The following is a 53,638-nucleotide window of genomic DNA, read 5'->3' as shown; positions in this document are numbered from 1 at the left end:
TGGAGATCGACTTCAGACGGTCGTAGAAGTCGAAGACCACCTCGTTGAGCGGCAAATCGTAGATCAGCATGGCGCGCTTGCCGACATAGGACAGGTCGGCCTGGATGCCACGCCGGTCCTGGCAGAGTTTCAGGATGCCGCCGAGATAGTCGTCGGGGGTGAGGATGGTGGCGCGGATCCACGGCTCCTCGATGGCCGATATCTTGACCACCTCGGGCATGTCGGCCGGATTGTGCAGTTCCTTGACCGTGCCGTCGTTCAACAGCAGGCGGTAGACGACCGAGGGTGCGGTGGCGATGAGGTCGAGGTTGAACTCGCGCTCCAGCCGCTCCTGGATGATTTCAAGATGCAAAAGGCCGAGGAAGCCGCAGCGATAGCCGAAGCCGAGCGCGGCGCTGGTTTCCATTTCAAAGGAGAAGGACGCGTCGTTGAGGCGCAGTTTGCCGACCGCGGCGCGCAGGTCTTCGAAATCGGCGGCGTCGACCGGGAACAGGCCGCAGAACACCACCGGCTGCGCCGGCTTGAAGCCGGGCAGGGCTTGTGCCGTCGGGCGCTTGTCCTCGGTGATGGTGTCGCCGACGCGGGTATCGGCAACCTCCTTGATCGAGCCGGTGAAGAAACCGAACTCGCCGGGGCCGAGCTCGTCGACATTGATGCGGGCGGGCGTGAAGACGCCGGTGCGCTCGACCAGGTATCTGGCGCCGGTGCCCATCATGCGGATGGTCTGGCCCTTCTTCAGCACGCCGTCGATGATGCGCACCAGCACGATGACGCCGAGATAGGCGTCGTACCAGCTATCGACCAGCATCGCCTTCAATGGAGCCGTGATGTCGCCCTCGCGCGGCGGCGGCAGATCGTTGACGATCGCCTCCAGCACGTCCGGAATGCCCAGCCCGGTCTTGGCCGAGATCAGCACGGCGTTGGAAGCGTCGATGCCGATCACCTCCTCGACCTGCTCGCGGATGCGCTCGGGCTCGGCGGCGGGCAGGTCGACCTTGTTCAGCACCACGACGATCTCGTGGTTGTTGTCGATGGCCTGGTAGACATTGGCCAGCGTCTGCGCCTCGACGCCTTGCGAGGCATCGACGACCAGCAGCGAGCCCTCGCAGGCGGCAAGCGAGCGCGACACTTCATAAGCGAAGTCGACATGGCCGGGCGTGTCGATCAGGTTGAGGATATAATCCTCGCCATTGTTGGCGCGGTATTTCAGCCGCACCGTCTGCGCCTTGATGGTGATGCCGCGCTCGCGCTCGATGTCCATCGAGTCCAGCACCTGCTCCTTCATGTCGCGCAGCTCCAGCCCGCCGGTCGACTGGATCAGCCGGTCGGCAAGCGTGGATTTGCCATGGTCGATATGGGCAACGATGGAGAAGTTGCGGATGTTCTTGATCGGCGTGGTCATGCGGCGCGCTTTAGCAGGGGCACGGTATATCGGCAAGCGGCGGGGCGCGGGTGCGACGGCAAGGCGGCAAAGTCGTTAAACTTTGATCCATGAGATTAGAGCATAGTTCGCGCCCGGCGTGATAGCCCACCGGTCTATCGCCGTTTCGGGGGATCGGAATGCCGCTGTCAGCACGCAAGTTTCTCAGATCGGTGAGCGGCTCGTTCGCGCCGATGCTCGCCATCCTGCTTATCCCGATGGTTGCCGCATTGGGCTTTTCCATCGACTATACCTCGGCGGTTTCAACCAGGGCATCGATGCAGAACGCCCTCGATGCAGCGTCGCTGTCGATCACGACGCTTGCGACGGACACCTCATTGGCGGACCGCCAGGTAAAACTGCAGGAGGTATACCTGGCCAATGGCGGGCAAGGCACGGCCAAGCTCGACAGCTTCGTCGTCGCCACCGACGGCGCCGCCAGCATCAAGGCTTCGGCCGGCTTTGCCATGCCGACGAATTTCATGCAGATCGCCAGGATCAACACGGTGCAGGTCGGCGTTGCGTCCGCAGTGACAAAGCGGCCGGCGCTGGTGCAAGCCACGTTCAAGGTGACCAAGGTCTCGGGCTGGTGGGGCAAGACAATGACGCTCTACGGCACCAAATTCGGGGACACGGTGGCCAACAAGCTGATGAAGATCACCTACACATACAACGGTTATGGCGATCCGAAAGGCTATGGCACGGCGACCGTCTCCACCATCAACGGAGCGACGATCACTACGGTCCAGCAGCAGGTGTGTACGACCACCACGGTGCTCAGCTTTTATGGGCTGCCCAGCACCACGATCACCCAGACCGCTTCCAACGGCAAGAAATATGCGACCACCTGCGTCAACACCATGTACCCGGCGACCGGTGCCGGCGCGGTGATCGACGTCAGCCAGATGGACCAGCTCTATCTGCAGATGGATGTGCCGTCAGGCAATCCAACGGTGCTCAAATCGAACGATCCGGCAACATCGAACCGCCTCTACGCGGACGGCGTCGAGATCGCCAGTGGCCAAACGGTCGATATCTTTACGCTGGTGCCGTGCGGCCAGACCAGCACACAAGCGTGGGAAGACGGGGGATCGCCGGTGCCGACATCTCCGACCATCACCGATTCCAACGCGGACTTTTTCTACACAGTAACCGGCAAGTGCGCCTTCAATCAGCGGGCATCGGAAACGCTGTTGACACAATAGGACGCCGCAGCTGAGTGCGAGGGATATCGGCCCGCTTAGGCTGCCCGTCCATCACACCGCCGCCCGTCACACCGGGTGGCGTGTTGGTTGCGAGCGACCGTCTTCCCTTTGCCCCCTGTGGGAGAAGGCGGCCGAGCGAAGCTCGGTCGGATGAGGGGTGTTCCAGGGAACGCCGACGCCTCATTTCTTCCAGCACCCCTCAACCGTCTCGGCGCTTCGCGCCGATCCACCTTCTCCCACAAGGGGAAGGGAGAGCTGCGAACGATCACGAAGCGGTGATGCTGTAACGAACCGTCTGTCGGCGGCGAAGTGTGGACATGGAACCGCACAGGAGAACAGCGATGACCGGATCGAGACGCAGCACAGCCCTGAAGGGGCTCGCCGCAATGCTGTTTTCGGCAACTGTGCTGTCGGCAACCGGCGCGGCCGCCGGCCAGACGCAGACCGTCGTCGAGCTGTTCACCAGCCAGGGCTGCTCGTCCTGCCCGCCGGCCAACGCCAATCTGATCAAGGTCAAGGACCGGCCCGGCGTGCTGGCGCTGTACTTCAACGTCACCTACTGGGACTATCTCGGCTGGAAGGACACATTCGGCAAAGAAGAATTCACGCAGCGCCAGGTCCGCTATGAACCGTCGCTCGGCCGTTCCGGCCCGTTCACGCCGCAAGTGGTGGTCAACGGCAAGGCCGATGCGGTCGGCGCCAGGCCGGGCGAGATCGAGCAGCTGATTTCGAGCGGCGGCCACGCCGACGGACCTTCGCTGTCGCTCGCCGACGGGACGGTCAGCATCGGCGCCGGTCCGGTTCCCGGCGGCAAGGCCGACGTCTGGCTGGTGCGTTACGGCAAGGGCGTCGTCGAGGTGCCGGTGGCGCGCGGAGAAAACACCGGCCGCACGCTGCCGCACGCCAATGTCGTGCATTCGCTGACCAGGCTGGGCAGTTGGACCGGCGACGCCACCGCGCTGCCGCTGCCGGCGACGATGGGCGGCCTTAGCACGGCGGTGCTGGTGCAGGTGCCGGGCGGCGGGCCGATCCTTGCTGCCGCTACGAACTAGAAACCCTCCCGAAATTCCCCCAACGCGCAGCGGCGCCGCCGCATGCCGTCAACCCCTGCCAAACCCAAGGAGATCATCATGACCAATCGTTTGACCAATCGCCCGACCCTGGCGGCACTCGCCTTCGCACTTTGCTCGACGGCGCTGTTCGCAGGAGGCGCGGCGCGGGCCGAAGATGCGATGAAGCCGGCGATGGCGACAAACGCCATGAAGCCGGCAGCGGGCGCCATGAAGCCGGCAACGGACGCAATGAAGCCGGCCGGCGCCATGGCGGCTGACGCGATGGCCACGACCGCGATGAAGGCGACAGATCCTATGAAGGCCGACTGCATGAACAAGGCCGACGCCGAGACGGACGCCATGAAGAAGGCAGAGGCGACCAAGGCCTGCGATGCCATGGCTCCGGCCAAATAGGCGATGCGCACAGCAATGTGAGAGCCCGGCGGACCTATCCGTCGTATAATCCACACCACATCATGGGAGATCAGACATGACCGCAGCCGTGAAACGATCGTCGATTTTCGCAAAAGCAGCAGCTGCCGCGCTCATCCTCACGGCCGCCGCCGCCGTATTCTGGCAGACTCCGGCAGTCTCGGCCGAAGACGCGGTGGTGATCCCGCCGCCGGCAATGGACGAGAAGGCCACCGCCGGCACCGAAAAGGCGGTCTTCGCCGGCGGCTGCTTCTGGGGTGTGCAAGGCGTGTTCCAGCACGTCAAGGGTGTCACCAGCGCCGTCTCCGGCTATGCCGGCGGCGACAAGGACACGGCCGTCTATGAAATGGTCGGCACCAGCCGGACGGGCCATGCCGAATCCGTCGAGATCACCTACGAGCCGTCCAAGGTTACTTACGGCCAGCTGCTGCAGGTGTATTTCTCAGTGGCGCACAATCCGACGCAACTGAACTACCAGGGGCCGGACAGCGGCACACAGTACCGTTCGACGATCTTTGCCGAAAACGACACGCAGAAAAAGATCGCCGAAAGCTATATCGCCCAGCTCGACAAGGCCAAGGTGTTTCCTAAGCCGATCGTGACGACGCTGGAGACCGGCAAGAGCTTCTATCCGGCCGAGGACTACCACCAGGACTTTCTGACCCTCAACCCGACCTATCCCTATATCGTCTACAACGATTTGCCCAAGGTCGAGAACCTCAAGCGGCTGTTCCCCAACCTCTACAGCGAAAAGCCGGTGCTGGTGCTGGCCGCCAACAAGAGCTGAGCTTTTGCGCCGGCGGGCGCGACGGAGAATAAGCGTCGGCGATCCTTCGCACCCCCCTCTGTCCTGCCGGACATCTCCCCCGCAAGGGGGGAGATCGGCTATCACCTCGACCTTCGCCAAATCTCCAACGTTCAGGACGAGCGGAGCGCTGAAACTGCTAATCTCCCCCCTTGCGGGGAGATGGCCGGCAGGCCAGAGGGGGGTGCTGTCCCGCCAACGTCTCGAAACTACCTCCCCTTTTTCCAGGGCAGGCTCCAGCGCACTTTCTCCAGCGTCGCCTTTGCCTCGGCCGAGTCCGGGTCGGGCTCTGTCTCGCGATAATGCGCCGAGCCCTCCGGCGGGTAGGCAAGCGTGTTGTTGAGGGCAAATTTGTCGATCTGGCTGAAGTCGGGGAAAGGCAGATTTTGCGCCTCGCGCCAATCGCCGACCCTTTTCTCCGCGGCAATGCGTTTTTCGTCGTCGACCGGAAGGTCGGTGGCTCTGTATTCCAGTGACGAAGGGAAGGCGAACTGCGCGCCGGCATCATCCATGACGTTGATCATGGACAACAGGATGTCCTCGCGGATGGCTTGAAAATCGGCCACGTCGGCGGTTTTGATATAAGTGAACACGTCGATATCGAGCGAATAGGCGCCGAAGCCGGCAAAGCGCACGCGGCACGGCTCATCGATAACGCGCGGATGGGCAATCAGCAGCTTGCGCAGCTCGGCCAGGACGTAACGCAGCTGATCGGGCGTCGTTTCGTAGCGCAGCTGCAGCGTCGTCGCGAACCGGGTGCGGTCGCGATGGGCGTAGTTCTCGATCTGCATGCCGGCGAAATCCGAGTTCGGCACCGAGATGATCGTGCGGTCGAGCGACCTGATGCGCGTCGAGCGCATGCCGATATGCTCGATCGTGCCGGACTGGTCGCCGAACTTGCAGAAGTCGCCGACGCTTACCGGCCGGTCGGCATAGAGCGTCAGGCCGGAGAGGAAGTTCTGCAGCGTCGGCTGCGCGGCCAGCGCCACCGCCAGACCGCCGATGCCGAGACCGGCGATGACGCCTTCGTAGGGGATGGCGAGCACTTCTGCCAACAGCAGGAAGGCGACGACCAGCACGGCGACGCGCGCGACGCCGGTGGACAGCGAAATCAGCGTGTCGTGATAGCCAGGCACTTGCCAAAGTCCGCGATAGTGTTCGGCGACCTTGCCGATCAGATGCCAGACCACCGGCACCGCGCCGATCACGATCAGGCTCCAGGCGATTGCCTTGACCGGGGCGGCGACCACTTGCGGCAGACCGAGCGGGCGCAGCGTCAACAGCAGGAAGAAGCCAAGCACGATCGAGCGCACCGCCCATTCGACGATGCGGAAGAAGGCCGAGCTTTCCGTCCTTCGGACAAACAAGGAAATCAGCGCATTGGCGATGAAGCCGAAGACGATGCCGGCCAGTGCGGCAAGGCCGAGCATCCACCATTGCCAGTGCTCCATCGGGCCGGCGCGGGTGAGCAGGCCGGGGCTGATCTCGCGGGCGAGGCCACGGGCGATGAAGAACGGGTCGGTGCTGGCGAAGGCGGCGAATTCCGGCGCCACCGGCACGTCTTCGACGTCGGCGTAGAGCGCGCGGATGTGGGCGAGCGTCTCGGGCGTGAACTGCCAGATCTTGCGCTTGCCGGTGCCGTCGGGGTCAGTCTCGACCGGGCCGATGACGATGTTGCCGGCGGGATGCTCGAAATAGACGAAGGGGGTGTTGCTCTTCGGATCGTCGGGGATCTCCTGCCAATAGACATAGCCGATGCGGTCGATGACCTTTTTGAGATAGCGCTCGAGCAGGAACGCCTCGTCGCCACGCACCGCCTGACTGTAGTTGCGCAGGTCGAGCGCCGCCTGGGCCGGGTCGCCGGCTTCGGTGAGGCCGCTCAACAGTACCTTGAACGTGTCGCGCGGTGAGGCGAGCCTGCTCGGATCGTCGACCATGTCGACGGCTTCGCCACGCGCTTCCTGGAATTCGGCGAGCTTTGCCTGGAGCTCGCCAAGTGGCGGCCCGACGATGAACCAGTCGCCATTCTTGCGGCGAAAAGTGACGGCGAAGGAGATCCTGGTGCCGTATTGCGGCAGCGTCGCCGTCACCTCGTCGCCGGCAATCGCGTCATGCGGCAGGCTCCACAGACGGAACGTCGCGTTGTCGATGACGGTGAACAGCAGCTTGGTGTAATCGGGCATGTTGAGGCCACCGCGGTCGGCCTCGGTGACATCGACGAGACCCGCCGCCAGACCGGCAAGACCCATGCCGCCGCCGGTGGCGCGCGGCACGTTGTCGGCGCCGCTCTCGTTCATCGTCTGCAGGAACGAGCGCATGGTGCTCATCGGGCTCGACTGGTCGACACGCACGTCCTCGACGGCGCTGACGCGCACACCTGTCCACCATTCGGCGGTGGCGGCATCGAAGCGGCCCATGAAGCTGCCGCCGTCAGGCGATTGGACGAAGGTGAAGGCGCCCTGGCGGTCGCCTTCGAACCAGTGGCCGACAAGCTTGTCGCCTTCGGCCTTGGCCTCGATACGGCCGTTATAAAGCGGGTACACGCCCTTTATGTCAGTGCCCGTCTGCTCGAACTTGATCTGGGCGCCGCCGCCGCGCCACTTCGTGTCCCACACGCCGGTCCAGTTGGCCGCGTCCTGGGCATGCGCCTGCGGCATCGCCGGCAGCAGGCCGGCAAGCGCGAGTGCGCCGATCAGCGCGACCGTCCGGATCAGCAAAAGCAGCAGCCGATCCGGTCCTGCCGCAGAAAAGGGGTTCATTCTGTTGCCCTTCTTCTTGCCGGCGATTCTGCTGGGCCGGCCAGAGAAGGTTATTCCGCTTGAAGATGAATATTCTGTTTCAAGCTGCGACGGCGATGCCGGTCAGTCATAGGTCAGATCCGTCGCCTTGCCGGCGAACACCCGGTAGGCAAAGAACGAATAGAAGATGATGATCGGCAGCACGACGACCGTGCCGACCAGGATGACGGCCAGGCTTTCGGGTGCCGAAGCAGCCTGCCAGATGGTCAGCCGGTCGGGCACCACGAAGGGGTAGAAAGACCAGGCGAGGCCGGCAAAGCCGAGCGTGAAGATAGCGGCCAAGGTCAGGAACGGGAGCAGCGCGTGGCGGTCGCCGGGTTTCGGCAGATGGAAGGTCTGGCGCCACAGCCACAGGAACAGCACTGCCGACAGGATCGGCAGCGGTGACAAATAGAGCATGGCCGGCCAGACGAACCATTTGTCGAAGATGCGCGCGCTGGCAAAGGGCGTGGCCAGCGATACCGCGACCATGCCGAGCGCGGTCAGCACCAGCGCCGTGCGCAGCCACAGCACCGCCTTCTTCTGCAGATCGCCTTCGGTCTTATAGATGACCCAGGCCGCGCCCATTGCCGCGTAGGCCGCGGCAAGGCAGAGCGCCACCAGCGCGCCGAACGCCATGCCGCCAGGGCCGACGTCGAGGCCGAGCACATAGATGCCGAGCATATAACCTTGCGCCAGCGAAGCGACGACCGAGCCGAGGAAGAAGATGCGGTTCCAGCGGTGTTTCCTGCCGGCCGGCACCTTGGCGCGGAAATCGAAGGCGACGCCGCGCAGGATCAAGCCGACCAGCAGCACGAAAACCGGAATGTAGAGCGCGGTCAGAATGGTGCCGTGCGCCAGCGGGAAGGCGACCAGCAGCAGGCCGACCGCCAGCACCAGCCAAGTCTCGTTGGCGTCCCAGAACGGGCCGATCGCGGCGATCATCGTATCCTGTTCGGTGCCTTCGGCTGCGGCGAACAGGATGCCAATGCCGAGATCGAAGCCGTCGAGGATGACGTAGATCAGGATGGCGAGGCCCATCAGCCCGGCGAAGATCAGAGGCAGCAGGGTCGGCCAGTCGAAGCTCATGATGTTTCTCCTGGTTGCGCAACCGGCTGCGACAGCGGCCTGTTCATGACGCCCGGCAGCGGCGAGGTGTCTCCATCCTTCGCCGCCTTCAATGCCAGATGCACCAACACGCCGAGATAGGCGATCAGCAGCAGCACGTAGAGGCTGAGATAGACCGCGAGCGACAGCGCGACATGGCTGCCGGCGACCGGCCCGACAGCATCGGCGGTACGCAGCACGCCGGTGACCAGCCAGGGCTGGCGGCCGATCTCGGTGGTGTACCAGCCGGCCAGCGTCGCCAGCCAGCCGGACAGCGCCATCGGCACCATGACGAGCGCCAGCGGCTTGGGCAGGCTGTGGCGGCGCTTGAGGAAGAAGGCCGCCGACCAGGAGACGGCGAGCATAAGGAGGCCTGTGCCGACCATGATGCGAAAGCCCCAGAACACCGGAAATACCGGCGGATGGTTGCCGGCATAATCGTTCAGCCCCGGCACGACGCCGCCGGCGCTGTGCCTGAGGATGAGGCTGGCGCCGTCGGGAATGGTGAGCTCGAACCTGTTCTCGCTCGCCGCTTCATCGGGAAGCGCAAACAGCACCAGCGGCACGTTGGGACCGGTGTTCCAGTTGGCCTCCATGGCGGCGATCTTCTGCGGCTGGTGTTCGAGCGTGTTGAGGCCGTGCTGGTCGCCGGCGAAGATCTGGATCGGGATCAGGATCGCGGCGGTGAAGACGCCGGTGCGCAGCGCCTTCCACATCGATTCCGAACGATCGCCGTAGAGATAGCGCAGCGCCGACAGGCCGGCGATCAGGAACGAGACGGTCAGCCCCGAAGCAAGCAGCATATGGACGAGCCGGTAGGGCATGGACGGATTGAAGACAACGGCCCACCAGTCGGTGGCGTGCGCTACACCATCGCGCATCTCGAAGCCGGCCGGCGTCTGCATCCACGAATTGAGTGCTATGATCCAGAAGGCGGACAAGGTGGTGCCGCCGGCCACCAGCACCGTCGCCAGCGTATGGATGCGGTTCGAGACGCGGCGGAAGCCGAACAGCATGATGCCGAGGAACGCCGCCTCGAGGAAAAAGGCGGTCAGGATCTCGTAGGCCAGCAGCGGGCCGGCAATGTTGCCGACCGTCTCCATATAGCCCGGCCAGTTGGTGCCGAACTGAAAACTCATGGTGACGCCGGAAACCACGCCCATGGCGAAGGACAGCGCGAATACCTTAACCCAGGTGAAATAAGCGCGCATCCAGGCGGAATCGTTGGTCGCGTTGTAGCGGAGCTTGAAGAACAGCAGCACCCAGCCGAGCGCGATGGTGATCGCCGGGAACAGGATGTGGAACGAGATGTTCGCGCCGAACTGTATGCGCGACAGGATGAGCGGGTCCATGGCGGCTCCGGCTGCTGCTTGTTTGTACAAGGATAGGCTTCATGCGCGGGACGGTCAAAGCGGCGTCCCGCCGCGAGGCGGAACGCCGCAGTGCCGGTGAATCTGCTTCTGCGCGGAATTTGGCTGGACGATCGGGCAGGTGTCGCCTATTCCGGCGAACCTCGATGTCCAGAACTGTCAGGAGCGGCATTGACATCCGGATTTGCGAACCGACATTCAGCGGATTAAATCAACAACTCTGTTTCAAGCAGCCGTTTTCAGCCATGCAGCCGATCATCTCGATTTCCGGGGTCACCAAGACCTACGCCACCGGCTTCAAGGCGCTGAAGGAGATCAATCTCGATATAGTGCGCGGCGAGATCTTTGCGCTGCTCGGGCCGAACGGCGCCGGCAAGACGACGCTGATCTCGATCGTCTGCGGCATCGTCAACCGCTCGTCGGGTTCCGTCACCGTCGACGGCCATGACATCAACCGCGACTACCGCGCGGCGCGCAGTCTGATCGGGCTGGTGCCGCAGGAGCTGACCATCGACGCCTTCGAGAGCGTGTGGGCGACGGTCAATTACAGCCGCGGCCTGTTCGGCAAGCCGGCGGACAAGGCGTTCATCGAAAAGGTGCTGCGCGACCTGTCGCTCTGGGACAAGAAGGACGCCAAGGCGATCACGCTATCCGGCGGCATGAAGCGCCGGCTGATGATTGCCAAGGCGTTGTCGCACGAGCCGCGCATCCTGTTCCTCGACGAACCGACGGCAGGCGTCGATGTCGAGCTGCGCCAGGACATGTGGGCGATGGTGCGCAGGCTGCGCGAAGACGGCGTCACCATCATCCTGACCACGCACTACATCGAAGAAGCGGAGGCGATGGCCGACCGCGTCGGCGTCATTAACCGCGGCGAGATCGTGCTGGTCGAGGACAAGGCCGAGCTGATGCGGAAGCTCGGCCGCAAGCGGCTTGTGCTGGAACTGCGCAGTCCCCTGGCCACCGTTCCCGACGCCTTTTCGCGCTACGCGCTGGAGCTTTCGCCGGATGGCGGGCAACTGACCTATACTTATGACAACCAGAGCGAACGGCCGGGCGTCGCCTCGTTGATCCGCGAGCTCGAGGCGGCCGGCATCCAGTTCCGCGACATCGATACGGAAAACAGCTCGCTCGAGGAGATCTTCGTCAATCTGGTGAGGAAACAGGCATGAACCCGCGCTCGGTCATGAACCTTCATGCGGTATGGGCGATCTATCGGGTGGAGATGGCGCGCGCCCTTCGCACGGTGCTGCAGAGCATTGTTTCGCCGGTCATTTCGACGTCCCTCTATTTCGTCGTCTTCGGCTCGGCCATCGGCTCGCGCATCACCGAGATCGACGGCATCAGCTACGGCGCCTTCATCGTGCCGGGGCTGATCATGCTGTCGCTGCTGACGCAGTCGATCTCCAACGCTTCTTTCGCCATCTATTTTCCGAAATTCGTCGGCTCGATCTACGAATTGCTGTCGGCGCCGGTGTCCTATCTGGAGATAGTCATCGCCTATGTCGGGGGTGCGGCGACAAAGTCGATCGTGCTTGGCCTGATCATCCTGGCGACGGCCTCGCTGTTCGTGCCGCTTCACATCGAGCATCCGTTCTGGATGCTCGCCTTCCTGGTGCTGACGGCGGTGACCTTCAGCCTCTTCGGCTTCATCATCGGCATCTGGGCGAAGAGCTTCGAGCAGCTGCAGCTGGTGCCGCTGCTGATCATCACGCCGCTGACCTTCCTCGGCGGCAGCTTCTATTCGATCAACATGCTGCCCGGCATCTGGCGCACGGTGACGCTGTTCAACCCGGTCGTCTACCTGGTCAGTGGCTTCCGCTGGAGCTTCTACGGCAAATCCGACGTTTCGGTCGGCGTCAGCCTCGGCATGACGGTTGTTTTCCTGCTCGTCTGCATAGCAATCGTCGCCTGGATCTTCAGGACCGGCTACCGGCTGCGCAACTGATCGACTGGCCTGCCAGGCAAAGCAGCCTTATCAGTCAACGGAAACAGCGCTGAGTGCAGCCCTTGCGACGATGCCCTTGATCTTCATGTCTTGTTATATATCATGTTATTGTTTTTCGCGAGACGGATTGGCATATGGAAGACGTCGTACGATCGCTTGGTTTTTTGTGCCTGGGCAGCAGGATGAAGCGTATAGGCGAGCAACTGCAAGCGGAGGCGCAGCGCCTGCTGGACCGGCTGGATGTTCCGGTTCAGGCGAGCCAATACCCACTGCTGGCCGCGCTCGACAGGCTGGGCCCGCTGCCTGTCGGGGAACTGGCGCAATCGCTTGGCATCGCGCAGCCAGGTATAACGCGAAGCGTCTCGCTTCTGGCCGGATTGGGATTGCTCGAGGTTAGTCCGTCGACCGATGACCAGCGGCGCAGGATTGTCTCTCTCACTCGGGACGGCCGGCGGCTGGTCGATGTCGCAAAGCGCGAGGTCTGGCCGCGCATCGAAAACGCCGTTGCGGATTTGTGCGCGGATCTTTCGGGGCCGCTTCTTGAGCAGCTGACCGCCATCGAGGACGGTCTAGCCGCGGCTCCTCTCGACCGTCGAGTGAAAAATCCGGAGGCCGCGGCGTAATGAGACACCTGCTCGACCGCCCTATCTGGAGCGCGCTTCAGACGCGACATCGGGCGTTCGCACAAGGTAATGACCTCGCCAGGCGGTATCGGCCGTCGATCGTTCCGTTCGCCGCCACTGGCGCCGACGACGCCGAAAGCCTGCGGGCGCTCGAACAGCTTGTCTCCGCGGGCGAGAGTGTCATCCTGCTTCAGTCGGACGCCATTGCTCTGCCCGCGGGGCTTTTTGCGACTTCCACCGCAGCCGGGGTTCAAATGATTGCCGAGCGGCCGTTGCAAACCGTGTCTGACCAACGTGTGCAACGTCTGACCCGAGACGATGCGGCTGAGATGCTCGCCCTGGCATTGCTCACCAAGCCTGGCCCATTCACGCTCGAAGCCCTGAGCCTGGGCGATTTTTGGGGCGTGAAAATCGAGGGCAGACTTGTGGCAATGGCCGGCGAGCGCATGAAGCAACCTGGCTATACCGAACTCAGCGGGGTGTGCTCACATCCGGAATTTCGCGGCGGTGGCCTAGGCAAGCTGCTGTCCCTGTTCGTGGCAAACCGGATAATGGCGCGCGGCGAAGTTCCCTATCTCCACGCCTATGCCAGCAACGCCACGGCCATCAGACTATACGAGTCCATTGGCTTCAGGTTGCGAAGCACAATGAATGTGGCCGTGGTTCAGCGCACCGAATGATTGGTCGGCGCATGATGCGCAGCATGGATGCATCTCATATCAGGAAAGGAAGGATTTCGTATGGTCGAAATCCTTCCTCGAGACTGCAAGGCCTTCCTGCGTCTCAGACCGCGATCTTGCCGCCGCCTTGCCTGGTGATGGCAACGACCGCCGGGCGCACCGGCATGTCCGGCTTGAAGTCAGGCCAGCGGGTCGACAAATCCTCATAATAGGAGGGACGCCCAAAAGCCTCCCAGTCCTCGCCACCGTCGCCTGGATGCTGGACAGCAACGAAAGCAGTCTGGTCGTCCGGCGCAAACAGGGGACCACACATTTCGGCGCCGATCGGCACACGGAAAAACAGCTTTGAGGTCGCCCGCGCCGGGCCTTCCGTGTCGACCGCCCACAGGCCGTCGGTGCGGCCTGTGGCCTTCGGGCCCTGGCCGTCGGTAGCAACCCAGAGGCGGCCGGCCGAATCGACCGCGCAATTGTCCGGCATGCCGAACCAGCCATTGGCAGTGGTTGCGGTGGAGAAGGTGGCGCCGATTTCGGCCACGGCGGGATCACCGCATTTCAGCAGGATTTCCCACTTGCCCTTGGTCGCAGCGAAATCACCGCCATCCTCGACGATCTCAATGATATGGCCAAAGGCGTTTTCGGCGCGCGGATTGGCGGCGTCGACCTGATCGGCCTTGCGCTTCGAATTGTTGGTCAGCATGACATAAACCTTGCCATTGGCGGCATTGGGCTGGATGTCTTCCGGGCGGTCCATCTTGGTGGCGCCAAGCAGGTCGGCGGCACGGCGCGTCTCGATCAGCACGTCGGCCTGGCTGGCAAAGCCGTTTTCCGCCCCCAGCGGCCCCTGGCCGAAGACGATCGGCAGCCATTCGATCGAACCGTCCTCGGCGAACTTGGCGACATGCAAGGTGCCGTCGTCGAGCAAATTCATGTTGGCGGCGCGATCGTCCGGATTGAACTTGCCTGTGGTGACGAACTTATAGACATAGTCGAAACGCTCGTCGTCGCCGAGGTAGAAGACGACACGGCCATCCTTGGCGACGATCGATTCTGCGCCCTCATGCTTGAAACGGCCCATGGCGGTGCGCTTCCTCGGCACCGACGTCGGATCCTGGACGTCGACCTCGACGATCCAGCCGAAGCGGTTCGGCTCGTTCGGCTCCTTGCCGATATCGAAACGGTCGTGATGCGCCGCCCATTCATAGGCGCCTTCGGGAATGCCGAGGCGCTTGTAATTGGCCGCCTCGTTATGGCCCTGCGGCAGCTCGCCCGAGAAATAGCCGTGGATGTTCTCCTCGGCCATGACATAGGTGCCCCACGGCGTGACGCCGCCGGCGCAGTTGTTGAGGGTGCCGATGACCTTCGTGCCGCTCGGGTCGGTGCTGGTCTTGACGCGGTCGTGGCCGGCGACGGGGCCAGACAGTGCCATCTCGGTATTGGAGGTGATGCGGCGGTTGTGCTTGCCGTCGCGCACGACCTGCCATTTGCCGGCTTCTTTGCGGATCTCGACAATGGTGCCGCCATGCGCGGCCATCTCGACATCGACTTGCTCCTTGCTGAGGGGCGCCTGCTTGGCTTTGCCATCGACGATGGTGACGAGGCCCGGGAACATCAGATGCGGATTGGTGTATTCGTGGTTGACGACCAGCAGGCCGTGCTCGGCCGAGCCGCCGATCGGGATATAACCGACATAGTCGTTGTTGTAGCCGAATTGTCTGGCCTGGGCTTCCGCCGACTGTTTTGTCGGATCGAATTCCGGCGAATCGGCGAACAGCGGATCGCCCCAGCGCAGCAGCACGTCGGCGTCATAGCCAGGTGCGACGTGATGCTTGTCGTCGATGCCGGCCTCGAGCTCGTCGAAAGCGAAAGCGGAGCCTTCGGCGGCGCGGGCGTTGTCGGCGGCGATCAGCGCCAGCGGGCTAACGGTAGCGGCTATGGCCGAGACGGCAAGCGAGCCCTTGAGGAAGCCGCGGCGCGAGAACCGCGCGGCGATGATCTCACCCATGGTGCGGTTGTCGGTGGGATTGGCTCCTGGCCCATCGTTTTCCTCGAGCAGGCTGGTGCGGAAATGGGCGTCAGGGGTGCGGTGTTCGGTCGAGCGCTGTTCAGTCATGGGGGCCTGCCTCTGGCTGGATGGATTGCTGGAGCGTGTTGCCTGGCCAATCCGGTATTACCGGCAGGTCACAGTTTGATGACATGCGGGCTAATTGCCACCTGCGATTTCGTATCCAACATCAGCCCCGCTTGACCGCGACCGGCGCTTCGGAAACAAGAGCTGCGGCAGGCGCGTAGGGACTGCATCGGGAGGAACAAAAGTGAGTTTCTGGGGACTTGGGCAGCTCTGCGTTTCGACGGTGATCTTCCTGCTGGCGGCGATGGCCGCAAAACAGTGGGGGCTGGCGCCGAGCCTCGGCAAGATCGTGCTGACGTTGGCGCTCTATTCGCTGGGCAATCTGATCATGCTGAGGCTGATCCGTGAATTCGGCATGTCTGTGTCGTTCAGCCTGTCGGCGGTGATCCAGCTGGTGTCGGTGAATGTGGTGGCGCTGGTCTTCTTCGGCGAGCGCGTCAATGCCTTGCAGGCAACCGGCATTGTGCTTGCCATCGCAGCTGTGGCGCTGATCACGCTCGGGCCCTATCTGCAAAGGCTGTAGCTGCGATCGGGCCGATGAAGAAGATTGCAAGCAGACTGCGCAACTGGCTGGAGTTCCCGGTTCTGCTGGCCGGGCTGGTCATTGCCGGCGGGCTGTGGGGGTTCGAAGAACTGATGGAGCTGGCGCGGGCGACCACGCCGCATGCCTTCGACACCGAAATCCTGCTTGCCTTCCGCAAGGCCGGCCAGCCTGACAATCCGATCGGACCGGCGTGGCTGGAAGGAGCGATGCGCGACGTCACCAGCCTTGGCAGCGCCAGCGTGCTGGTGCTGATCACGGCAGCAATGATCGTCTATCTGCTCCTTATCCGCAGGCCAGGCGCGGCGCTTCTCATGTTCGTCGCGGTGGCGGGCGGCCAGCTCCTGTCAAGCGTGCTGAAATTCGATATCGACCGGCCGCGCCCCGATCTGGTCTCGCATCTCGCCGATGTGGCATCGCTTTCGTTTCCGAGCGGCCACGCCATGCTGTCGGCGGTGACGTATTTGACGCTGGGCAGCATGGCGGCACGGTTTTTGCCCGGGCGCACAACGAAGATCTATGTACTCGTGCTGGCGGTGCTGACGACGGTGGTCGTCGGCATCAGCCGCATCTATCTCGGCGTCCACTGGCCGTCCGACGTGCTGGCCGGCTGGTGCGCCGGCTTTGCCTGGGCGATGCTGTGCTGGCTGGCGGCACGATTGCTGCAGCGATGGCTAGGGCGGGCCGACGGCACCTGACGTCGGCCGGACTACTTCAAATCAGCCTGTTGATCAGGCCATGTCCGCAGCCTGCCAGCAGGAAAACCATCGACAGCAAGACTGTCGAGGTCGCCAACGCTTTGAATGTCTTCACCTGCTCATCCTTTTTAAGGTCGTACCTGTGAAATCGGTACCGCAATGGATGTCCCGCCTAACGATGTCGAGGTTTGTAGCATGCCAGCGCACCGGCTGGCAAAGACTGTTGCATGTTTCACATATGCAAGATGATGTTTGACCCATCATTATGAAGGTATTATACGTGATACTGCAGAACTCAGACGGGGTTTTGACCGATGATCACTGCCGCGCAGATGCGTGCCGCGAGGGCGCTGGCCGGCATCGATCAGAAGACCCTCGCCGAGCGCGCCGGGGTTTCGCTTCCAACCATTCAGCGCATGGAAGCGAGCGACGGCGTGGTCCGGGGCGTGGTCGATACGCTGATGAAGGTCATCCAGGCCCTTGAAGAGGCCGGGGTCGAGCTGATCGGCGAGAACCAGGCGAGCGAGCGTGGCGGCAGGGGCGTTCGCCTCAAGCCTGTCACGCCGCAGAACCCGCAAGGCTGACGCTACTGCCGCATCGCCGAAAATCAAATTCGATTTTCGGATAGTCCGATGCGCGGGTCAAAAGTGTTGGGGCGTATCTGTGCGCCTATTTGGACGCACGCCGCTCCAAGTCGCGACGGCGACCGCCGACAGTCCTGCCGACGATCCCGCCGCTCCTTGGTTTCATGCGGAAGGCACTCGATGGATCAGACGCAGCGGGCAGTGCATCAACCGGCGCGGCCGACATTTTCCGAACTGTTCACCCCGAAGCTGGTGACGGTGCTGCGCGAGGGCTACACGCTCACGCATTTCAAGGCGGATGCCATCGCCGGGCTGACTGTCGCCATCGTTGCGCTGCCGTTGTCGATGGCAATTGCCATTGCTTCAGGCGTGACGCCGGAGCGCGGGCTCTACACCTCGATCATTGGCGGATTCCTGGTCTCGGCGCTTGGCGGCAGCCGTTTCCAGATCGGCGGCCCGGCCGGCGCCTTCATTGTGCTTGTGGCGGCGACGGTGGCGCGGGTTGGCGTCGACGGCTTGCTGCTGGCGACGATGATGGCCGGCGTGTTCCTGCTTGCCATCGGCTATCTCAGACTTGGCACCTACATCAAATTCATCCCCTACCCGGTGACCGTCGGCTTCACCGCCGGCATCGCTGTCATCATCTTCTCCGGCCAGATCGTCGAACTGTTCGGGCTGAAGCTCGCCGGCAAGGAGCCAGGGCCGCTGGTGCCGAAGCTGATGGCCATCGGCGAAGCGGCCGGAACAATCAACCTCGCCGCAACTGCGGTGGCGGCACTGACCATCATCACCATTGCGACGTTGAGGCGGTTTCGGCCGAAGTGGCCGGCTATGCTGATTGCCATCGGACTGGCATCCCTCGTCGTCGCATTGCTCGCCATGCCGGCCGAGACGATCGGCACGCGCTTCGGCGGCATCCCGCGCAGCCTGCAATGGCCGGCCTTCCCGCCGCTCAGCCTCGACAGGATAATCGACGTGCTGCCGGACGCTATCGCCTTTGCGCTGCTCGGGGCGATCGAATCGCTGCTGTCGGCCGTCGTCGCCGACGGCATGACCGGAAGGCGGCATCGCTCCAATTGCGAGTTGGTGGCGCAAGGCTTCGCCAATATCGCCTCCGCCTTGTTCGGCGGCATATGCACCACTGGCACCATTGCCCGCACCGCGACCAATGTACGGGCCGGCGCGCATGGACCGGTCTCAGGCATGATGCACTCGGCCATTCTGCTTGCTCTGATGCTGGTGGCGGCACCGCTGGCCAGCTATATCCCGCTTGCAGCACTTGCCGGCGTGCTGGCGGTGGTGTGCTGGAACATGTTCGAGAAACAGGCCTTCGCCACCTTGCTGCGCGCCTCGCGCGGCGATGCGCTGGTACTGATGGCGACGTTCCTGATCGTCATCTTCCGCGACCTGACCGAAGGCATCGTCGTCGGCTTCGCGCTAGGCTCGATCCTGTTCATCGACCGCATGGCCAAGAGCATCGCGGTGGAGGCGGACCATCAATCCCTGGTGCAGGAAGACGTCGCCGACCGAGCCAGCGCTTATGATTCCAGCGAGGCGAGCGATGCCGACACCGTCGTCTACCGGATATCGGGCGCCTTTTTCTTCGGCGCCGCCTCGACCGTCGGCACGGTGCTGGACCGCATCGCCGACCAGCGCAAGAACTTCATCCTCGACTGTTCGGCGGTGCCGTTCTTCGATTCGACGGCGGCCAATGTCATCGAGGGCGCGGCCCACAAGGCCAAGCGCGCCGGCGTTCGCTTTATTATCTCAGGCGCTTCACCGCAGACACGCCGCATGCTGATCAACCACGGTGTCAAGCGGCCGCTGGTGACTTATGCCGCATCGATCACGGATGCGCGGGCGCAGCTGAAGAAAGCCGCGCCCGCCGCCTGAGCTGGCAACTGCCGGCTTAGTCGAGGCCCAACGCTGAGACCTCGCCCTCGTTCATCAGCGGCACGAAGATTGTCGACTTGCCATCTGTGCCGATATCGGCGCTGCCCGGCTTGAACGTCGCAACCACTTGCGGCGTACCGCCGGCTTTGTAGCGGTAGAGCGTGCCGGTCATATAGGCAGTGGCGTAGATGCTGCCGCCGATGGCAACGACGCCATCGAGGTTGGCAAAGTTTTCCGCGCCAGCCAGAGGCGAAACGGCCTTGGTGGCGAGATCGACCGAGAGCAGGCCGCCCGGCTCCGCGGTGCTGAAGTCGGGCTTGATGCCCTTGCCCCACGAAGCGACGATCAGCCGGCCACCATCGGCGAAGATGCCATTCGGCGAAGCGAGCGCCGCATCCTTGATGAACAGTTCGAGCCGGTCGCCGTCGATGCGATAGATCGTATCGGCAAGCATATCCGTGACGTAGACCTTGCCGGATGCATCAGCGGTCATGTCGTTGAGAAAGACAGCGTTCGGCACGTCGATCGTCGACGCTAGCTTGCCGCTTTGGAGATCGACGACGCGCACATGGGTGATGTCGGCGACGTAGAGTTTGCCGCCGGCAATCGCCATGCCCTTGGGCGCGTCCATGCCGTCGGTCCAGTGTTGTGTGACCAGCTTGCCGTCCATCGACAGAACCGACAGATAGCCGTTGCCGTCGGCTTCGCCGGGATTGCCGACGATGTTCGAGACGATAACGCGCTGGCCGGCGGCGTCGAACAGCGCCGATTCAGGTTGCTCGAGGCCGCTGGCGCGCCAGAGTTCAGCGGCCTGAACTGCCGGCGCAGTCGCGATGCCGAAGATGGCGAGAAGTATCGGTGTGAAGAGGCTTTTCATGGCTAGTCTCCTGTAATGGACTGGCGGAGAGCTAGGCCTTTCGATACTTTCCGGGAAGATCTATCGGGACTAGTACCGAAGGTTGATACCAAATCGTGCAAAAGAGGTGCATCCCGTGAACGGCCTGATCTTCGACGCGCTGAAGCGGACGCTGAAGGCCAAGGGCGTGACCTACCGCGTCCTTGCCGAGCGAATGGGCGTTTCCGAGCCGACGGTGAAGCGCATCTTCCACGAGCGCAACTGCAAGCTCGACCGGCTGATGGAGATCTGCGCTGCCGCCGGCGTGGAGTTGGAGAACGTGCTCGGCTCTATGAACAGAGGACCAGGACCTGCCAACCACGTCGCGCCGGAGATCGAGCGCAAGCTCGCCGGCCGGCCGGCACTGCTGTTCATCTTCGTCATGCTTTCGGAAAAATTTACGCCCGAAGGCATCATGCGCTCACAGGGGTTGAGCGAGGCTTCGATGTTCCTCTATCTGCGAGACCTCGAGGAGTTGGGGCTGGTCGCGCTCGGTCGCGGCCTGTCGGCCAGGCTGCTGGTCGAGACGCCAATCCAGTGGAATTTCGACGGGCCATTGCGGCCACTGTTCGAGGTGACCAACAAGAACTTCATCGGCTGGGCCATCACGCATCTGGAGCGCGAGGCGACATTCGTCAGCTTCTCCAGGCGGATGCGGCCCGAGACGGCGGAAATGGTCAGGCGGGAGGCGGAGGAACTGGCCGAGCGCGCCAAATTGCTTGCGCATCACGATCAGCACACGACGCCGGAAGACGGGTTGGTCGGCTACAAATGGACCTTCGCTTTCGGCGCGACGCCATTCCCGGCGATCATGCCGATCGGACCGCATCCGCGCGACGCCGGCGCGCGGACACCCGGCCGGGCCGCCGCAAAGACACGACGGCCGCTGCCGGCCTAGCCGCCACTCTGAACCCTTGTTTCGGCGTTGGTAATCCAGGGCTTGTCGTCCCAAATCATCTGCCGGTAGTCGAAACCATATTCGAGGGTCGGCTTGCTGATGCGGAAATAGGGCGACAGGTCGAAGTCGCGCGGCGTGTCGAGCGAGTGATGGCGGATGTGCAGAATTCCCTGCGCGAATAGCGTCCGACGGCGTGTAAGGCTCGTAGCCGGACGATTCCTCCTGCAGCCGGCCGGCAAGCCAGCGGCCAAGTCGGTCCAGAAGCGTGTCGCCGGGCTCGGTCATGCCAGACGGCGATTATCACAGGGCGGCAAATTACACCATGATCAGCCCACGCCAGGCGCGCCGGCGTCTTCGTGCGATACCGCTGTGAGATCGTCGCGCACCTTGCGGGCAAGCTTCCTTGTCGAGCGCTTCGGACGGTCGCCGAAAAGCTCGGCCGCCTCGGCGAGGCAGGTTTTTTTCAGGCTCTTTTCCGAGCGCTTCAGCAGCTTGGCAAGCAACCGCGTGTCCTCAGGGGGACCGAGCGGCTGGTCCTCGGCATCGAGAAGCGCGCGCATGACGAACACGTCGTGCAGTTCGCCGAGCCGCTCGCCCAATTCATCGACGGCCTTGCGCCGGGCCTTGATCGGCGTCGGCCACAGCCGGCCGAGCAGCGACAGGTGCATGCCATGCGTCTTGGCCGCCTTGCGCAGGTCGTGAAAGTCATCGGCTTCGCCGCGCGAAGCCGCCTTGTCCAGCGCTTTCCTGGCGCGGCGCAAAGTGGCGCGCGCGCCTTCGGCGAGCACGTCGGCAGCCTGCTCCGGCGGGTCGGGCAGAGCGAGCTTGTCGATCCGGCCGACACCTTCCTCGCAAGCGGCGATCGCCGCGCCTATCGCAGCATCGAGGCCTGCTCCGCCATGCAGTTCATGAAGGCGCGCGACGAGCCGGTCGCGAACGGCATCGAGGCCACCGCCGGCACTTTGCTCGGGAAAGCTTGCCGCTAGCCGGTCGATTGTTTCCACCAGTGCGGTCGCCTCGCGCGGGCCGGCAAGCAGGGCCGCCACCTGGCGGTAGCATTGATTCTCAGTCACGCAGAATGTTTCGTCTCCGGAACGGACAAGGCGCAGCAAGGCGCGGACATTCTTCAGCCGTTTGCGACAGTTGTGCAGCCCCTGTTCGGGCCTGTCACGCGCGGCGTCCAGATGGACAAGCGCCTTGCCGATCTCCTCGGCGAGAATGCGTCTGATCTCGCCGGTCAGCGAGATGTGCGGATCGATACGAAAGCTCATGCGACGATCTCCGAAATCCCCCCAAGGGCGAGCGACGCGTTGTAAAATCTCGACTCGCCGGTGACTTCACGGCCGAGCCAATCTGGCAGCATTTCGTCCGGTACATCCTCCGGCGTCTCGAGCTCGGCGATCACCAACCCCGCAAGCGTCCCGCCGAAGACATCGACTTCGTAGAGATAGCCGCGGTGTCTAACATGATGGCGTGTCTTCTCGATGACATGTCCGATGGCAAAGGCCTGCATCTCCTGCGCCTCCGCCAAAGGCATCGGATATTCGAATTCATCGCGTTGGCGTGCCTGGCTGCCGAACTTGAGCGTCAGCTTGGCGGCGGCATCATTGCTGATGCGCACACGCACCGTACGGCTGGGTTCGGCGAGAAGGTAGAATTGACGGATATGAGTGTCCGCCTCGACCATTGCCCGCCATTCCTCACCTGAGACCAGGAATTTACGCTCGATTTCCTTGCCCATGGCCACGCACTAGAGCGCGCACGGCCAGAGTTGGCAAGCCGCTTGATCGCAGTTGACTTTAATCATTCGATTGATTAAATTGTCGATGATGATCAAATCGCCCAGCGCCAGCAGCCTTCCTCATGAGGGGCCCAAGACCGCCGCAGACATGACGCGGACGGCACTCGTGCGCGCGGCGCTGAAGCTGTTCGGACGCCAGGGTTTCGACGGAACGTCGACGCGCCAGATCGCGGCTGAGGCCAAGGCCAATATCGGCTCGATCGCCTATCATTTCGGCGGCAAGGAAGGGCTCCGCAACGCGGCAGCCGACTACATCGTCGACACCATCCAGACCGTTGCCGGCCAGGCGATCGGCAATCTGCAGGCGCCGGTCGCAGCATTGGCGGACACCGAGGCCGCGCGGGCACATTTAGCCGTCGCACTGGAGCGGATGGTCGCCTTCATCGCGGCAAGGCCGGAAGCCGGCGAGATTGTACAGTTCGTCCTGCGCGAGCTGTCGCATCCTACCGCGGCGCTCGACCGTATCTATGACGGCGTGTTCGAACCGGCGCATCACCGCCTCTGCCTGATCTGGGAACAGGCGACAGGCGAGCCGGCCGAGAGCGAGCGCACAAAACTCACCGTATTCACGCTGATCGGGCAGGTCGTCTATTTCCGCATCGGCCGCGAGGCGGTTATGCGCCGGATGGGCTGGCGCAAGATCGGCGATGATGAGGCCGGCAAGATCGCGGCAACAATAACCGACAATCTCAGCGCGATTTTAGCTCGGCGCGATTTGGCTGTCCGGAAGGATCGTGGATCATGAGCCTGCTCTGTTCTTTGCCGCTTGCCGCCCAGCTTTTCAGCGCCTGCGCGCCGGCAGCACCGCTCGCCGTCGGCTACGTCGAGGGCGACTACGTCCTGCTCGCGCCGATCGAGGTGGCGCAGGTCGAGACGATTGCGGTCAAGCGCGGCGACCGCGTCGCGCCCGGCACGCCGGTGGTGACGTTGGAAAACGCCGACGCCAAGATCGCCATCGCACAAGCCGAGGCGGCCCTTGCGCAGGCCCAGGCGCAACTTGCCGACCTGCAGGTCGGCAAGCGGCCGGAAGAGATTGCGGTGCTCAAGGCGCAGGTCGACATGGCCAAGGCGCAAGCCGCCGACGCCAAACGCCGTTACATCCGCGCCAGCGATCTGTTCAAACGCGGCACCGGCACGCAGGCCGACTACGACACGGCTTCCGCGACGCTGGAGACGGCCAACGCGCAGGTCGGCCAGGCGGAGGCCAATCTCGCCGTCGGCGGGCTGCCCGCACGGCCCGAGACGATCAAGGCCGCCGACAATCAGGTCAGGCAGGCGCAGTCGGCGCTGGAGCAAGCGCAATGGCGGCTGTCGAAGCGCGTGCTGACGGCGCCCTCGCCCGGCCGGGTCAACGATGTCATCCGCTATCCAGGCGACACGGCCGGGCCGACCGCGCCGGTCATCTCCATACTGCCGGATGGCGCGGTGAAGCTCAGCGTCTATGTGCCGGAAAGCGCGTTCTCCTCGGTCGATGTCGGCACGCTGCTCAATGTCCATTGCGACGGTTGCGGAGCGGGCGTGAAGGCTCGCGTCAGCTACGTGTCGCCGGATCCGGAATTCACGCCGCCGGTGATCTACTCGCTCGAGACCCGGCAAAAGCTGGTCTATCTGGTCGAAGCGCGGCCGGAGGGCGACGCCAGCGCATTGCAGCCCGGGCAGATCGTCGACGTCGATCTGGCGGACATCGGAAAATGAACGTCATCGACGTGCATGGCCTGGTCAAGCGCTTCGGTGACAAGACCGTCGTCGACCATGTGACGATGACGGTGGCCGAGGGCGAGATCGTCGGCTTCCTCGGGCCGAACGGCTCAGGCAAGACGACGACCATCCGCATCATGTGCGGCTTGCTGACGCCGGATGAGGGCGAAGGCACGGTTCTGGGCTTCGACATTCGCACCGACAGCCTGCGGATCAAGCGCGAAGTCGGCTACATGACACAGAGATTCTCGTTCTACGAAGACCTCACGATCGGCGAGAATCTCGAATTCGTGGCACGGCTTTACCGGCTGAAGCCGCTCGACGGGCATGTGGCTAAGACGCTTGAGGAGCTCGGCCTGACATCGCGCAAGAACCAGCTGGCCGGTACGCTGTCCGGCGGCTGGAAGCAGCGGCTGGCGCTGGCCGCCTGCATCATGCACAAGCCGAAATTGCTGCTGCTCGACGAGCCGACGGCGGGCGTCGATCCGAAGGCCAGACGCGAATTCTGGGACGAGATCCACCGGCTGGCGAGCGGCGGCCTGACCGTGCTGGTCTCCACCCATTACATGGACGAAGCCGAGCGCTGCCACCGCATCAGCTACATCTCCTACGGCAAGATGCTGGCCACTGGCACGGTCGAGGACGTGGTGAGGAATGCCGGGCTGACCACCTTCGTCCTGCAAGGGCCACGGCTCGATCAGGTCGCTGCCGCACTTCATGGCCGCCACGGCGTCGACCAGGTGGCGCCGTTCGGGGCGACGCTGCATGTCGTCGGTTCCGACAGGAAGGCGCTTCAGGCAGCGCTTGCCGATGTCGAGAAGGAGCACAAGGGCGTCACGGTATCGCCCGGCGAGACCAGCCTGGAGGATGTGTTCATCCAGTTCATGTCCGGTTCGAAGGACAACATGGGATGAAGAACGGGATAAACAGCATCTTTTCCTTCGCCAGGCTAGGCGCGCTGCTGATCAAGGAGTTCATCCAGATGCGGCGCGACCGCATCACCTTCGCCATGATGCTCGGCGTGCCGCTGATGCAGCTGGTGCTGTTCGGCTATGCCATCAACAACGATCCGAAGAGCCTGCCGGCAGCGCTGGTGGCGATGAGCAGCGATCCTTACACGCGGGCCATGGTTTCGGCGCTGCAGACCACCGGCTATTACCGCTTCGACCATGTTGCGCAAAGTGCCGCCGAAGCCGCATTCCTGATGGCGCGCGGCGATGTCGCCTTCGTCGTCACCATTCCCGCCGATTTTGCCCGACGGGTCGAGCGCGGCGACAGCCCGCAGATCCTGATCGAGGCGGATGCAACCGACCCGGCCGTCGCCAGCGGCGCCATCTCGACGCTCGGCACCGTCGCCAACCAGGCGCTGCTCAGGGCACGCGGCATGCAGGAGACGGCGGCTGAAGCTGCCCGGGGCCAGCTCCAGGTGGTGGTGCACCGGCGCTACAATCCGGAAGCCGTCTCGCAGTACAACATCGTGCCCGGTCTGCTCGGCGTCATCCTGCAGATGACGATGGTGATGATGACCTCGATCGCGCTGACGCGCGAGACCGAGCGCGGCACGATGGAGAACCTTCTGGCGATGCCGTCCAGCCCGCTCGAGATCATGCTGGGCAAGGTGCTGCCCTATCTGGCGGTAGGCGCCGTGCAGGTGGTGGTGGTGCTGGCGGCCTCGAAGCTTCTGTTTGCCATACCCTTCACCGGATCTATGTCGCTGCTGTTGACGGCGGTCCTGATCTTCGTCTTGGCGCTGGTGCTGCTCGGCTACACGATTTCGACGATCGCCCGCACGCAGATGCAGGCCCTGCAGCTCACCTTCTTTTTCTTCCTGCCGTCGATCATGCTGTCCGGCTTCATGTTCCCCTATCGCGGCATGCCGGACTGGGCGCAGGTTTTCGGCGAAGTGCTGCCGCTGACGCATTTCCTGCGCATTATCCGCGCGGTGATGCTGAAGGGCGCCGAGCTGCCGGCGGTGGCAACGGAGATCGGCTGGCTGGTGCTGTTCGTGGCGCTGTTCGCCGGCATTGCGCTGGTGCGGTTCCGCCGGACGCTGGATTAGGGTCGACGCAATCAGCTTGCGCAAATGATCGAGAATCACACGGCCTTGGCCTGGCCCGGGACCGGTGTCAATTCAGGTGCATTGAGCCCTTCGAAGGGATCGCGCCAGGCGTCGATTTCTTCAAGCTGCCGATACCAGCGGCCGACAGAAGGATAATCGTCGAGAGGCAGTCGGGCGATGTCGTTGAAGGGCAGAAACGTCGCCATTCGAAAGTCGGCGTAGGAAACCGAATTTCCGACCAGCCATTCTCGCTGGGAAAGCTCGGCATCAAGTATTGCAGCGGCGGTACTGAAGTCCCTCAGGCCCTCCTCAACCCGTGCCTGATCGATCGGGCCGAGCCCATAGCGCTGTTTGGTCCCGCGTTCGAAATGCACAACGTCGCAGGCTCTTGCGAAGTTCTCTTTGCCCCAACTCAGCCATCGGATCATCTCCGGCTCGTCGTCGCCGGCGCGCCAGAAATGCGAATGCGTGTCGCGTGAAAGCCGGCAGGCTATGGCATCGGCCTCCCAGAGGCTTTTTCCCAAGTCCACAAGGATGGGCAATGAAAGATTTGGATTGAGCGGCCGAAAGCGCTCGGCCTGCCCCGGAGCGAAGGGGGAGGCGAATTCGAACTCGACCTTGGCATTGAGATAACGTGCCACGGCGACCGCGAGGCGAGGATTGGGATTGCGGCTGAAGAACAGTTTCATTGATCTCAGTCCTTGAATGGGACCGGTTCGACCGGACGCAACGGAGGCTCGAGCGCCTCGAACCGGCACATGACCTGCAACTGGTTGCTATCTTAGCTGGCAGCAATGATCTCGGCATAGGTGCTGAAATCGACATTGCCGCCGGACAGCACCACGGCCACGCATTTCCCGGTAAGGTCGATCTCGCCTGACGACAGCGCGGCCAAACCGACGCAGCCGCCAGGTTCGACCACCAGCTTCAGGCAAGCCATCGCGTCGCGCATCGCCTGGGCCACCGCCCGGTCGGAAACGGCGATGGCGCCGGCAAGGTTCTTGCGGTTGATCTCGAAAGTGATGGCACCCGGCTCGGCGACGAGAAGGGCATCGCAGATCGAGGTGTGGCCGGGCGCGTTCGACACCCTGGCGCCTTTGATCAGCGAGCGGCGTGTGTCGTCGAAATGCTCGGGTTCCACAGCCCAGACGGCGGTGTCCGGCGAGGCGTCCTTGACCGCGATCGAAATGCCGCTGCTCAACCCGCCGCCGCCGCAGGGAACCACTACCGCATCGAGGCTGACGCCAAGCGCTTTTGCTTGGCGCATCAATTCGAGGCCGATCATGCCCTGGCCGGCGATGATGGCCGGATCGTCGTAGGGCGGCACCAGGACCATGCCCTTTTCCACGTAAGAACGGACAACGGCAGTGCGATCGTCGCGGACCCGGTCGAAGGTGATCACTTCGGCGCCCATCTTCCTGACATTGCCGACCTTCATCGCCGGCGCATCGGCAGGCATGGCGATGATGGCCTTGACGCCGAACATCGCCGCTGCGGCGGCAACGCCTTGCGCGTGATTGCCCGACGAGAAGGCGACGATGCCGCGGGCGCGTTCTTCCGCCGAGAGCGAGGAGAGCTTGTTATATGCACCGCGGAACTTGAACGAGCCGGTGCGCTGCAACGTCTCCGGCTTGAACAGGATCCTGGCGCCGAAGCGCTTGTTCAACTCCGGCGATTCGATCAGCGGCGTTTCGACGATCAGTCCGGACAATCGCGCTGCTGCGCTGTGAATATCGGCGATGCCGGGAGAGATGGTCATGGCTAGGGTCCTGCAAGAAATGAGACCGCCCATGGTGCACGGAAAGGGAGGCCGCGCACCAATGAAAAAATGTGACCGTTACAATTCGACTTGGAGGCAGGAGTGGAGCGTGACTGTCACCCACCGCCGCCTCCGCCCTCCACTATGCATTCGTCACTTCAATCGACAAATCGTTGTCGATTGGCCGGCATAGCCTGCCGCTCCTCACCCCAACAGGGTCTTTTGCCGTTTGGGGCCGCCCATCTTGCGCCAGGTGTTGAAGCGGTGGGTGGCGGCGGCGAAGGAGATCTTCATCTGTTGGGCGACCGAATAGCGCGACTTGCCCTCGTCGAACAGCCGGTAGCAGCACTCGACGCCCTCCTCGGTCAACTTGCCGTCGGGAGCCTTGTTGTGCGGATTAGCGGGGTCGAATTTTTCGACCTGCTGCTCGACCAGCCCTTTCAGGCGCTGCAAGTCCGCCTCGATGTTAGCGATCAGGTCGAGAACCGGCTTGGGGTCAAACGGCTGCTGTTGTTCCGGCATCTGCGGGTTCCTTTCTCTTGGTTCAGATTCGATTATATAGGTGAACGTTTGCCGATAGCAAACAATGCCTCGTTTGGTTTCGACGTTGATACTTTTGAGCAGATGAATGGAGCGGGCGCGATTGACCGAGGATGTGCGAAGCTCTAGTTTAGAACTATTCTAAACTGGGGTGAATTTCTCATGCTTTCCCGCGTTTTCGGCTTCGGCCGCCGTCCGTTTGAATCTCTCTCGGAGCAGGAGATCCTGGCGCTCGCAATCTCCTCCGAGGAGGATGACGGGCGCATCTATCGCGCCTATGCCGACGGGCTGGCGGAAAGCTTTCCGCAATCGGCCAAAGTGTTCGAGGAGATGGCGGAGGAAGAGGACGGCCATCGCGACGCGCTGATCGAGCTTTACCGCAAGCGTTTCGGCGAGCGCATACCGCTGATCCGGCGCGAGCATGTGAAGGGTTATTACGAGCGCAAGCCGGACTGGCTGGTGAGGCCGCTCGGTATCGATCATGTGCGCAGCCAAGCCGAGGCCATGGAGCGGCAGGCCTACCTGTTCTATATCGAGGCGGCCAAACGCACAGGCGATGCCTCGACGAGAAAGTTGCTCGACGATCTGGCGGTGGCCGAACAGGGCCACGAGACACTGGCGCAGCGGCTGGAGCAAAAGCATATATCGGGCGCGGTCAAGGACGAAGAGGCGGCGGCCGAGCAACGTCAGTTCATCCTGACTTACGTGCAGCCCGGGCTGGCCGGGCTGATGGATGGCTCGGTGTCGACGCTGGCGCCGATCTTTGCCGCGGCCTTTGCCACGCACGACACGTTCCAGACCTTTCTGGTCGGGCTTGCCGCCTCGATCGGCGCCGGTATCTCGATGGGATTCACCGAAGTGGCCTCCGACGACGGCAAGCTATCCGGCCGCGGCTCGCCGGTAAAACGCGGGCTGACCGTCGGCGTCATGACGACGCTGGGCGGGCTCGGGCACGCGCTGCCCTATCTCTTCCCGGTTTTCTGGCCGCCGCCGAGCGGCGCCGCGGTCGTGGTGTTCTTCGAACTTTGGACGATCGCCTTCGTACAGAACCGCTACATGCAGACGCCATTCTGGCGCGCCGCCTTCCAGGTGGTGCTGGGCGGCGCGCTGGTGTTTGCGGCAGGGGTGCTGATCGGGAATGCATAGCAGTCGCTACCCATTCACCGCCCGGCTGTCTGCTGGCGCCTCGGCGCGTTCGGTCAGGCCGTAGTCGCGCATGACATGGGCGATCCGCAAACGGTAGCCGGCAAAGATGCCGCCGCGCCCAGCCCTCTGCGCCTGCCGATGTTCCTGCGTGTTGCGCCAGGCCTTCACCGCATCCTCGTCGCGCCAGAAGGACAGCGACAGGATGCGGTTCGGATCGGCAAGGCTCTGGAAGCGCTCGATCGACAGGAAACCGTCGATGCCGTCGAGCAGTGGGCGCAGATCGGCGGCGATGCCGAGATAGGCATCGCGCATGCCCGCCGCCGGCTCGACCTCGAAGATGACGGCGATCATGGCTTCATCAAAGAAGCATGTGGCCCGGAGGCCAGTTTGAGGAAGATGCGGTCCTCCTTCAGGATAAATTTTTCCCGCCGGGCGAACTCGTAATTCGCCTTGCCGGCGGGATCGGCGGCGAGCCGGGCGCGGTAGGCTTCGTAGGCCGCAAGACTGTCGATGTTGTAGGCGGCATAAGCCGTAGTGGCCGAGCCTTCGTGCGGCGCGAAATAGCCGATCAGATCGGCGCCGCAGCGCGGGATCGCCTGCCCCCAATTGCGTGCATATTCCTCGAACGCCGCCTTGCCGAACGGATCGATCTCGTAGCGGATGAAGCAGGTGATGGTCATTTTCGCCTCCTTGGCGGTGGATGTTTTCTGGCGGTCACAGTTCGAGCCGGGTCGAAACGTTCCGAAGATCGATATGCTAGGCAAATTCGCTGGCCGGTCAGGTTTGCCAGAAGGATTTCGCGCATTCGCGGCGGACGTCTTCGGGTGTCAGGCCAAGGTCACGCAGCAGATGATCGTCGATCTCGGCGAGGTCGAGACGCTGCAAATGACGGTCGTACCACCGCTTCAGGAGCCGCAGCCGCAGGCGGCGCAAGACAATGAACGGGAACGGCCGGCGAGCAGGCGCGGCGCCGAGAATAGTCCTTGCAGGCATTGTCGTCTCCTTGATTTGCATCGAGATTAATGCTTGTCTGACGAGGATGCTTCGATGATGAACGAACCATGCGCGAAGGACCTGACATAGCCCGCATTGCCAGCCTGGTGGGCGATCCGGCGCGGGCAAACATGCTGTCCGCACTGATGGGCGGCACGGCACTGACGGCGAGTGAACTGGCACTCGAGGCCGGCGTGTCGCTTCCGACAGCGAGCTCCCATCTGTCGAAGCTGATGGAAGGCGGGCTGCTGACGCTGGCAAGCCAGGGACGGCACCGCTACTACGGCCTCGCCGGCCCGCAGGTAGCAGGCATGATCGAGGCGATCACCGGTGTTGCCGCCGCGGTCGGGCCGCAACGAGTGCGGCCTGGCCCACGCGACGCCGCCATGCGCGTGGCGCGGGTCTGCTACGACCACCTCGCCGGCGAGCAGGCGGTGGCGATGCTGGACCGTCTCGTCGCTCGACAAGTGCTCCTGCGCAATGATGAGGAGATCCGGCTTGGGCCGTCGGCCGCCTCGCATTTCGCCGCGATCGGCATCGATGTCGAGGGCAAGGCGCGGCGACCGGTGTGCCGGGCCTGCCTCGATTGGAGCGTGCGGCGTTCGCACCTCGCCGGCACGCTGGGCGCCGCCATTCTCGATAAGATCCTCGCCGAAAAATGGGCGCGGCGCGAGAAGGACAGCCGTGCAGTGATCTTCTCGCCGACAGGCAAGCAGGCATTCGAGAAGAAGTTTCTCGCCTGACGGCTCGCTTCGACGCACCAGAACGGCTCGCCGTCTCCACGGAAACGCCGAACCGCTCTATCTTTTTTATTTTGACGCAATTCCGGACAGAAAATCGTTCCACACACTTTTCCTGGAATTGCTCTAGCCGCGCTTGAGCGGCTTGGCCTGCTTGAAAAAATCCTCCCAGGGATCGGCTTGCCCAAGCCGCTTCAGCGTCGTCTTGTCGCCGATCGGAAAGGCGTTCGGCGGCAATCCGGCCTCGATTTCCGCCCAGGTCACCGGCATTGATACCGTGGCGCCTTTCTTGGCGCGCGACGAATAGGGCGCGACCGTGGTCGCGCCACGGCCATTGCGCAGATAATCGACGAATATCCTGCCGGTGCGCGCCTTCTTCGACAACGTCGCCGTGTAGCGGTCGGGTGCGGCTTGCTCGAGCGCTCGGGCGAACTCATGGGCGAAGCCTTTGACCTCGTCCCAGTCCGCCGACGGCTTCAGCGGGACGAGGACATGATAGCCCTTGCCGCCCGAGGTCTTGACGAAATTAGGCAGGGACAGTTCGTCGAGCCGGCTGCGGATATCGAGCGCCGCGGCACGCACCGCCTTCACGTCGACACCCTCGTCGGGATCGAGATCGAAGATGATCTGGTCTGGTTTTTCCAGCTCGTCCGTGGTCGAGCCCCAGATGTGGATCTCGACGACGCCAAGTTGAACAAGGGCCACGACACCGTCGAAATCGCGGATGAACAATATCTCCTCGCCGTCGGTGGGATCCTTCATCACGGCGATCTTGTCGTGCATGCCGGCCGAGGCATGCTTCTGGAAGAACCGTTGGCCGCCAACACCGTCCGGCGCCCGCACGAGGCTGAGCGGCCGGTTGATGACGAATTGCTTCATGCGCGGCCAGACCAGCGCGTAGTGATCGACCAGATCCTGCTTCGATACGTCCTCCTCGGGCCACAGAAGCTTGTCGGGGCGGGACAGCGTAACCGAGGTTTTCGCGGTGGCCGCGGGTTTGGCGGGCTTTGGCTTCGACTCTGCCGGGGCTGAGCGTGCTTTCGGTTTCTCCTGCACGACTTCCTCCGCCGGCTTGTCCTCGCGCAATCCCTGGAACGACGCGTGGCGTATTATACGGTCCGACGTCCAACTGCGAAACTCCACTTCGCCGACAAGTTCGGGCTTGACCCAGACCAGCCCCTTGCCCCTTGGCACCGCCCTGTCGAAGGGCGAGGTTGTCGTCTTCAGCGCATCAAGCCTCTTCTTCAGCTCGTTGGTGCTTTTGGCCGTGAAGCCGGTGCCGACGCGGCCGGCATAGCGCAGCTTGCCGCCCTCGTGATAGCCGACCAGCAGCGAGCGCAGGCCGCGCCCGGTCTTGTCCGACGGCATGTAGCCGCCGATGACGAATTCCTGGCGCGCCGTACATTTCGACTTCACCCAGGACGGGACACGGCCGCTGCGGTAGGGCGCGTCGGCGCGCTTGGAGACGACGCCTTCGAGCCCCAGCCGGCAAGCATGCTCCAGCATGATCTTGCCGGGTTCGGCAAAGTGGTCGCTGAAGCGCACGGCCCGATCCTCGGTCTGTCCGGCGAGCAAAGTGCGCAGCCTTTCCTTGCGCTCGACCAGCGGTTCGGAACGGATATCCTCACCGTTAAGACGCAGCAGGTCGAAAACGTAGTAGATGAAACGATCCGTGCGGCCTGCCGACAGATCTTGCTGCAGCAGCGAGAATGACGACACGCCATTATCCGCCAGCACGACGATTTCGCCGTCGATGATAGCATCGGTGCATTTCAGGCCGCCAAGTGCCGCGACAATTGCGCCACCGAACTTGTCGGTCCAGTCGAGGCCGGCGCGTGTCAAAAGCCGAACCTCGGTGCCGGCAAGCTGCGCCTGCATGCGATAGCCGTCGAACTTCACCTCATGCAGCCAGTCCTTGCCGGGCGGGGCGTCCCGCTCCAGCGTTGCGAGCGCCGGTTCGATGAATTCGAGCCGCCTTGCCGCGACGGCCTTCGCTTTGCTGGCGGCCGGCCTGTCGGACTGCCAGACGCTTGGCTTCTTGCCGTCGGCGGTCTTGCCTTCGCCGACCTCCTCGATGGTCAGGCCGGATTTCACCGATTGCGGCGCCTCCTGCAAAATGTCCTCGCCCGGACGCGCGGCGGCATCGTCGGATTTGATCAGCAACCAGTTGTCACGCTTTTCGCTCGGACGCGGCTTCAGCCGCACCAGATGCCAGGCGCCATGCAATTTGTGGCCACGCAGTTCGAAACTGATATGGCCTTTCTTCATCGCTTTTGCCGGGTCGCCATCGGGGACCCAAGTTCCCTCGTCCCAGACAATGACCGAGCCGCCGCCATATTGGTCCTTCGGGATAGTGCCTTCAAACGGCGCATAGTCGATCGGGTGGTCCTCGACATGCACGGCGAGCCGCTTTTCGTGCGGGTCGAGGCTCGGGCCCCGCGTCACTGCCCAGCTCCACAGCACGCCGCCATGCTCGAGACGAAGGTCGTAGTGGAGCCTGGTGGCGGCATGCTTGTGGATGACGAAGATGCCACCTGGCTCGGCTTTCTTGCCGCGCGAAACCTTGCCGGCCGGTTCGGTGGTCTTCTTGAAATTGCGCTTGGCGTGATACTGCTCGAGGCTGACCATGGTCTGATCCTAAGCAGATTCGCGCCGAGCGGCTTTGGACTTGGCGCCCTTTGCCGGGCGTCCGGTCTTTGCCGGCGCACCGGCTTCCGACGAAAGGCTCTTCTTCAGTGCATCGAAGAGATTGACGACGTTGGAGGGCCGTGGTTCCGCCTTTGTCTTCGGTGCCTTCCTGCCGGCCTTCTTGGCGCGGACCAGCTCGATCAGGGCGTTTTCGTATTTGTCCTCGAATTCGGAAGGATCGAACTTCGCCTGTTTCTCATCGACGATGTGTTCGGCCAGCCTGATCATTTCGGCGTCGGTCTTCACCGGCTTGATGTCGCCGAACACCATCTCGGGCCTGCGAACCGTATCGCCATAGCGCAGGGTCGTCAGCAGCAGACCCTTGCCCAACGGCTCGATGACCACCGGACGTTCGCGGCGATAGAGCACGATACGGGCCAGCCCCGCCGTCTTCTTGGCGGCCATGGCGTCGCGGATGACGGCGAAGGCCTCTTCCGAGACCTCGTCCGCAGGCGTCACATAATAGGGCGTATCGAGATAGATCTGCTGGATCGAGGATTTTTCGATGAAACCATCGAGGCTCATCGTGTGCGAGGATTCGATCTGCACGGCTTCGATCTCCTCCTCCTCGATTTGGACGAAGTCGCCGTCGCCGATCTCGTAGCCCTTGATCTCGTCCCCTTCATCGAGCGGCTTGCCGTTTGCCGAATCGACATAGACGCGCTTGACGGTATTGCCGGTCTTGCGGTTGAGCACGCGGAACGAGACTTTCTCCGCCTGGGTCACGACATTGGTCAGTTCGACGGCGCAAGTGACCAGCGAAAGCTTGAGATATCCTCTCCAGGCGGGGCGCGGCGCCATGACAAACTCCCTGCGCGACAAGGTTCAACCGAGAACGGCGTTCAACCGAGAACGGCCAAAGCCCGTTCCGGTTCCGGCGGCGCAAAAAGGCAAGTCCGGGCTTTCGGCCCGGCCTTGCCTTGAACTCAATTCTCTATCGCTGCCCTACTCGGCGGCCTGCAGGTTGATCTTGCTTTCCGCTATCTCGGTAAGCTTGCGGTCGGTCGCCTGCTCCTCCTTGAGATTGTTGGCCAGCACATTGGCGCAGTCGCTGCGGCCCAGTTGCTTGGCCCAGGCAATCAAGGTGCCGTAACGGGTCATCTCATAATGCTCGACCGCCTGGGCCGAGGCGATCAGCGCAGCGTCGAGGACCTCCTTGTCGGCGATGTCGCCGCTGATGTCGTCGGCCTCTTCGAGAATGCCGTCGATGGCCGGGCAGTCGACCTGCTTGGCCTTCACGCCGTGCAGTTCGAACACCTGCTCGACACGCTGGATATGACCCTTGGTCTGGGCGAGATGTTTCTCAAAGCCGGCTTTCAGCTGCGGATCACTCGCCTTGTCGATCATCTTCGGCAGCGATTTCTCGATCTGTTTTTCAGCGTAATAGATGTCGCGCAGCGTGTGCACGAACAGGTCATCGAGTGTTTTGATATCCTTCGAAAAGAAGCCCATGGCCTTTGCCTTTCCATTGCTCTTGCAGTTTCGGATTTTTGGCTGCGGCCCAACCTGAGCACCACAGCCTGCGGAACCGGTTCGTCCCGGCACTGGGAAATCAACGTGCGGCTGACGGGCGGGTTCCTGGTTTTCCGGCCGCGTGCACGGAAATTTCGCGGTCCAGCAAAAAGCTGAAACAAAATCGCGCCTCAGCGACATTCAGGCGAAACATATGTGATGCAAAAGTCACACTGGGCGAAATGCCGACGGACTGCATGGAAACACCGCGAATCAGCCGCATTCCAGCCATGAACGAAGGCATTTTCGACCAGAGATTAACATCGCGTTCACCGACTATTCACGCCTGGACGCTATGATCCCCGAAATTCGGAAGGGACATCCGAAACGGGATAGGGACCGAGTAAAATGAGCTTCTGGAATCACATCGCCGGCTATGCTGCCGCCATCCGCGAATTCGTCGCACCGACCTATCGGCCCGAGCGCTATTACATGCGCGGCCCAGGCCCCGCCTGCGCGCGCCGTGGCAACACGCTTGGGATCAGCGTGCACTGATGATGAGCATGGAGAGCCGTCACGACAGCCGGATATGCCGGCCCGACGCCGACAATCGGTCAACGACCTATCGCGCCGAGCGCCCTGCGCTGACCGACAGACGGCGTGCGACAACGCCAAGCCTTCAGCAGTCCGGGCTTTGATCCAGCCGCCGGCAGGTTTAGTGTCGCCTGACACCAGCTGCCGGGCGTCACGTGATCGTCAAGCCGAACCATTCTCCTGAGCCGCCAGAATTCGAATCACGTCGCCCGTTGATCGTGTTCGACGGTATTTGCGTGTTGTGCTCGGGCTTTGTGCGCATGGTGGTGAAGCTCGACCGCAAGGGCCGCTTCCATTTCGCAACGGCGCAGTCGCCCTTCGGCGAGATGCTGTTCAAGAAATACGGGCTGCGAACGGATCGCTACGAGACCAATCTCGTCATCGTCGATGGCGCCGCTTTCACCCGCCTGGATAGTTTCGTTGCCGTCATGGCCGAACTCGGCTGGCCGTGGCGGGCGGCGCGGATCCTGCTGCTGTTGCCGCGCCCACTTCGCGACTGGCTCTACGACCGCATCGCAAAGAACCGCTACGCCCTGTTCGGCAAGAAGGACAATTGTGAAATCCCTTCCGCCGAGGTGAGGGCAAGGTTGATCGGCTAGGCTCACTGCCGTGGCCGGGAGCGGCGCGGGGCATTTTGGGGGAACTGCGGATGAAGGTTCTTGTCGTCGGCGGCTATGGCACCTTTGGCGGTCGCACCGTCGAGCTTTTGGAGGGCGAACCGCGTCTGATCCTCTTCGTCGCCGGGCGCTCGCTTGCCAAGGCTGACGCTTATTGCAACAGGCGTGCGCCGACAGCAGCCCGGCTGCAGCCGGCCCTGTTCGACCGTGACGGCGATCTCGCCGCGCAACTCGCTGCATTTGAGCCTGATATTGTAGTCGACGCGAGCGGCCCGTTCCAGGCCTATGGCGAGGGACGCTATCGCCTGATCGAGGCCTGCATCGCCCGGCGCATCAACTATCTTGATCTAGCCGACGGCTCGGATTTCGTCGCCGACGTCTCTGCGTTCGACGAGGCGGCGCGAAATGCAGGGGTTTTCGTGCTGTCCGGCGTCTCGAGCTTTCCGGTGCTGACGGCCGCGGTTGTGCGCCGCCTGTCGTCGGACCTGACGCGGGTCGACGGCATTCGCGGCGGCATCGCGCCGTCGCCCTTTGCCGGTGTCGGCGGAAACGTCATTCACGCTATCGCCGGTTATGCCGGTCAGCCGGTGCGGCTTGTTCGCAATGGCCGTCCGGAACAAGGCCGTCCGTTCACCGAACAACTGCGCTACACCATCGCGCCGCCGGGCCGGCTGCCGCTTCGATACACGCTGTTTTCGCTTGTCGACGTTCCCGACCTGCGCGCCTTGGCCGAGCTTTGGCCGGAGGCGAGGACCATCTGGATGGGAGCCGGGCCGGTACCCGAGTTGCTGCACCGCGCCCTGATCTGCCTCGCCTGGCTGGTGCGCGCCGGATTGATCGGTTCGCTTTTGCCGCTGGCGCCGCTGATGCATCAGGCAACGAACCGGCTGCGCTGGGGCGAGCATCGCGGCGGCATGTTCGTCGAGGTGGAGGGATCTGACCGGGCGGGCGCCATCGTCAAGCGCTCGTGGCATCTCTTGGCCGAGGGCAATGATGGGCCGCTGATCCCGTCGATGGCGGTCGAAGCGCTGGTCCGCAAAGCGCTGGCCGGACATCAGCCCGCGCCGGGCGCACGGGCGGCGGTGCGCGATTTGGAGCTCCGGGATTATGAAGCGCTGTTCGCCGGCAAGACAATCTACACCGGGTTCAGGAATGAGCCCGCTGACAGGGACAAGTCGCTTTATGCCGTCTTGCTCGGCGACGCCTGGCATGGCCTGCCCCGGGAAATCCGCGCCATGCACGATTGCACAACAATGGCGCAGGCCGCGCGCGCGTCGAACGCGGGCGCAATGTTCTTGGCCGGCTAATGGCCCGTGATGGTCGGCTTCCCCGCGGCAAGCGAGGACATCCCGGTTCATGTCCGCTTCGACACCGAGAAGGACGGCGAGACCTGGACGCGGACATTCGGCAAGCACAGTTTTTCGAGCCTACAGTTCGCAGGCCGGGGTCGATCGCAGCGCCTGCTGTGCGAACGCTTCGGCCCGCTGACCTTCGCGATGGCGCTGGTTGCGGAGGACGGCCGGCTGGCGCTGGTCTTGCGCCGCTGGAGCTTTTTTGGCCTGCCGCTGCCGATGTGGCTCGGTCCACGCTCGACTTCCTACGAAACGGTGGAGGATGGCCGCTTCCGCTTCCACGTCGAGATCTCGCATCCACTTGCCGGCATGATCGCCTGCTACCGCGGCTGGCTGGAGCCCTCCGGCCCGCACGGCTCCAGCGAGATCGTGTCGCCTGCCAGCTTAGCCAGTTCGCGGCAGTCCTGCGCCGTGCACAGCGTCCAACCCTGACCCGTGGCGCCCGACGCGGCGAGCACGAGGCGCCGCTGTGGCCCGACCTTGGGCGCATAGACCCACCAGCCGTTTCTCAGCACCGAGCCTTGCGGCGGCTCCATCCCGGCGCCCGATCCCTTGATGCGGGCCTCGACCAGCTGCAGGCCGGACGGCAGCACCTTCCAGTCTTCCTGCCACTGGGTCTTCTCCACCGAATGCACCCAGGAGAGCGTGAAGGCAGCGACCGCGAGCGTCACCGTCTTGCCGGCCGCGGCGATGCAGAGGCTCATGCCGAGTTGGCCAGCGAAGCCTGCCGCGCACGCCAGCAGTGCCAGCCGATCCAGGCAAGGGACAGCGCCCAGCCCGCCTCGTCGGTAAGCGGCAGCGCCGCAACCAGCAGCACGCCGGCGGCGAAGGCGACGAGGCGTTCCCACCAGGCCATGCGCCGGGCCAGAAATCCGACGGCAGCGGCGCCCCACAGGACTATGCCCATGCAGGCTTTGATGACGATATAGGCGACCTCGACGGGATAGCCGAACTGGGCGGCGATCGGACCGGGGTTCTGCAGCATCAGCGCCGGGGTATAGACCGCCATGAACGGCACAACGAAGCCGGCAATGGCAAGCTTAGTGGCCTGGATGCCGATCTTGAGGCCGCTTTCCTTGGCCATCGGTGCGGCGGCGAAGGCGGCCAGCGCCACAGGCGGGGTGAGATCGGCCATGATGCCGAAATAGAAAACGAACATGTGGCTGACCACCAACGGCACGCCGAGCGACAGCAGCGCCGGCCCGGCCAGCGACGAAGTGATGATGTAATTGGGAATGGTCGGTATGCCCATGCCAAGCACCAGACAGGTGAGCATGGTCAAAAGCAGCGACAGGAACAGATTGTTCTCGCCGATCGAGATGATCCAGCCGATGAAGGTCGAAGCGATGCCGGTAAGCGTCAACGTGCCGATGACGATGCCGACGATGGCGCAGGCAATGCCGACCGGCAGCGCGTTCTTTGCTCCCTCCGCAAGGGAATCGATGCATATGCGCAGCGTCTCGCGCCCGCCCTTGAACGTGAGGCAGGCGACGACCAGCACGGTGATGACCAGGCTGAGGATGTCGACGCCGAATTTCATGAAGGAAGCCGCGGCAAGCCCGAGTGCCAGCCAGAAGACGATGCGGAAGGCGAGCGGCCCGATCGATGCTGCCAGCGGCGTGCCGAGGATGAGCACGATGGTCAACGCCAGGCCCATGGTGCCGGCGAACACCGGTGTGTAGCCGGCAAACAGCAGGTAGATCAGTGCTGCGAGCGGCAGTACCAGCGGCCAGTGCTGTCTCACCGCATCCCACGGACTGGGCAGGTCGGCCTTGGCCATGCCGTGCAGGCCGGCCTTGCCTGCCTCCAGGTGCACCTGCCAGAAACAGGCGCCGAAATAGAGCAGCGCCGGGATGATCGCCGCCTTGACTACCGCGGCATAGGGGATGTTCAGGGTCTCGGCCATGATGAAGGCAACCGCTCCCATCACCGGCGGCATGATCTGGCCGCCCATCGACGAGGTCGCCTCGACGGCGCCGGCGAAGGCCGAGCGGAAGCCGAAGCGCTTCATCAGCGGGATGGTGAACTGGCCGCTGGCCACCACATTGGCGACGCCGGAGCCGGAAATGGTGCCCATCAGCGCCGAGGACAGCACACAGACCTGCGCCGGGCCGCCCCGCCATGAGCCGACCAGGCCGAGCGCAAAATCGTTGAACAGCGCGATCATGCCGGCGCGTTCAAGAAAGGCGGCGAAGACGACGAAGATGAAGATGTAGGCGGCCGAAACATAGACCGGCGTGCCGTAGATGCCTTCGGTGCCATAGGCGAAGGTGTCGACGAGCTGGGCGAAATCATAGCCGCGATGGATGAAAGGCGGCGGCAGATGATTGCCGGCAAATGCGTAGGCGAGAAAGATGAAGGCAATGACGGCGAGCGGCAGCCCCATCAATCGCCGCGCCGCCTCGAAGACCAGCACGACCAGCACCGCGCCGACGATCAGGTCAGGCGTGGTGAGAAAGCCGGAGCGGCGGATGAGGTCGGCATAGAACACCCAATTGTACAGACCGGTGGCGAAGCCAAGCACGCCGAGCGTCCAGAACACTGCTTTCGCCGGGACGCTTTTGGCGCGCAGATTGGCGATTAGGGCAAAGCCGAGCAGCAGCAGGAAGCCGACATGCATGGCGCGTACGACCTGGCTCGGCAGGCTGCCATAGGCGGCGATGTAGATCTGGAAGATGGAGAAGGCGATGGCGATGAGAAAAGCCGCCTTGCCGGCGATGCCTTCGCCGAAGCCCGGCGGCAATCCTTCGACAGGAGCTTCCGCTGTGGGGGAAAGAACGATCGGGGTTGCGGTCATTAGCGGGGTTCCTGGCGGGGCGCTCCCCTCCCCGAGGGAGGGTGCGGAGCGAGGCGAGGCTCCTTACTTCACCAATCCCTTTTCCTTGTAATACCTCTCGGCGCCTGGATGCAGCGGCACCGGCATGCCGTCGAGCGCCTTGGCGGGGTCGATCGCCTTGGCGGCGGCGTGGGCAGCGGTGAGCTGGTCGAGATGCTCGAACAGCAGTTTGGTCATCTGGTAGGCGGTCTCGTCAGGGACATCGGCGCTGGTGATCAGGAAATTGCCGACGGCGGCGGTCGCGACATCCTCGGTCTGGCCCTCATAGGTGCCCTTGGGGATGACCACGGAAAGATAGGGCGAGCCGATCTTGGCGACGTCCTCCGCCGGCACGGCAACGATGTTTACCGGCACCGAGGTGGCGAGGTCACGGATCGATGCGACCCCAAGGCCCGCCGACTGCAGCGTGGCGTCGAGCTGGCGGTTCTTGATCAACTCTACGGACTCGGCAAAGGGCAGATATTCGATCCGCCCGAGGTCTTCGTATTTCAGCCCGGCAGCGGCGAAAATGGTGCGGGCGTTGAGCTCGGTGCCTGAGGCCGGCGCGCCGACCGAAAGGCTCTTGCCCTTGAGATCGGCGAGCGTCTTGATGCCGGATTCCTTGCTGGCGACGATCTGGATATAATTGGGATAGATGGCCGCAATGCCGCGCAGCTTGTCGAGCTTGCCTGGGAAGCCTGCTTCGGTATTGCCTTCGGCGGCCAGCTTGACGGAATCGCCGAGTGCAAAGGCGATCTCGCCCTTGCCCTGCTGCAGCAAGTTGAGGTTTTCGACCGACGCTTTCGTCGCCTGCACCTGGGTGCGCGCGCCTTCGATGCCCTTGCCGTAGATTTCCGACAGCGCCACGCCGAGCGGATAGTAGACGCCCGACGTGCCGCCGGTCAGCACGTTGATGAATTCCTGTGCCTTGACCGATACCGCGCCAAGGCCAAGCGACAGCGCTATCGCGCCGGCGGCAACGAACTTCGTCCTGAAATTGAGCATTCGGTTTCCTCCCTGAAGTATCTGCCGCACTCTCCTCGTCAGCGCGATCCGGGACGAGTTTAGAGAGCGGACGGGAAATGCCAACCCGCAATTGTCGCCATTAGACCAACGGTTGAGCTTGCGTGAAATGCCATGGGAGCCGAAAGATTTTTGCAGCGCCTGTCGAAATCGGGCGAGGCCGCGCGACATACGTTCGGCCCGCAACGGAGCGGCCTTCGAGAAAAACGGGAGAAGACCATGCGATACATGCTTTTGATCTATGCGAACGAAGCCGCGATGGCGGCCGCGCCGACGGAGAAGACCTATGAAATCAGTGCTGCCTATGGAGCCTATACCGAGGCGTTAAAGAAATCCGGAGCGTGGCTGGCCGGCGACCGGTTGAAGCCGACCCAGACCGCCACCACGGTGCGGATGGCCAACGGCAAGACCAATGTGCTCGACGGTCCCTATGCCGACACCAAGGAGCAGCTCGCCGGCTTCTACATGATCGAGGCTGAGGACGCCGACGCAGCAATTGCCTGGGCGGCTCGCTGCCCGGGTGCCAGCACCGGCACGATCGAGGTGCGGCCGATCTGGGAAATGACCGAGTAGCCATCCCAGAAGTGACCGTGTGATGGACAGTCGTCCGGAGATCGCGCGGGCGGCGGCGGAAGCGGCCGCCCGGCAAAGCTACGGCAAGCTGGTTGCGTATCTCGCCGCGCGCACACGCGACGTGGCCGCTGCCGAGGACGCCTTGGCAGATGCCTTTGCAGCGGCGCTCGAGCGTTGGCCACAGGCGGGCGTGCCCGACAAGCCGGAAGCCTGGCTGCTGGCGGTGGCACGCAAGCGCCGCGTCGACGCGGTCAGACGACGACTGACAAGCGAGGCGGCCCGCGACCACCTTAGGCTGATCGCCGAGGAGATGGAGGCACGCATGGTCGACGAAGACCTGCCGGACGAGCGGCTCCGGCTGATGTTTGCCTGCGCCCATCCGGCGATCGAGGCCGGCGTCCGCGCGCCGCTGATCCTGCAGACGGTCCTGGGCTTCGACGCAGCGACGATCGCCTCGGCTTTCCTTGTCTCGCCAGCCACGATGAGCCAGCGCCTGGTGCGCGCCAAGACGCGAATTCGCGAGACAGGCATTCCGTTCCGCGTGCCGGAGCGGGCCGAACTCGGCGAGCGGCTGGGCACCGTTCTGGAAGCAATCTACGCGGCGTTTGCCGAAGGCTGGTCCGACCGAGCCGGCACCGAAACGCGGCGCCGCAACCTCGCGACAGAAGCCATCTGGCTCGGCCGTCTGATGGCCACGCTGATGCCGGACGAGCCGGAGGCGCTCGGCCTTTTGGCGCTGATGCTGTTCGCCGAAGCGCGGCGCGCGGCGCGGCGCAATGCGGCGGGCGATTATGTGCCGCTGGCCGAGCAGGATCTTGCACTGTGGGACGATACACTGATCGATGAAGCGGAGACGCTGCTCGGGCGCGCCGCGGCCAAGGGCGTTGTCGGCCGCTACCAGCTTGAGGCCGCCGTGCAGTCCGCCCATGCGACAAGACGGCTGACCGGCGGCACCGACTGGGTCGCGATCAAGGAGCTCTATAACGCGCTGTCGGTGATTGCCGGCTCGCCGGTGGTGTCGATCAACCGTGCGGTAGCGATTGCCGAGGCCGAAGGTGCCTCGGCAGGATTGGGCGCCCTTGATCAACTCAGCGGCGACAAGCGGCTGTATGACTATCAACCTTACTGGGCCGCCCGCGCGGGCCTGCTGGCCAGGCTCGGCAAAGTTCCGCAGGCGAGCGAGGCCTATGACCGGGCTATCGGCCTCGAACGCGATCCAGCCGTGCGCCGGTTCCTGCAGGAACGACGGGCAGAGCTCGGCCGCGCGGAAAAAGACTGAGACAAGGCGGAGTGCTCAGGCCGGCCACATGTCGTGAGAAGCATTCAGCCTCTTCATCACCCGATGTTCCCGCAAATTGGCCCACAGGCGTTCGATGTTCGGCCAAGCGGTTGGAACCTTCGCGACCTCCGGATGCCAGGCCACCAACATGACGAGATAGATGTCGGCCAGCGAGAGTTGGTCGCCGGCCAGCCAGTCGCGGCCGTCGAGGGCGGCATCGAGAATGGCGAAGCTGCGATCCATTTCCGAGACCGCCGCCTGTTTGAGGGCGTCCACGCCGCTGGCGTCGGCCGTGTAGCGATGCGCGTAGAAGAACCGCAGGTTGGCTGGATAAATGACGGAGGACATGAAAAACATCCAGCGCAGGAAATCCGCACGGTCAGGCGAACTTGCCGCGGGCGCCAGTCCTGCTTCCGGGTGGCGCTCGGCCAGCAGGATGCAGATCGCCGCGGATTCGGTCATCGAGCGTCCGTCCGGCAAGATCAGCACCGGCACCTGCTTCAAGGGGCTGATATCAAGAAAGGCCTGATCGAGGCGGCCCTTCGGAACGTCGATCTGGTCGAAAGGCACGCCCGCCAAACCGAGCGCCGCCTCGACGACAAAACCGCCGGTATTGGCACGTGTGTAGAGCTTGTACATGAAGTCCTCCGCCTGCCCGGCAGCGACGATTTGTTCCGGAAGCGCCTCGCCGCTCAAGCGCCGATGCCGCTACAGGTATTTTCAGCCGCCCGCCGGAAGGGCAGCGCGAAGGGATCGCTATTCGTGTCCAGACTCTAAGTCCCCAATCCCTCGAACAGGATAGTCGAGAGATAGCGCTCGGCGAAGGAGGGGATGACGACGACGAGGGTCTTGCCCTTGTTCTCGGGCCGCGAGCCGACGACGATCGCCGCTTGCAGGGCGGCACCCGACGAAATGCCGACCGGCACACCTTCGAGCCGAGCGACGAGCCGTGCATTGGCAACCGAATCCTCGTTCGAGACCTTGACGATCTCGTCGTAGATCGTCGTGTCGAGGATTTTTGGCGCGAAGCCGGCGCCAATGCCCTGGATCTTGTGCGGGCCTGGCTGGCCGCCCGACAGCACCGGCGAGGCTTCCGGTTCGACGGCGACGACATGCACCGAGGGCTTGCGCTTCTTCAGCACCTGGCCGACGCCGGTGATGGTGCCGCCGGTCCCGATGCCGGCAACGAAGATATCGACTTCGCCATGGGTGTCGTTCCAGATTTCCTCGGCCGTGGTGCGGCGATGGATTTCCGGATTGGCGGGGTTTTCGAATTGCTGCGGAATGACGGCGTCGGGCAGTGTTGCCGCCAGTTCGTCGGCCTTGGCGATGGCGCCCTTCATGCCTTTCGGCCCTTCGGTCAGCACCAGCTCGGCACCGAGCAGCGCCAGCATCTTGCGGCGTTCGACCGACATGGTTTCCGGCATGGTCAGGATCAGCTTGTAGCCTTTGGCGGCGGCGGCAAAGGCGAGCGCGATGCCGGTATTGCCCGAGGTTGGCTCGATCAGCGTGGTCTTGCCGGGTGTAATCCTGCCCGACGCCTCCAATGCCTCGATCATCGAGACGCCGATGCGGTCCTTGACCGAGGCGATCGGGTTGAAGAATTCGAGCTTGGCCAGCAGATTGGCGACGACACCCTTCTCCCTGGCGAATTTATCCAGCCGCACCAGCGGCGTGTCGCCGATCGTCTCGGTGATCGAATTGTAGATGCGGCCGCGGCCGGGCACGTGTGTGTGGGTGGCGGGCTTGTTCATTGGTTTTCCTCCCAGAGGTCAAGCGGCAAGAGCCGGGCGGGCATAGGATAGAGCCATCCACCACGCAAGATAGGCACGTTCGAAAAATATCCGAGTGACGTTCGTGCTGAATACCGGCGCCTTGCAGGGCGTTGGGCGGATCGGCGAAGAGATCTACTGGCGGGCGGCAATTGCCGCCGCCGCACCGACCATGAAGCCGGCGGCGGTGCGGTTGAGTGCCCTCAGCGCCCGCGGCGACTTCAGGAACCAGCGCGCCTTGGCCGCCAGCGCCAGATAGGGCACCAGCACCACGAGCAGAACGATGATAGTGAGCGCGACCAGGATGCCGTAATCGGCCAGCGTGATCATCTTCAGATCGACGATGGTCGGGGTGATGGCGAGATAGAAAATCATCGTCTTCGGATTGCCGAGTGTGACGGCGAGACCGGCTACAAAGCTGGATGCCAAGCCGCCTTTGCCTTTCTTCGCCTCTACCGTTTCGGGCGTGATGCCGCTCGTCCAGAAACGCCAGCCAAGAAAAGCGAGGTAGGCGACGCCCAGCCATTTGATGGCTAGGAAGACCATGCCGAACGTCTGTGCGACGAAAGCCAGGCCGAGCACCACGGCAGTTAAATAGGTCAGGTCGCCGAGCATCAGCCCGAACGACATGGCCAGCGACGAGCGGAAGCCGGAACCCAGCGCACGCGCAACAAGCGCGGTGACGCCTGGGCCGGGGATGGCTGCGGCGATGCCGAGGGCGGCGCTATAGGCGAGGAACCCGGTGAGCGTCATGGTTCGCGCTTGTCGCACAATGTTGAAGTTGGGTGAATTCCCTCGGGCCGAATTCGATTGCGCCAGCGCAGCAGGCGACGCCGCCGTTCAGGAGCGGCCGTCTTCGTAGGTAACGCGCCAGATGGTGCCGTTACCGTCCTCGGTGACGATCAGGGAGCCGTCCTTGGCCATGGCGACACCGACCGGGCGGCCCCAGACGGCGTCGTTCGAGATGACGAAGCCGGTCATGAAGTCCTCATACTCGCCGGTCGGCTTGCCATCCCTGAATTTGAGCCTCACCACCTTGTAGCCGGTCCTGGCGCCACGGTTCCACGAACCATGCATGGTGACGAAAGCATCACCCCGGTAATCCGCCGGAAAGTTCTTGCCGTCGTAGAAGGCTATGTTCATCGGCGCCGAATGGGCCTGCATCAACACGTCGGGGACAGTGGACTTGCCGGCGAGGTCTGGCCGCTCGCCCTGATGGCGCGGATCCTCGTGATTTCCGATGTAGTACCAAGGCCAACCATAGAACGCACCGTCCTTGACCGCTGTTGCAAACTCGAACGGCACATTGTCGCCGAGCTCGTCGCGCTCGTTGACGACGCACCACAACGCGCCGCTGGCGGGCTGCACCGTCATGCCCGTACAGTTGCGCAGGCCGGTGGCGACAGTTCGGGGATTTTTCCCGTCCGGGTCAAAGGCGAGCACATCGGCACGGCCTTCCTCGGGGCCCCAGGCCGCCCCGAGCGGCTTTGATTTCGCCCAGGCGTCAAGGCCGCCATCCGGCTGCTTGTCCATGTCCTCGGCGACATTCGAGTCCGAGCCAACCGATAAAAAAAGCGTCTTGCCGTCAAGCGAGAAGGCGATGTCGCGGGTCGAGTGACCGCCCGACGGGATTTTGGCGACAATGGTTTCTGGTTTACCGGACGCCTTCAGGTCACCGTCGCGATAGGGGAAGCGGACGATGCTGTCGCTGTTTGCGACATAGACCCATTGCGGCTTGCCGCCTGGCGGATAGAAGGCGATGCCGTATGGATAGTTGAGGCCTTGGGCGAAAATCGCTTTCTCGATGGGTTTGGCGCGGCCCTCGGCCAGACGGTAGACGCGTATTTGGTCGGCATGGCCGTTTGCGATGAACAGGTCGCCGTTCGGAGCGACGCGAACGACGCGCGGATTATAGAGTCCGGAGGCGATCATTTCGGCCGAAAAGCCCGGCGGCAATTCTGGCTCGGCGCTTTCGGGCCGTTCCGCCACGCCGCCGCCGTTCGAAGCGGATTGAGCGGGGTCGGCTGCCGGCATGTCTTGCGGCCCGATCAGGCGGCGGACGCCAGGCCTGTCGGCGTGCCAATCGCCAAAAGCGGCTTCGCCTTTGAGCACCTTTTGATCCGCCTGCTGGGCGGGCGCCGGTGTCGCGACAAGGAGGGCAGCGGCAACGGCCGCAAAGCCGCCAGATCGGATCATTAACGTCCTCCGAGGTTTGCCTCGAAGAGGGCAAACGGGATCAGGCATTGGTCGTTCCAAGCGGTCGTTCAGCACACGAGGATTTGAAGCCGAACCCCGTTCAGTTGCCAGAGGTGTAAAAGTCGTCGTCGAGGCGCTTTTCCAGCGCGACCAGATCGGCCGGCAGCGGCAGGCCCATGGCCCGCATCTCTTGCAGCTTCTCACGCAACTGCTCTTGCACCTCGTGCTGATCCTCAGGCTGATTGACCATTTCCTCGAGCAGCAGGCTGATCTGGGCCTTGAACGATTCCAGCGCCATTCTTTTTCTCCTTGCGGCAGGCCGCGGCGGCTCCTAGCGCAGCATGCGCGAAATCAGCTGGGCGGTATAGTCCACCATCGGTACTATGCGCGCATAATTCAGCCGCGTCGGCCCGATGACGCCGAGCGCACCGACGACGCGCGCGTCCTTGTCGCGATAGGGTGCCACCACCAGCGAGGAGCCCGACAGCGAAAACAGCTTGTTTTCCGAACCGATGAATATGCGCACCCCCGGGCCTTCCTCGGCGAGGTCGAGGAGCTGGATCAGCCCATCCTGCGTCTCCAGATCCTCGAACAGATGCCGCAGCAATTCTATGTCGGCCTGGGCGGTGACGTTTTCCAGGAGATTGGCGCGGCCGCGCACGATAAGCCGCCCAGGCACCCCGCTTTCGGCGCCTGCCCAGACCGCCAGGCCCTTCTCGACCAGATCCTGCGACAGCGTGTCGAGGGCTGCCCTGGTCTCTTCCTTGATGCGGGCGATTTCGACCCGGGCCTCGGCCAGGGTGCGGCCGCGGATATGGGCGTTGAGGAAGTTGGAGGCTTCGTGCAATTGCGAGACGGTGATGCCGGCGGGCAGATCGATGACGCGATTTTCGACGTCGCCGTTCTGCGAGACCAGCACGGCCAGCGCCTTGGTCGGCTCGAGCTGGATGAATTCGATGTGCTTCAGCGCCGCCTCATTTTTGGCGGCGAGCACGAGGCCGGCGCCGCGCGACATGCCGGACAGCATCTGGCTGGCCTCGGTCAGCATATGCTCCAGCGTCGCGCCCGAGCCGGAGGCGCGCACCTGCGCCTCGATGGTGCGGCGCTCCTCGTCGGAGAGGTCGCCGAGTTCCATGAATGCATCGACGAAGAAGCGCAAGCCGGCCTGGGTCGGCAGCCGGCCAGCCGAGATGTGCGGCGCGTAGATCAGGCCGAGGTGCTCGAGGTCGCTCATCACGTTGCGGATGGTGGCCGGCGACAGCGATGACGGCAGGATGCGCGACAGGCTGCGCGAACCGACCGGCTCGCCATCCCGCAAATAGGAATCGACGATGCGCCGGAAGATGTCGCGCGAACGCATATCGAGCGATTGAAGCGCGGGCGGTTGAAGTGCCGGCGACGAGAGCACTGGCGACTGCGAACCGGGATCGACTACCTTGGTCATTCGAGCCAAAAACCTCCGGTCCGAAGATATAGACTTCCGCAGCGTCGGCGCAACCGGTCCATTTTCCTTTGCGCCTCACGCCCCGTGCGGCTACAAGCCGGCCAAGATTCCCCGGCCAAGATTCCGAAGAAAGAAAGAAGCCTGAATGCGCCCTTCCAAACGCCAATTCGACGAAATGCGCCCCATCTCCTTCGAGCGCGGCGTCTCCAAGCATGCGGAAGGCTCGTGCCTGGTGAAGTTCGGCGACACGCATGTGCTGTGTACGGCCAGCCTGGAGGAAAAGGTGCCGGGCTGGATGCGCAACTCCGGCAAGGGCTGGGTGACGGCGGAATACGGCATGCTGCCGCGTTCGACCGGCGAGCGCATGCGCCGCGAGGCTTCGGCCGGCAAACAAGGCGGCCGCACGCTGGAGATCCAGCGGCTGATCGGCCGCTCCCTGCGCGCCGTGGTCGATCTGCAGGCGCTCGGTGAGCAGCAGATCACCGTCGACTGCGACGTGATCCAAGCCGACGGCGGCACGCGCACCGCTTCGATCACCGGCGGCTGGGTGGCGCTCTACGACTGCCTGCGCTGGATGGAAGCCCGCCAGATGGCGAGCCTGGGCAAGGTGCTTAAGGATCACGTCGCGGCGATCTCCTGCGGCATCCATGATGGCCAGCCGGTCATCGATCTCGACTATATCGAGGATTCCTCGGCCGGCACCGACGCCAATTTCGTCATGACCGGCAAGGGCGGTATCGTCGAGATCCAGGGCACAGCCGAGGGCGAGCCGTTCTCGGAAGAGCAGTTCGCGGCGCTGATGGGGCTCGCCAAAAAAGGCATTCAGCGCCTGGTCAGCTTGCAGCAGATGGCCGTGGCTTAGCTGCGGTCAATATTGAAGAGATTGGCGATCCTGTGACCCCTTCAGCAATCCTGGAATCAGCACTCTACGTGACGGACCTTGCTGCCGCGGAACGGTTCTATTCGGGCGTCCTCGGGCTCGATCTGCTCGGTAAGGTCCATGGCAGGCATCTCTTCTTCCGCTGCGGCGACGGCGTGCTGCTTATCTTCAATGCCGAGGCGACCAAAGTGCCGCCGCCGGCCGACGCCAAGCTCAAAGTGCCGCCGCATGGCGCGGTCGGCGAGGGCCATCTTTGCTTCGCCGCAAGCGCGGATGAAATCCCACGCTGGAAAGCGCATCTTGAGGCGAAGAAAATCGCCATCGAAAGCGAGTTCGAATGGCCGCAGGGCGGCCGCTCGATCTATATTCGCGACCCCTCGGGCAATTCGATCGAGTTCGCCGAGCCAAGAATCTGGGGCATCTGATGCATTCGCCGACTGTTCATTCGCCAGCTGTTCATTCGCTTGACGGGCATAAGATCGTCGTCGCCAGCCATAACGCCGGCAAATTGCGGGAATTCGCCGATCTGATGGCGCCATTCGGCATAGAAGCGAAGTCCGCAAAGGAATACGGCTTGCCGGAGCCGGACGAGACCGGCACCACTTTCGAGCAGAACGCCCTCATAAAAGCCTTGGCCGCCGCCAAGGCCACTGGGTTGCCCGCGCTGTCGGACGATTCCGGCCTGTGTGTCGATGCGCTCGACGGCGCACCCGGCGTCTACACCGCCAACTGGGCCGAGACGCCGGACGGCTCCCGCGACTTCGGCATGGCCATGCAGCGCACGGAAGTGGCCTTGCAAGAAGTTGGCGCGATCACGCCTGCCCAGCGCAAGGGCCGCTTTGTCGCGGTCATCTGCCTTGCCTTCCCCGATGGCCAGGCGGAATATTTTCGCGGTGAGGTCGTGGGCACGGTGGTATGGCCGCCGCGCGGCGAGCTCGGCTTCGGCTACGATCCGGTATTCTTGCCCGATGGGTTCGAAAGGACCTTCGGCGAGATGAGCGCGGAGGAAAAGCATGGCTGGAAGCCCGGCCAGCTAACCGCATTGTCGCACCGTGCCCGTGCTTTCCAGAAATTCGCCCAAGCCCGATTGGCCGGCGCATGACCATGCTGCTCGACCGCAGCCCCGGTTTCGGCGTCTACGTCCACTGGCCGTTCTGCGCGGCCAAATGCCCCTATTGCGACTTCAACAGCCATGTCCGCCACCAGCCGGTCGACCAGGAGCGTTTTGCCCGCGCCTTCGAGACCGAGCTGGCGACGATGCGCGGCCGCACCGGGCCGCGCGAGGTGACCAGCATCTTTCTTGGCGGCGGCACGCCGTCGCTGATGAAGCCGCAGACCGTGGCGGCGGTGCTGGATGCAGTGGCGAAGAACTGGTCGGTGCCCGGTGGCATCGAGGTGACGCTGGAGGCCAATCCGTCCTCGGTCGAGGCCGAGCGCTTTCGCGGCTATCGCGCGGCCGGCGTCAACCGGGTGTCGCTTGGCGTGCAGGCGCTGAACGACAAGGATCTGCGCTTCCTCGGCCGTTTGCACAATGTCGATGAGGCCCTGCATGCGATCGGCCTGGCGCGCGAGATATTCCCACGGCTGTCGTTCGACCTGATCTACGCGCGACCTGGTCAGACGCCGGAAGCGTGGCAGGCGGAGCTCGAGCAGGCGATCGGCCACGCCGCAGACCATCTGTCGCTCTATCAGCTGACCATCGAGGAAGGCACGCCGTTCCATGCACTGCATGCGGCAAGGAAATTCATCATTCCAGACAATGAGCTTGCCGCCGATCTCTACGCGTTGACACAGGAGATCACCGCCGCGCACGGACTGCCGGCCTACGAGATTTCCAACCACGCCAGGCCCGGCGCCGAAAGCCGGCACAATCTCACCTACTGGCGTTATGGCGAATATGTCGGCGTCGGTCCCGGCGCGCATGGCCGGTTCGTCGAAAATGGCCGCCGCGTGGTGACGATCGCCGAGAAAATGCCGGAGACCTGGGCCAATCTGGTCGAGGCCAAGGGCCATGGCGTTACCGGCGGCGAAATCCTGACGCGCTCGGAAGAGGCCGACGAGTTCCTGCTGATGGGGCTGAGGCTGGCGGAAGGCATCGACCTTTCCCGCTACGAGGCATTTTCAGGGCGCGGCCTGTCGACGGCACGGCTGTCGGTGCTGCAGGACGAAGGCCTGGTGGCACCGATCGGCAATGCCCGCCTGCGCGCCACGCCGGCCGGCATGATCGTGCTCGATGCGGTCGTGGCGGATTTGGCCAGATAGCATGTTCAAGCCTCGTGCTTGTGGCGGTGTTTGGCGCGATCTTTTTCGCTGGTCTCTCCGGAACGGGCCGGCTTGATCTCGCTTTTGTCGCGTGAGGCATGGTGCTGGTCGTCTGTGGAATGTGACGCTGCGCCATCGCGGGCGCTTTTTGTTTCGAGCCGGGTGATGAAAATGTCGAAGCGATTGGGCATCGTCCGGTCAGTGCTCCGTCGTGCTGTCGGTTTCGTTTGCTTGCTTGCTCTCTGCCGATCTCTGACGTGCAAGCGGCTTCTTGGCCCTGCCATCTGCGGCTTCAGCAGGCAGGCTCTTGTCGCATGGCGGGGCGAAGCGTTTGCGGCCGGCATAGTAGGGTTCGAAAACGTCCTGTATGGTCAGGCTGTTCATCCTGCTCCTCCCGAGATCAGGTGTAAAATTCGCCGGCAACGGATTCGTTCCCTACTATGGCGAAGGCATGGCGGCTGGTTCACGTCGGCATCCCTTTTGGAACCCAGGCCTTTGCAACCCAGGCTTTTGCAAGCAAGCGTGAGCCGTGCCAAACAGGGTCGAACGGAGTTGTGCAGGTGACCGGCGAATCGGCCAAACGCAGTTATGTGGTCGGGCAGACCGAAATCGCCGCCCGGCCGCTCGAGCCGGCGCTCTACCTGGTGGCGACGCCTATCGGCAATCTCGCCGATATCACGCTGCGCGCGCTGGAAACGCTCGCCGCCGCCGATATCGTCGCTTGCGAGGATACACGTGTCAGCCGCGTGCTGCTCGACCGCTACGGCATCCGCCGCCGCACCACCGCCTACCACGAGCACAATGCCGGCGAGGCCGGACCGAAGCTGATCGCGGCGCTGCTGGCCGGCCAAAGCGTAGCGCTGATATCGGATGACGGCACGCCGATCATCTCCGACCCC

At 63.4% G+C, this 53,638-nt stretch carries 58 protein-coding genes (1 of these 58 cut by a window edge); 30 read left to right on the top strand and 28 right to left on the bottom strand.

What is annotated here, in order from left to right; all coding sequences use genetic code 11:
• Positions 1–1,402 carry the 5' portion of a translation elongation factor 4 gene (gene lepA / locus NKH80_RS24715; RefSeq protein ID WP_352994142.1) on the bottom strand. 404 nt of this gene lie to the left of the window's left edge, so the window shows 1,402 of its 1,806 coding nt (coding positions 1–1,402); it begins with the start codon at positions 1,400–1,402; its stop codon lies beyond the left edge, outside the window.
• A 158-nt stretch (positions 1,403–1,560) separates the two neighbouring features.
• Here lepA and NKH80_RS24710 point away from each other — a divergent pair, with 158 nt between their 5' ends.
• The 4 genes from NKH80_RS24710 (at position 1,561) to msrA (ending at position 4,896) form a co-directional block, all read left to right on the top strand.
• A complete protein-coding gene (locus NKH80_RS24710; protein WP_352691878.1) occupies positions 1,561–2,625 on the top strand; it encodes a TadE/TadG family type IV pilus assembly protein in 1,065 nt (354 codons plus the stop codon).
• Positions 2,626–2,966: 341 nt separating this feature from the next.
• Positions 2,967–3,677: a DUF1223 domain-containing protein gene (locus NKH80_RS24705; RefSeq protein WP_352994139.1), complete on the top strand. Its 711-nt coding sequence runs from the start codon at positions 2,967–2,969 to the stop codon at positions 3,675–3,677.
• Between the two features lie 78 nt (positions 3,678–3,755).
• Entirely contained in the window at positions 3,756–4,091 is a 336-nt protein-coding gene (locus tag NKH80_RS24700; protein WP_352994136.1) for a hypothetical protein, read from the top strand.
• 76 nt (positions 4,092–4,167) lie between these two features.
• On the top strand, positions 4,168–4,896 hold the full coding sequence (gene msrA, locus NKH80_RS24695) for a peptide-methionine (S)-S-oxide reductase MsrA (protein WP_352476876.1): 729 nt from the start codon (positions 4,168–4,170) through the stop codon (positions 4,894–4,896).
• Between the two features lie 227 nt (positions 4,897–5,123).
• Here msrA and NKH80_RS24690 read toward each other — a convergent pair whose 3' ends face one another.
• The 3 genes from NKH80_RS24690 to NKH80_RS24680 form a co-directional block, all read right to left on the bottom strand.
• A complete protein-coding gene (locus tag NKH80_RS24690) occupies positions 5,124–7,673 on the bottom strand; it encodes a mechanosensitive ion channel family protein (protein WP_352994133.1) in 2,550 nt (849 codons plus the stop codon).
• A gap of 102 nt (positions 7,674–7,775) precedes the next feature.
• Positions 7,776–8,780 carry a cytochrome d ubiquinol oxidase subunit II gene (locus NKH80_RS24685; protein ID WP_352994130.1) on the bottom strand — a complete coding sequence of 335 codons (1,005 nt, stop codon included), beginning with the start codon at positions 8,778–8,780 and terminating at the stop codon, positions 7,776–7,778.
• Entirely contained in the window at positions 8,777–10,150 is a 1,374-nt protein-coding gene (locus NKH80_RS24680; protein WP_352994127.1) for a cytochrome ubiquinol oxidase subunit I, read from the bottom strand. The genes NKH80_RS24685 and NKH80_RS24680 overlap by 4 nt, the downstream gene beginning before the upstream one ends.
• 263 nt (positions 10,151–10,413) lie before the next feature.
• On the opposite strand from NKH80_RS24680, the gene NKH80_RS24675 reads away from it, so the two are divergent.
• The 4 genes from NKH80_RS24675 to NKH80_RS24660 all read left to right on the top strand — a co-directional run bounded on the left by NKH80_RS24675 (position 10,414) and on the right by NKH80_RS24660 (position 13,419).
• Positions 10,414–11,340 (top strand): ABC transporter ATP-binding protein, encoded by a 927-nt coding sequence (locus tag NKH80_RS24675; protein ID WP_352876957.1) that lies wholly within the window; start codon positions 10,414–10,416, stop codon positions 11,338–11,340.
• 14 nt (positions 11,341–11,354) lie between these two features.
• Complete coding sequence (locus NKH80_RS24670; protein ID WP_352509411.1) at positions 11,355–12,116, top strand: ABC transporter permease; 762 nt, start codon at positions 11,355–11,357, stop codon at positions 12,114–12,116.
• Positions 12,117–12,250: 134 nt separating this feature from the next.
• Positions 12,251–12,739 carry a MarR family winged helix-turn-helix transcriptional regulator gene (locus NKH80_RS24665; protein ID WP_352994123.1) on the top strand — a complete coding sequence of 163 codons (489 nt, stop codon included), beginning with the start codon at positions 12,251–12,253 and terminating at the stop codon, positions 12,737–12,739.
• Complete coding sequence (locus NKH80_RS24660; RefSeq protein ID WP_352476871.1) at positions 12,739–13,419, top strand: GNAT family N-acetyltransferase; 681 nt, start codon at positions 12,739–12,741, stop codon at positions 13,417–13,419. The genes NKH80_RS24665 and NKH80_RS24660 overlap by 1 nt, the downstream gene beginning before the upstream one ends.
• Positions 13,420–13,522: 103 nt before the next feature.
• Here NKH80_RS24660 and NKH80_RS24655 read toward each other — a convergent pair whose 3' ends face one another.
• A complete protein-coding gene (locus NKH80_RS24655; protein ID WP_352994120.1) occupies positions 13,523–15,529 on the bottom strand; it encodes a PhoX family protein in 2,007 nt (668 codons plus the stop codon).
• A 202-nt stretch (positions 15,530–15,731) separates the two neighbouring features.
• Here NKH80_RS24655 and NKH80_RS24650 point away from each other — a divergent pair, with 202 nt between their 5' ends.
• The 4 genes from NKH80_RS24650 (at position 15,732) to NKH80_RS24635 (ending at position 19,263) form a co-directional block, all read left to right on the top strand.
• Positions 15,732–16,070 (top strand): hypothetical protein, encoded by a 339-nt coding sequence (locus NKH80_RS24650; protein ID WP_023679017.1) that lies wholly within the window; start codon positions 15,732–15,734, stop codon positions 16,068–16,070.
• Positions 16,071–16,084: 14 nt separating this feature from the next.
• The gene (locus NKH80_RS24645; RefSeq protein ID WP_352476869.1) at positions 16,085–16,786 is read left to right on the top strand and encodes a phosphatase PAP2 family protein; all 702 of its coding nucleotides are present in this window, start codon (positions 16,085–16,087) and stop codon (positions 16,784–16,786) included.
• Between the two features lie 314 nt (positions 16,787–17,100).
• Positions 17,101–17,370 carry a helix-turn-helix domain-containing protein gene (locus tag NKH80_RS24640; RefSeq protein WP_292656925.1) on the top strand — a complete coding sequence of 90 codons (270 nt, stop codon included), beginning with the start codon at positions 17,101–17,103 and terminating at the stop codon, positions 17,368–17,370.
• A gap of 180 nt (positions 17,371–17,550) precedes the next feature.
• Positions 17,551–19,263, top strand: coding sequence for a SulP family inorganic anion transporter (locus tag NKH80_RS24635; RefSeq protein WP_352476868.1), 1,713 nt, complete (start codon positions 17,551–17,553; stop codon positions 19,261–19,263).
• Positions 19,264–19,279: 16 nt separating this feature from the next.
• Here the strand turns inward: NKH80_RS24635 and NKH80_RS24630 are convergent, their stop codons facing one another.
• Positions 19,280–20,140 (bottom strand): SMP-30/gluconolactonase/LRE family protein, encoded by an 861-nt coding sequence (locus tag NKH80_RS24630; RefSeq protein ID WP_352509402.1) that lies wholly within the window; start codon positions 20,138–20,140, stop codon positions 19,280–19,282.
• A 115-nt stretch (positions 20,141–20,255) separates the two neighbouring features.
• Between NKH80_RS24630 and NKH80_RS24625 the strand changes: the two genes are divergently transcribed.
• A complete protein-coding gene (locus tag NKH80_RS24625; RefSeq protein ID WP_352509404.1) occupies positions 20,256–21,056 on the top strand; it encodes a helix-turn-helix domain-containing protein in 801 nt (266 codons plus the stop codon).
• On the opposite strand, the gene NKH80_RS24620 is transcribed toward NKH80_RS24625, so the two are convergent.
• From NKH80_RS24620 to NKH80_RS24610, 3 genes are all read right to left on the bottom strand, one after another.
• On the bottom strand, positions 21,053–21,307 hold the full coding sequence (locus tag NKH80_RS24620) for a hypothetical protein (protein ID WP_502900994.1): 255 nt from the start codon (positions 21,305–21,307) through the stop codon (positions 21,053–21,055). The genes NKH80_RS24625 and NKH80_RS24620 overlap by 4 nt on opposite strands.
• A 75-nt stretch (positions 21,308–21,382) precedes the next feature.
• The gene (locus NKH80_RS24615; protein WP_352994113.1) at positions 21,383–22,327 is read right to left on the bottom strand and encodes a CHAD domain-containing protein; all 945 of its coding nucleotides are present in this window, start codon (positions 22,325–22,327) and stop codon (positions 21,383–21,385) included.
• Entirely contained in the window at positions 22,324–22,797 is a 474-nt protein-coding gene (locus NKH80_RS24610) for a CYTH domain-containing protein (protein ID WP_352994110.1), read from the bottom strand. Before NKH80_RS24610 ends, NKH80_RS24615 begins: the two co-directional genes overlap by 4 nt.
• 88 nt (positions 22,798–22,885) lie before the next feature.
• Between NKH80_RS24610 and NKH80_RS24605 the strand changes: the two genes are divergently transcribed.
• Genes NKH80_RS24605 through NKH80_RS24590 form a run of 4 tightly spaced genes read left to right on the top strand, consistent with a single transcriptional unit; the run spans position 22,886 to position 26,614 of the window.
• A complete protein-coding gene (locus tag NKH80_RS24605) occupies positions 22,886–23,602 on the top strand; it encodes a CerR family C-terminal domain-containing protein (protein WP_352509412.1) in 717 nt (238 codons plus the stop codon).
• Positions 23,599–24,552 (top strand): HlyD family secretion protein, encoded by a 954-nt coding sequence (locus NKH80_RS24600; RefSeq protein ID WP_254818028.1) that lies wholly within the window; start codon positions 23,599–23,601, stop codon positions 24,550–24,552. Before NKH80_RS24605 ends, NKH80_RS24600 begins: the two co-directional genes overlap by 4 nt.
• Entirely contained in the window at positions 24,549–25,469 is a 921-nt protein-coding gene (locus NKH80_RS24595; RefSeq protein ID WP_352737840.1) for an ABC transporter ATP-binding protein, read from the top strand. Before NKH80_RS24600 ends, NKH80_RS24595 begins: the two co-directional genes overlap by 4 nt.
• Before the next feature lie 8 nt (positions 25,470–25,477).
• A complete protein-coding gene (locus NKH80_RS24590; RefSeq protein WP_352994205.1) occupies positions 25,478–26,614 on the top strand; it encodes an ABC transporter permease in 1,137 nt (378 codons plus the stop codon).
• A 35-nt stretch (positions 26,615–26,649) separates the two neighbouring features.
• Here NKH80_RS24590 and NKH80_RS24585 read toward each other — a convergent pair whose 3' ends face one another.
• The 3 genes from NKH80_RS24585 to NKH80_RS24575 all read right to left on the bottom strand — a co-directional run bounded on the left by NKH80_RS24585 (position 26,650) and on the right by NKH80_RS24575 (position 28,895).
• Positions 26,650–27,303, bottom strand: coding sequence for a glutathione S-transferase family protein (locus NKH80_RS24585; protein ID WP_352994107.1), 654 nt, complete (start codon positions 27,301–27,303; stop codon positions 26,650–26,652).
• Positions 27,304–27,395: 92 nt separating this feature from the next.
• Positions 27,396–28,373, bottom strand: coding sequence for a threonine/serine dehydratase family protein (locus NKH80_RS24580; RefSeq protein WP_352994104.1), 978 nt, complete (start codon positions 28,371–28,373; stop codon positions 27,396–27,398).
• A gap of 204 nt (positions 28,374–28,577) precedes the next feature.
• Positions 28,578–28,895, bottom strand: coding sequence for a hypothetical protein (locus NKH80_RS24575; RefSeq protein ID WP_254818024.1), 318 nt, complete (start codon positions 28,893–28,895; stop codon positions 28,578–28,580).
• A 180-nt stretch (positions 28,896–29,075) separates the two neighbouring features.
• On the opposite strand from NKH80_RS24575, the gene mbfA reads away from it, so the two are divergent.
• Positions 29,076–30,059 carry an iron exporter MbfA gene (mbfA, locus tag NKH80_RS24570; RefSeq protein ID WP_352994101.1) on the top strand — a complete coding sequence of 328 codons (984 nt, stop codon included), beginning with the start codon at positions 29,076–29,078 and terminating at the stop codon, positions 30,057–30,059.
• Positions 30,060–30,065: 6 nt separating this feature from the next.
• Here the strand turns inward: mbfA and NKH80_RS24565 are convergent, their stop codons facing one another.
• From NKH80_RS24565 to NKH80_RS24555, 3 genes are all read right to left on the bottom strand, one after another.
• Complete coding sequence (locus NKH80_RS24565; RefSeq protein ID WP_254818022.1) at positions 30,066–30,410, bottom strand: antibiotic biosynthesis monooxygenase family protein; 345 nt, start codon at positions 30,408–30,410, stop codon at positions 30,066–30,068.
• Positions 30,407–30,739: an NIPSNAP family protein gene (locus NKH80_RS24560; protein ID WP_352994098.1), complete on the bottom strand. Its 333-nt coding sequence runs from the start codon at positions 30,737–30,739 to the stop codon at positions 30,407–30,409. Before NKH80_RS24560 ends, NKH80_RS24565 begins: the two co-directional genes overlap by 4 nt.
• 97 nt (positions 30,740–30,836) lie before the next feature.
• A complete protein-coding gene (locus NKH80_RS24555) occupies positions 30,837–31,052 on the bottom strand; it encodes a DUF1127 domain-containing protein (RefSeq protein ID WP_254818020.1) in 216 nt (71 codons plus the stop codon).
• A gap of 68 nt (positions 31,053–31,120) precedes the next feature.
• Between NKH80_RS24555 and NKH80_RS24550 the strand changes: the two genes are divergently transcribed.
• On the top strand, positions 31,121–31,795 hold the full coding sequence (locus NKH80_RS24550) for an ArsR/SmtB family transcription factor (protein WP_352994095.1): 675 nt from the start codon (positions 31,121–31,123) through the stop codon (positions 31,793–31,795).
• Between the two features lie 123 nt (positions 31,796–31,918).
• Here NKH80_RS24550 and ligD read toward each other — a convergent pair whose 3' ends face one another.
• The 3 genes from ligD to NKH80_RS24535 form a co-directional block, all read right to left on the bottom strand.
• On the bottom strand, positions 31,919–34,420 hold the full coding sequence (gene ligD / locus NKH80_RS24545; protein WP_352994092.1) for a DNA ligase D: 2,502 nt from the start codon (positions 34,418–34,420) through the stop codon (positions 31,919–31,921).
• A 9-nt stretch (positions 34,421–34,429) separates the two neighbouring features.
• Positions 34,430–35,281, bottom strand: coding sequence for a non-homologous end joining protein Ku (gene ku / locus NKH80_RS24540; protein WP_352476822.1), 852 nt, complete (start codon positions 35,279–35,281; stop codon positions 34,430–34,432).
• 144 nt (positions 35,282–35,425) lie between these two features.
• Positions 35,426–35,932 carry a YciE/YciF ferroxidase family protein gene (locus NKH80_RS24535; protein ID WP_254818016.1) on the bottom strand — a complete coding sequence of 169 codons (507 nt, stop codon included), beginning with the start codon at positions 35,930–35,932 and terminating at the stop codon, positions 35,426–35,428.
• A gap of 408 nt (positions 35,933–36,340) precedes the next feature.
• Here NKH80_RS24535 and NKH80_RS24530 point away from each other — a divergent pair, with 408 nt between their 5' ends.
• The 4 genes from NKH80_RS24530 to NKH80_RS24515 all read left to right on the top strand — a co-directional run bounded on the left by NKH80_RS24530 (position 36,341) and on the right by NKH80_RS24515 (position 38,927).
• The gene (locus NKH80_RS24530; RefSeq protein ID WP_254818015.1) at positions 36,341–36,487 is read left to right on the top strand and encodes a hypothetical protein; all 147 of its coding nucleotides are present in this window, start codon (positions 36,341–36,343) and stop codon (positions 36,485–36,487) included.
• A gap of 257 nt (positions 36,488–36,744) precedes the next feature.
• On the top strand, positions 36,745–37,125 hold the full coding sequence (locus tag NKH80_RS24525; protein ID WP_352476823.1) for a thiol-disulfide oxidoreductase DCC family protein: 381 nt from the start codon (positions 36,745–36,747) through the stop codon (positions 37,123–37,125).
• Positions 37,126–37,175: 50 nt separating this feature from the next.
• A complete protein-coding gene (locus NKH80_RS24520; protein WP_352900203.1) occupies positions 37,176–38,450 on the top strand; it encodes a saccharopine dehydrogenase family protein in 1,275 nt (424 codons plus the stop codon).
• A gap of 9 nt (positions 38,451–38,459) precedes the next feature.
• Positions 38,460–38,927 (top strand): DUF4166 domain-containing protein, encoded by a 468-nt coding sequence (locus NKH80_RS24515; protein WP_352900206.1) that lies wholly within the window; start codon positions 38,460–38,462, stop codon positions 38,925–38,927.
• Here the strand turns inward: NKH80_RS24515 and NKH80_RS24510 are convergent.
• The 3 genes from NKH80_RS24510 to NKH80_RS24500 all read right to left on the bottom strand — a co-directional run bounded on the left by NKH80_RS24510 (position 38,816) and on the right by NKH80_RS24500 (position 42,315).
• The gene (locus tag NKH80_RS24510; protein ID WP_352476825.1) at positions 38,816–39,199 is read right to left on the bottom strand and encodes a DUF1850 domain-containing protein; all 384 of its coding nucleotides are present in this window, start codon (positions 39,197–39,199) and stop codon (positions 38,816–38,818) included. The two genes, NKH80_RS24515 and NKH80_RS24510, sit on opposite strands and share 112 nt — an antisense overlap.
• Positions 39,196–41,292, bottom strand: coding sequence for a TRAP transporter permease (locus NKH80_RS24505; RefSeq protein WP_352994086.1), 2,097 nt, complete (start codon positions 41,290–41,292; stop codon positions 39,196–39,198). Before NKH80_RS24505 ends, NKH80_RS24510 begins: the two co-directional genes overlap by 4 nt.
• 63 nt (positions 41,293–41,355) lie before the next feature.
• On the bottom strand, positions 41,356–42,315 hold the full coding sequence (locus NKH80_RS24500) for a TAXI family TRAP transporter solute-binding subunit (RefSeq protein ID WP_254818012.1): 960 nt from the start codon (positions 42,313–42,315) through the stop codon (positions 41,356–41,358).
• Between the two features lie 237 nt (positions 42,316–42,552).
• On the opposite strand from NKH80_RS24500, the gene NKH80_RS24495 reads away from it, so the two are divergent.
• Positions 42,553–42,906 carry a YciI family protein gene (locus NKH80_RS24495; protein ID WP_352994083.1) on the top strand — a complete coding sequence of 118 codons (354 nt, stop codon included), beginning with the start codon at positions 42,553–42,555 and terminating at the stop codon, positions 42,904–42,906.
• 22 nt (positions 42,907–42,928) lie between these two features.
• Positions 42,929–44,185, top strand: a complete 1,257-nt coding sequence (locus NKH80_RS24490) for an RNA polymerase sigma factor (RefSeq protein ID WP_352994080.1) — start codon at positions 42,929–42,931, stop codon at positions 44,183–44,185.
• Between the two features lie 15 nt (positions 44,186–44,200).
• Here NKH80_RS24490 and NKH80_RS24485 read toward each other — a convergent pair whose 3' ends face one another.
• The 6 genes from NKH80_RS24485 to hrcA all read right to left on the bottom strand — a co-directional run bounded on the left by NKH80_RS24485 (position 44,201) and on the right by hrcA (position 49,597).
• Positions 44,201–44,824, bottom strand: coding sequence for a glutathione S-transferase family protein (locus tag NKH80_RS24485; protein ID WP_352994077.1), 624 nt, complete (start codon positions 44,822–44,824; stop codon positions 44,201–44,203).
• A gap of 134 nt (positions 44,825–44,958) precedes the next feature.
• The gene (gene cysK, locus NKH80_RS24480; protein ID WP_254818008.1) at positions 44,959–45,939 is read right to left on the bottom strand and encodes a cysteine synthase A; all 981 of its coding nucleotides are present in this window, start codon (positions 45,937–45,939) and stop codon (positions 44,959–44,961) included.
• A gap of 153 nt (positions 45,940–46,092) precedes the next feature.
• Complete coding sequence (locus tag NKH80_RS24475; RefSeq protein ID WP_352648469.1) at positions 46,093–46,710, bottom strand: LysE family translocator; 618 nt, start codon at positions 46,708–46,710, stop codon at positions 46,093–46,095.
• 87 nt (positions 46,711–46,797) lie between these two features.
• A complete protein-coding gene (locus NKH80_RS24470; protein ID WP_352994073.1) occupies positions 46,798–48,153 on the bottom strand; it encodes a PQQ-dependent sugar dehydrogenase in 1,356 nt (451 codons plus the stop codon).
• Between the two features lie 100 nt (positions 48,154–48,253).
• Complete coding sequence (locus tag NKH80_RS24465; protein ID WP_352509493.1) at positions 48,254–48,451, bottom strand: hypothetical protein; 198 nt, start codon at positions 48,449–48,451, stop codon at positions 48,254–48,256.
• Between the two features lie 33 nt (positions 48,452–48,484).
• On the bottom strand, positions 48,485–49,597 hold the full coding sequence (hrcA, locus tag NKH80_RS24460) for a heat-inducible transcriptional repressor HrcA (protein ID WP_254818004.1): 1,113 nt from the start codon (positions 49,595–49,597) through the stop codon (positions 48,485–48,487).
• A 145-nt stretch (positions 49,598–49,742) separates the two neighbouring features.
• Here hrcA and rph point away from each other — a divergent pair, with 145 nt between their 5' ends.
• From rph to hemW, 4 genes are read left to right on the top strand one after another with little or no spacing between them, the layout of a single operon-like run.
• Complete coding sequence (gene rph, locus NKH80_RS24455; protein ID WP_254818003.1) at positions 49,743–50,459, top strand: ribonuclease PH; 717 nt, start codon at positions 49,743–49,745, stop codon at positions 50,457–50,459.
• A 32-nt stretch (positions 50,460–50,491) separates the two neighbouring features.
• Positions 50,492–50,902, top strand: coding sequence for a VOC family protein (locus NKH80_RS24450; RefSeq protein ID WP_352994070.1), 411 nt, complete (start codon positions 50,492–50,494; stop codon positions 50,900–50,902).
• The gene (rdgB, locus tag NKH80_RS24445; RefSeq protein WP_352994068.1) at positions 50,902–51,579 is read left to right on the top strand and encodes an RdgB/HAM1 family non-canonical purine NTP pyrophosphatase; all 678 of its coding nucleotides are present in this window, start codon (positions 50,902–50,904) and stop codon (positions 51,577–51,579) included. The genes NKH80_RS24450 and rdgB overlap by 1 nt, the downstream gene beginning before the upstream one ends.
• Positions 51,576–52,739: a radical SAM family heme chaperone HemW gene (gene hemW / locus NKH80_RS24440; RefSeq protein WP_352994066.1), complete on the top strand. Its 1,164-nt coding sequence runs from the start codon at positions 51,576–51,578 to the stop codon at positions 52,737–52,739. Before rdgB ends, hemW begins: the two co-directional genes overlap by 4 nt.
• A 198-nt stretch (positions 52,740–52,937) precedes the next feature.
• On the opposite strand, the gene NKH80_RS24435 is transcribed toward hemW, so the two are convergent.
• Entirely contained in the window at positions 52,938–53,123 is a 186-nt protein-coding gene (locus NKH80_RS24435) for a hypothetical protein (protein ID WP_352900228.1), read from the bottom strand.
• Between the two features lie 176 nt (positions 53,124–53,299).
• Here NKH80_RS24435 and NKH80_RS24430 point away from each other — a divergent pair.
• Positions 53,300–53,638: SAM-dependent methyltransferase (locus NKH80_RS24430; protein WP_352994062.1), on the top strand; the 339-nt coding region annotated here is incomplete at its 3' end.

It is taken from the genome of Mesorhizobium sp. M0904 (assembly GCF_040319475.1).
Taxonomy (GTDB): domain Bacteria; phylum Pseudomonadota; class Alphaproteobacteria; order Rhizobiales; family Rhizobiaceae; genus Mesorhizobium.
Note: the sequence above shows the minus strand (reverse complement) of the source record. Positions and strands in the feature narration are given on the sequence as shown.

What these genes read in the sequence shown, in the direction of transcription:
- hemW (WP_352994066.1), top strand. Translation starts at nt 51,576, where the DNA reads ATGACCATGCTGCTCGACCGCAGCCCCGGTTTCGGCGTCTACGTCCAC.
- NKH80_RS24530 (WP_254818015.1), top strand. Translation starts at nt 36,341, where the DNA reads ATGAGCTTCTGGAATCACATCGCCGGCTATGCTGCCGCCATCCGCGAA.
- NKH80_RS24580 (WP_352994104.1), bottom strand. Translation starts at nt 28,373, where the DNA reads ATGACCATCTCTCCCGGCATCGCCGATATTCACAGCGCAGCAGCGCGA.
- NKH80_RS24655 (WP_352994120.1), bottom strand. Translation starts at nt 15,529, where the DNA reads ATGACTGAACAGCGCTCGACCGAACACCGCACCCCTGACGCCCATTTC.
- NKH80_RS24710 (WP_352691878.1), top strand. Translation starts at nt 1,561, where the DNA reads ATGCCGCTGTCAGCACGCAAGTTTCTCAGATCGGTGAGCGGCTCGTTC.
- NKH80_RS24510 (WP_352476825.1), bottom strand. Translation starts at nt 39,199, where the DNA reads ATGAGCCTCTGCATCGCCGCGGCCGGCAAGACGGTGACGCTCGCGGTC.
- NKH80_RS24690 (WP_352994133.1), bottom strand. Translation starts at nt 7,673, where the DNA reads ATGAACCCCTTTTCTGCGGCAGGACCGGATCGGCTGCTGCTTTTGCTG.
- NKH80_RS24680 (WP_352994127.1), bottom strand. Translation starts at nt 10,150, where the DNA reads ATGGACCCGCTCATCCTGTCGCGCATACAGTTCGGCGCGAACATCTCG.
- NKH80_RS24705 (WP_352994139.1), top strand. Translation starts at nt 2,967, where the DNA reads ATGACCGGATCGAGACGCAGCACAGCCCTGAAGGGGCTCGCCGCAATG.
- NKH80_RS24630 (WP_352509402.1), bottom strand. Translation starts at nt 20,140, where the DNA reads ATGAAAAGCCTCTTCACACCGATACTTCTCGCCATCTTCGGCATCGCG.
- NKH80_RS24615 (WP_352994113.1), bottom strand. Translation starts at nt 22,327, where the DNA reads ATGAGCTTTCGTATCGATCCGCACATCTCGCTGACCGGCGAGATCAGA.
- NKH80_RS24505 (WP_352994086.1), bottom strand. Translation starts at nt 41,292, where the DNA reads ATGACCGCAACCCCGATCGTTCTTTCCCCCACAGCGGAAGCTCCTGTC.
- NKH80_RS24435 (WP_352900228.1), bottom strand. Translation starts at nt 53,123, where the DNA reads ATGAACAGCCTGACCATACAGGACGTTTTCGAACCCTACTATGCCGGC.
- cysK (WP_254818008.1), bottom strand. Translation starts at nt 45,939, where the DNA reads ATGAACAAGCCCGCCACCCACACACACGTGCCCGGCCGCGGCCGCATC.
- NKH80_RS24535 (WP_254818016.1), bottom strand. Translation starts at nt 35,932, where the DNA reads ATGGGCTTCTTTTCGAAGGATATCAAAACACTCGATGACCTGTTCGTG.
- ligD (WP_352994092.1), bottom strand. Translation starts at nt 34,420, where the DNA reads ATGGTCAGCCTCGAGCAGTATCACGCCAAGCGCAATTTCAAGAAGACC.
- NKH80_RS24565 (WP_254818022.1), bottom strand. Translation starts at nt 30,410, where the DNA reads ATGATCGCCGTCATCTTCGAGGTCGAGCCGGCGGCGGGCATGCGCGAT.
- NKH80_RS24670 (WP_352509411.1), top strand. Translation starts at nt 11,355, where the DNA reads ATGAACCTTCATGCGGTATGGGCGATCTATCGGGTGGAGATGGCGCGC.
- NKH80_RS24675 (WP_352876957.1), top strand. Translation starts at nt 10,414, where the DNA reads ATGCAGCCGATCATCTCGATTTCCGGGGTCACCAAGACCTACGCCACC.
- NKH80_RS24660 (WP_352476871.1), top strand. Translation starts at nt 12,739, where the DNA reads ATGAGACACCTGCTCGACCGCCCTATCTGGAGCGCGCTTCAGACGCGA.
- NKH80_RS24485 (WP_352994077.1), bottom strand. Translation starts at nt 44,824, where the DNA reads ATGTACAAGCTCTACACACGTGCCAATACCGGCGGTTTTGTCGTCGAG.
- NKH80_RS24465 (WP_352509493.1), bottom strand. Translation starts at nt 48,451, where the DNA reads ATGGCGCTGGAATCGTTCAAGGCCCAGATCAGCCTGCTGCTCGAGGAA.
- msrA (WP_352476876.1), top strand. Translation starts at nt 4,168, where the DNA reads ATGACCGCAGCCGTGAAACGATCGTCGATTTTCGCAAAAGCAGCAGCT.
- NKH80_RS24555 (WP_254818020.1), bottom strand. Translation starts at nt 31,052, where the DNA reads ATGCCTGCAAGGACTATTCTCGGCGCCGCGCCTGCTCGCCGGCCGTTC.
- NKH80_RS24700 (WP_352994136.1), top strand. Translation starts at nt 3,756, where the DNA reads ATGACCAATCGTTTGACCAATCGCCCGACCCTGGCGGCACTCGCCTTC.
- NKH80_RS24585 (WP_352994107.1), bottom strand. Translation starts at nt 27,303, where the DNA reads ATGAAACTGTTCTTCAGCCGCAATCCCAATCCTCGCCTCGCGGTCGCC.
- hrcA (WP_254818004.1), bottom strand. Translation starts at nt 49,597, where the DNA reads ATGACCAAGGTAGTCGATCCCGGTTCGCAGTCGCCAGTGCTCTCGTCG.
- NKH80_RS24610 (WP_352994110.1), bottom strand. Translation starts at nt 22,797, where the DNA reads ATGGGCAAGGAAATCGAGCGTAAATTCCTGGTCTCAGGTGAGGAATGG.
- ku (WP_352476822.1), bottom strand. Translation starts at nt 35,281, where the DNA reads ATGGCGCCGCGCCCCGCCTGGAGAGGATATCTCAAGCTTTCGCTGGTC.
- NKH80_RS24475 (WP_352648469.1), bottom strand. Translation starts at nt 46,710, where the DNA reads ATGACGCTCACCGGGTTCCTCGCCTATAGCGCCGCCCTCGGCATCGCC.
- NKH80_RS24665 (WP_352994123.1), top strand. Translation starts at nt 12,251, where the DNA reads ATGGAAGACGTCGTACGATCGCTTGGTTTTTTGTGCCTGGGCAGCAGG.
- NKH80_RS24635 (WP_352476868.1), top strand. Translation starts at nt 17,551, where the DNA reads ATGGATCAGACGCAGCGGGCAGTGCATCAACCGGCGCGGCCGACATTT.
- NKH80_RS24520 (WP_352900203.1), top strand. Translation starts at nt 37,176, where the DNA reads ATGAAGGTTCTTGTCGTCGGCGGCTATGGCACCTTTGGCGGTCGCACC.
- NKH80_RS24575 (WP_254818024.1), bottom strand. Translation starts at nt 28,895, where the DNA reads ATGCCGGAACAACAGCAGCCGTTTGACCCCAAGCCGGTTCTCGACCTG.
- NKH80_RS24515 (WP_352900206.1), top strand. Translation starts at nt 38,460, where the DNA reads ATGGTCGGCTTCCCCGCGGCAAGCGAGGACATCCCGGTTCATGTCCGC.
- NKH80_RS24490 (WP_352994080.1), top strand. Translation starts at nt 42,929, where the DNA reads ATGGACAGTCGTCCGGAGATCGCGCGGGCGGCGGCGGAAGCGGCCGCC.
- rph (WP_254818003.1), top strand. Translation starts at nt 49,743, where the DNA reads ATGCGCCCTTCCAAACGCCAATTCGACGAAATGCGCCCCATCTCCTTC.
- NKH80_RS24500 (WP_254818012.1), bottom strand. Translation starts at nt 42,315, where the DNA reads ATGCTCAATTTCAGGACGAAGTTCGTTGCCGCCGGCGCGATAGCGCTG.
- NKH80_RS24595 (WP_352737840.1), top strand. Translation starts at nt 24,549, where the DNA reads ATGAACGTCATCGACGTGCATGGCCTGGTCAAGCGCTTCGGTGACAAG.
- mbfA (WP_352994101.1), top strand. Translation starts at nt 29,076, where the DNA reads ATGCTTTCCCGCGTTTTCGGCTTCGGCCGCCGTCCGTTTGAATCTCTC.
- NKH80_RS24605 (WP_352509412.1), top strand. Translation starts at nt 22,886, where the DNA reads ATGATCAAATCGCCCAGCGCCAGCAGCCTTCCTCATGAGGGGCCCAAG.
- NKH80_RS24645 (WP_352476869.1), top strand. Translation starts at nt 16,085, where the DNA reads ATGAAGAAGATTGCAAGCAGACTGCGCAACTGGCTGGAGTTCCCGGTT.
- NKH80_RS24470 (WP_352994073.1), bottom strand. Translation starts at nt 48,153, where the DNA reads ATGATCCGATCTGGCGGCTTTGCGGCCGTTGCCGCTGCCCTCCTTGTC.
- NKH80_RS24640 (WP_292656925.1), top strand. Translation starts at nt 17,101, where the DNA reads ATGATCACTGCCGCGCAGATGCGTGCCGCGAGGGCGCTGGCCGGCATC.
- NKH80_RS24685 (WP_352994130.1), bottom strand. Translation starts at nt 8,780, where the DNA reads ATGAGCTTCGACTGGCCGACCCTGCTGCCTCTGATCTTCGCCGGGCTG.
- NKH80_RS24495 (WP_352994083.1), top strand. Translation starts at nt 42,553, where the DNA reads ATGCGATACATGCTTTTGATCTATGCGAACGAAGCCGCGATGGCGGCC.
- NKH80_RS24600 (WP_254818028.1), top strand. Translation starts at nt 23,599, where the DNA reads ATGAGCCTGCTCTGTTCTTTGCCGCTTGCCGCCCAGCTTTTCAGCGCC.
- NKH80_RS24560 (WP_352994098.1), bottom strand. Translation starts at nt 30,739, where the DNA reads ATGACCATCACCTGCTTCATCCGCTACGAGATCGATCCGTTCGGCAAG.
- NKH80_RS24550 (WP_352994095.1), top strand. Translation starts at nt 31,121, where the DNA reads ATGCGCGAAGGACCTGACATAGCCCGCATTGCCAGCCTGGTGGGCGAT.
- rdgB (WP_352994068.1), top strand. Translation starts at nt 50,902, where the DNA reads ATGCATTCGCCGACTGTTCATTCGCCAGCTGTTCATTCGCTTGACGGG.